Consider the following 57,671-nt stretch of genomic DNA (forward strand, 5'->3'; position numbering starts at 1 on the left):
ATGTAGCTAAACAATATTGAGCTTCAAATTCTGACACTGGGAACTCTTCTCCTGCTACAATAGCAGCATATCCACGATAGAGGTCCAAGGAATGGGCAAAGTTATAAACATCAATAGTGAAACCACCTGCAGGGCGGTTATTGTACTCAATGGCGATGTAATCATCCCCTTCACGGAAGAACTCAATATGGAAGAACCGTTCTTTCATACCAAATTCCTTGACAATCGCTTCACCATACTTGCGAAGTTTAGGATCCATGTCCTTAAGAACATAGTAGGAATTGTCCATCTTGTAAATCATAAGATCCAGAGGTGTATAGGCGTAATCAAAGGTTGTTGAGAAGACAATTTTACCATCCTTGTCCACAACACCATCAAAGGTACAAATTTCGCTAGAGGTGACAAATTTCTCAAAGAAATAAACAGTTGAATGATCCCACTCAGTCTTGAAGTGATTGATATCGTCTTCTGTCTCAAGCTTAAAGGTTGCGGCTGCTCCCACTCCATTATCAGGTTTGGCAATCATTGGCAGGCCGATTTCGTTCACTGCTTGATCAACATCTGCTTCCGTCTTGATAACAGCTCCAGGGACCACAGGAACACCTGCTTTTTTGAAAAGCTTCTTCATTTCAGACTTAAATTTCGTCTTTTTGAGATCCTCTGGTTTGGCACCAAAGACATTGAATTGTTCTCTGAGTGTTGCATCCAGCTCAAGCCAGTATTCATTGTGGGATTCAATACGGTCAATCGGGCCATGTTTATAAAAGAGAAAAGCAACTGCACGTTTGACTTCGTCTATGTTCTCAAGATTGTCAACACGGAAATATTCGGTTAGGCTATTGCGTAAAGGTTCATCCAATTGCTCGTATGGTTCTTGACCGATTCCCAAGACTGTGATTCCTTTATTAGCTAGCTCAATTGTAAACTGTTGAAAATTTTGCGGATAGTAGGGAGAAATAACAAGGTAATTCATAGATAACTCCTTTTATAAATAGAGATTGCCAAGGAAATAAGGCATTTGTTTGCGCCACCATTCCCAGTCATGGGCGACATCGTGTCCCCATTCAGCAAACCAGGCTGGAATTTGTTTCTGGTCAAAGGCTTCTTTAAGTTTGTAAAAAGATGGTAAACCGTCTTGTTCCCAGGCTCCAAGACCCGTACACAGCACAATCTCTGCCTGACGGTAACGATCGATAAACCATCCGTCATTCTGATTCCAGATATAATCTACTGGCGAGTTTTGATAAATAGCATCGTCATTGTAGTAATCGCCAACAAAGAAACGTGCGTCGTAAACACCACTAAGAGCAATCACCTTTGTAAAAACATCTGGATGCTGGAGAAAAAAGTTGACTGCATGGTAGGCGCCCATCGAGCAACCTGTCGTCATCATGCCATCAAACCAACCTGTCTTATGCTTGATAAAAGGAATAGCCTCTTCAATCACATAGCGTTCATAGGCACGATGCATTTCCGCTTGGTCGTGCCCATTTTTCCAAGTGGCCAACCAGCTCTCACTGTCTACACTGGATAGGGTAAAGAACTGAACACGGCCTTCCTCGATAAAGGAAGCACAAGCATCAACCATGCCAAAATCATAGTATTCGTTGTGACTACCACCTGATGAAGCAAAGACCACAACTGGAATCCCAGCATGTCCATAACGATTAAGGTACATTTCACGGTTAAGATTACCACTCCAGTGGCTAAGGTTTTCAATATGCATTGGCTTTCTCCTTTCTTACTTTACCATTTTTCTGCAAAAAAACTTAGACAGTCTGGTAAATTTTCTGACCAAGGGATTTCACTATGGATGGCACCAGACTGAACTTTCAAGACAAGATTATCTAAGTGTACCCCACCTGCTATCAAATCATGGTAATACCTAAGAGACGAATCGATATAGGCTTGTTTGATATTACCAGCCATCAGGGTCTTGTCCGTATCATCTGCTTCTTCTGTTCCAACATAGATAAAGATACGCTGGTCGGGCGATAGTTTCTTGCGTTCAATATAGCGGTTAAAGGCTTCTTGATGGAGCCAGTTAGCAGATGAAAAGACCCCTAGACAACCAATCTGGTCTTGGTATTCCAAACCGATAAACTGGGTAATATTGCCGCCTAGTGAGGAACCAATCATAGCCGTATGCTGGCGGTCAGCTTTGGTACGGTAGGTCTCATCGATAAAAGGTTTGACCACCTCCATGATAAACTCAGAATATTCCACACCCTTACCGCCAAACTGCTGCCCCGGAATAGGAGATTCTTGGAACTTCCAAGCCGCATACTCATTCATCCGCCCCATACCATCATTATCAATAGCAACGACAATCATGCGACTGATATCAGGATTACGCTTAATAGCTGGGATAATCTTCCATGAATGGCCAATGAAAGACTCCTTGCTATAAAAAACATTTTGCCCATCATGAAAGTAAACAACAGGATAGGAACGATCCGTGTCTTTCTCATAATCTTTAGGCAAAAGAACACGTACACGGCGTTCCTTACCTGTATAAGGAACCTTGAGTTTGTGTTCTTTCATTTTTAAATAAAAGTAGGATTGATTCATTGTCAGAAAACTCTCTATATTCAAAATTTTATTTTATTATATCACAATTTAAGAAAAAAAGTCAGTTTTGCTTCCATTTTTGGATTAAAAACTAACTTTTTCATTTAATTTTCTAAATTCTTTTGGATTTTCTGATTAGAGCAGATTATCAATCAAGTCATCAACTTCATCTTTTTCAACCTGCGGTGTGATCTCAGTAATCATAATCCCTGCCACTGCTCGCTCAACTAAAGCTTCAACATCCATGCGTGCTTCATACTGCTCTGCATTCTTAATCTTAGGATTTGTTTTTGGACGATCTGGTGCAAAAATGGTACAACAGTCTTCAAATGGCTGGATAGAAATTTCAAAGGTGTCAATTTCCTGAGCAATGTCAATGATTTCCAACTTATCCATTGTCACAACTGGACGGATGATGGGAGTGTTGGTAACTGCATTGATAGCCTGCATGCTCTCCAAGGTTTGGCTGGCCACTTGACCTAGGCTTTCCCCATTGATGATAACTAAACCATTTCGTACCTCACGAATACGGTCGGTAATCCTCATCATAAAGCGACGAGTTAGAGTCATCAAGTAAGCTTCTGGCGCTTTAGCCTTGATTTCCTCTTGAATCTCTGTAAAAGGAACTTCGATAAACTGGATATTTCCACCAAACTTGGTTAATTTACGGGTCAAATCTTGGGCTTTTTTTAGTGCACCAGGACTCGTGTAAGGTGGGCTGGCAAAATGAACAGCCTCAATATCTACCCCACGCTTAAGCGCTAGATAACCAGCTACAGGTGAATCAATTCCTCCCGACAACATAAGCATACCTTTACCTGAAGTTCCAACTGGCAAACCACCAGCCCCACGAATAGTTTCATAAGAAAGATAGGCTGCTTCTTCACGGATTTCCACTTGGAGATTGATATCAGGACTTTTCATTTGAGCTTGTACGTTTGGAATGGCTTCAAATACAGCCCCTCCAAGTGTTTGATTGAGTTCACGACTATCCAACTCAAAGTTGTGGTCGCTACGCTTGCTAGAAATTTTAAAGGTCATGCCATCCTTGTAGATGTCCTGCATAATCTCTTGGACAGAAGACTTCAGAACTTCTACAGATTTTTCAACCTTATAAACAGGGGAAAAGTTTTGAATTCCAAAAACTTGTTTGAGCGATTCTGCTACTGCTGTGTAATCTGCTCCATTGAGGTAAGCGTGGGCACGGTCGCGATCTGCTGTTACCTTAACTTGGGGATAGATAGACAAAACGTCTGAAATATTATTGCGAAGTTTATTGATGAAACGCATACGGTTTTTACCCTTGGTTGACAGCTCTCCGTAGCGAATCATAATTTCTGAATACTGCATGAATGCTCCTATCTTACTTTTCTAGTTTGATTGTAAATCAATTTTAACTTGGTCAAAAACTGCTCAACCTGACTCATATCATTTTCAAGGTCTAGGCTTAGACGCACAGCTGACTGAGCCTTATCTTTATCCACTCCCATAGCAATCAAGGTACCTGCAGGTTTCCCAGCCTTGGACGAACAAGCAGAGGTCGTTGAGATGAAAATATCATAGTCTTCAAAGGCGTGAACAATGACTTCACCTCGAACACCTTTGATTCCAAAAGTCAGGATATGAGGGGCAAAGTCTTCCTCATCTGAAAAGACAAAAATATCTGGATAGTCCAGAAGGGCTTGACGAATCACTGTCTTCATCTGTCCAGTCTTACTAGTAAAGATATCTAGCTTTTCCATAGACAAGCGGAGAGCCTTGGCTGTCGCTGCAATCCCTGCCACATTTTCAGTTGTCGAACGATAATCTCGCTCCTGACCACCACCAGTCAACAGAGGCGTAATCTTCTTGCCAGACTTGATATAGACAAATCCAACACCTCGAACTCCGTGAAACTTGTGACCAGAGAAAGTCGCGAAATCCACTCGATCAGTCAAATATTTTTCAGTCGAAATCTTGGCAAGCGCCTGAACCGCATCAACGTGGAAGGAAATAGTCGGCTTATCTGCCAAGAGTTCTGAAATAGCCTCAATAGGTTGAATCGAGCCAATTTCATTGTTCACAGCCATGACGGAAACGAGGGTCGTATCAGGTCTTATCAAATCTGCTAGTGCCTCAACATCCACAAATCCTTTGTTATCAACTGGAGCAAAATCCACTTCAAAACCTTGAGATTTCAACCAAAGGGCTGACTCTTTGACTGCTGGATGTTCAATGGCTGATACAATGATGTGCTTTCCAAACTGAGCCTTTTCAAAGGCCACACCCTTGATGACCCAGTTATCTCCTTCTGTTCCACCAGAAGTAAAGAAGATTTCATCACTTTTCTTACCGATTAAATCTGCAATCTGTTGGCGAGAAGCATCTAAGATTCGTGTTGCCTGGTCTCCCAAACGATGGAGACTAGATGGATTTCCTAAAATTTTTGAAGCGACCTGCATATAAGTTTCAAGTGCTTCAGGATAAGGCTTGGTCGTCGCCGAATTATCAAAGTAAATCATGTTTTCTCACGCTTTCTAAAATCACTCCCTCTATTGTATCATGAAACGGAGCTTGCGACAAGAAAGGGCAATTCCTCTTTTTTTAAGATTTTTTTAAAGAAATGCGGTATAATAAATTTTAATCAAAGGAGAGAATGTATGTCTAATTATCGTAGAACTTCAAAACCAAAAACAGAACACATCAAAAAAGGCTTTACGGTCTTTCAAAAAACTGTTGCCACTATCGGTAGTATCCTTGGCTTAATTACCGCAAGTATCACGATTATGAACGCCTTGGATAATAACAAAAATACTAAAAAAGAACCTACGACAAGCCAGACGACAACCATTGTCAAAGAAATTCAAAAGGAATCCCCTCAGGAAAACACTAGTCCCAATAAGGAAAATAACACTTCTCAAGAAAAAACACAACAAGAAGAAACACAACAAGAAGAAACACCAAAATCTAGCGTCAAGGAAGAAAAAAAAGAAGAGCAGAAAACAGCAACTCAAGACTCTACTACACCTGCCACAAGTAAACCTACTACTGAAAATGAAAAACAGTCCAATAGTCCAACTTCGGAAAATAAAACTAATCAATAATCACTAAAATAGCTTCCCTCCAAACTTGGAAAGAAGCTATTTTTTATTGTTGCAATACTTTTCTTGGTTTGGTACCTTCAGCTGGACCGATGACACCTGCCATCTCAAGCTCTTCCATGAGACGGGTCGCACGGTTAAATCCAACTGACAAACGACGCTGAATCATAGATGCGCTGGCTTTCTGAGTTTCGATAACCAAAGCCTTGGCTTCCTCAAAAAGCGGATCTCCACCAGTTTCACCATCTGAAAATTCACCTTCATTTTCAGAAACCTCACCTGGATCAAAACTCTCATCGTAGTCCGCATCTGCCTGAGCCTTGATAAAGTTTACGATGCGTTCAACATCATCATCCGAGATAAAGGATCCTTGGAGACGAACTGGATGATTTTCATCAATCGGTTTAAAGAGCATGTCCCCTCGGCCAAGTAGTTTCTCAGCTCCATTTTCATCCAAGATAGTACGGGAGTCTGTCCCTGATGAAACCGCAAAAGCCACTCGAGATGGGACATTGGCCTTGATCAGACCAGAAATGACATCAACCGATGGACGCTGGGTTGCAAGAATCATGTGGATACCTGCAGCCCGCGCCTTCTGCCCAAGACGAATGATGGCATCTTCCACTTCCTTGCTGGCCACCATCATAAGGTCAGCCAACTCATCCACAATCACGACAATAAGCGGTAGCGGAATTTGCTTGTACTCAGACTGGGCATTGAACTCTTCTACCTTGGCATTAAAGCCTGCAATATTCCGAACTCCTACCTTGGCAAAGAGTTCATAACGATTTTCCATTTCATCCACAACCTTTTGCAGAGCCTTACTGGCTTTGCGTGGATTGGTCACAACTGGAATCAAGAGGTGGGGAATGTCATTGTAAACAGACAACTCAACCATCTTAGGATCGACCATCATAAATTTAACTTGGTCAGGTCTCGCCTTCATGAGGATGCTAGCGATAATGCCGTTAACAGCTACTGACTTCCCTGAACCCGTTGAACCTGCAACTAGCAAGTGGGGCATCTTGGAAAGGTCAAAAGCTCTTGCGGTGCCATTAACTGCCTTTCCTAGAGGAATTTCTAAGAGATTTTCTGCTTTCGTTTGAGATTGTTCCCATAGTTCGCGGAAGGATACCGTCGCAATCTCAGAGTTAGGAACCTCAATCCCGACTAAGGATTTACCAGGTATTGGAGCCTCAATCCGGACATCCTTGGCTGCCAAGGCTAGAGCGAGGTCATCTGCTAGATTGGAAATGCGGTTAACCCGTACACCGACTGCTGGCTTGACTTCATACTTGGTCACTGACGGCCCAATTTCAGCCCGTTCAACCGTTACCTTAATACCAAAACTAGCAAAAGTTTCTTCTAGGATTTTGATGTTTTCACGAACGATTTTCTTCTCTTTCGACTGGTCTTTTGGTTTATCTGGGGCAAAGAGTTGTAAGCTTGGAAGTTTGTATTCAAGGGCTTCCTTTGCTGAAAAATCGACCTGAACATCTTCGTCATCAGAGCCATCTCCCTGTTCAGTGAATTCAAGTTCAGCTTGAGGCAAGATGATCTCTGGTTCTACCCACTCTTCTTCTGGAACAGGTGGAACGTCAAGCACAACATCTTCTGTAAGAATTTCACCCGTTTCCATATCAACAGGAGGCATATCGAGTAAGGCTTTTTCAGCCTCTTCTTTTTCTAATCTAGCCTCTTCCTCAGCCTTTTGACGAGCTTTTTCTTCTTGTTTGACAAAGCGTTCCTCTTTTCGACGCTCATGCCCTTCTCGCCATTTGGCAAAGCCTCTACTGAAAAATTCAGCAATATCGTAAACAGACCAAGGACTGACTAGGAGAGCACCCACTAAAATCAAGATAGAACCAATAAAGTAAGTACCGATATTTGAGAAGAGAAAGGCTGTTGGCACATAGAGTCCAACACCAATCAAGCCTCCACCAGCAAAACTGGTCGTTCGAAAACCAGTCAAATCAGTCACAACCTGAGCCATGGTTCCTTTTAAGACCGACTTGTCCAAACCATATTTCCAAACTAAGTAGGCCTCAAAAATCAAGAGCAAACCTGCAAATATGGTGAAAAAGCCAGATAGGAGCCCTTCCTGTTTTCGTATCCACTTGAAGAAGAAGAGATAGAGCAGGATACCAAATATTGCCAGATAAGCTAGGCTACCCACTAGCAAGCGAATTAAATTGTAAAGGGTTATACCTGCAGCCCCTAATTTGAAGGCTGCGAAAATCAATAAAAGGGCGATTCCTAACGAAATCAACATTCGTTGAATCGCTTCTTTTCTTTCGAGTTCTGCTTTAGACGGTCTCCGTCTTGTTTTACTTGTATTCTTGTTTGCCATTCTTCTATTATACCATATTTCACAGGCATTTCGGAAAGAGAAAAAGACTGCACCAAACGGTCCAATCTTTTTATTTTCTATCTAATTTTTATGCTTGTGGTTTGCGTAGGTAACCATAGACCACACCACTTACAATTGCTCCTACCAAGACAGAAACGAGGTAAAGGAGAGCATTTGAAGTAAGGGCGATAACGAAGATTCCTCCGTGTGGCGCCATGAGTTTGATACCAGTAAGACCAACGAGGCCACCTGCTACTGCTGAACCAAGGATGAAGCTTGGGATCGCACGAGCTGGGTCAGCGGCACCAAATGGAATTGCTCCCTCAGTGATAAATGACAAGCCCATGATAATGTTTGTCAAACCAGAGTTGCGTTCTTCTTTAGTAAATTTGTCTTTAAAGAGAAGAGTTGCGACAAAGATTGCAAGTGGTGGTACCATTCCTCCAGCCATAACTGCTGCCATAGCCACAGAACCACCTGAAGAAACAGTCGCTGCAAGCGTACCTGTACCAAATACATAAGCCGCTTTGTTAACTGGTCCACCCATGTCAACAGCCATCATTCCACCAAGGACGATACCGAGAAGGACAGCTGAACCACCTCCAAGACCGCCTAGGAAGTCATTCATAGCAGTGTTGATTGCTGCCATCGGGATGTTAACAGCTAGCATGACAAATCCTGTCAAGATTGTCCCAAGAAGTGGCAAGAGAAGGATTGATTTTGCACCTTCAAGTGAACGAGGAACTTTAACGTATTTCTTGATAGCAAGAACTAAAGCACCTGCGATAAATCCACCAACAAGGGCACCTAGGAAACCAGATGAGACACCTGCAAGAGTTGAAGTTGCTTCACCACCTGCGGCATAAGGAATTTTACCAAAGGCAAAACCTTCTTTGGCAATAGCACCAGCCACGAAACCTGCTACCAAACCTGGTTTTTCAGCGATAGAGTAGGCAACATAACCTGCAAAGACTGGAAGCATCAAACCAAAGGCAGCTCCACCAATTTTCATGAACATAGAAGCTAGCTCATGGTAGGAACCAAGATTACCAAGATTTTCATTTGGAACACCCAAAGCACCGTCAATCAAGAAGGCAAGGGCAATCATGATACCACCGCCAATAACAAATGGCAACATTTGCGATACACCACTCATCAAGTGTTTGTAGAAGGCACCACCAAGGCTTTGTTTTTCGTTAGAGGCTGTTGTAGCTTTTGTTCCATTAGCAGCACGATAAACTTCAGCATCTCCTGAAAGAGCCAAGTTAATTAACTCTTCTGTTTTACGGATACCGTCAGCAACCGGACGATTGATCAATGGTTTGCCATCGAAACGATCCATTTCAACTGCCTTGTCTGCTGCGATGATAACAGCTTTAGCCTTGCGGATGTCCTCTGCAGTTAGTTGGTTACCAACACCACTGGCACCGTTAGTTTCGACCTTGATCCCAACACCCATTTCAGCAGCCACTTTTTGAAGGGCTTCTTGAGCCATGTAAGTGTGGGCAATACCTGTTGTACAAGCTGTAACGGCTACGATAAAGTCACCAGTTTCATTAGCAGGTACTTGAACAGGCTCTTCAGTTTTTTCTGAAGCTTGGTCAAAAAGTTCGATAACTTGGTCAGCTGATGTTGCTTGACGAAGTTTGTCAGCAAAACCGTCTTTCATCAAGTATTGAGACAATTCTGCCAAGGCTGCCAAGTGAGTGTCATTGGCACCTTCTGGAGCTGCAATCATAAAGAAGAGGTCAGTTGCTTGCCCATCCAAGCTCTCATAATCAACACCCTTATTTGACTTAGCAAAGAGAACTGTCGCTTCTTTGACAGCAGAGTTCTTGCTGTGTGGCATAGCAATTCCGTCACCCAAACCAGTAGAAGTCAAGGCTTCACGTGCCAAAATGCCTTCTTTAAAAGTTTCAAAATCTGACACATAACCGTGGTCTGTCAAACTTTTAATCATCTCGTCGATGACAGCTGTTTTTTCAGTTGCCTGCAAATCCAGCAACATGACATCTTTTCTCAATAGGTCTTGAATTTTCATCGTTTTTCTACCTCAACTTTTTCATATGTTTCTTTAATAAATTCTGCTGTTGCCAAGTCATCTGAGAAGGTCGTTGCTGTTCCACAAGCAACTCCCCATTTGAAGGCTTCTACTGCGTCTTTTGATTTGACAAATTCACCTGTGAATCCAGCAACCATAGAATCACCAGCCCCCACTGAATTTTTCACTGTTCCCTTAATAGGTTTTGCAAAGTAAGTTCCCTCAGATGTAACAAGAAGGGCACCGTCACCAGCCATAGAGATAATAACGTTTTGAGCACCTTTAGCCAGTAACTGACGAGCATAGTTCTCGATTTCATCTAAACTTTCGAGTTTAACCCCAAAAATAGCTCCAAGTTCGTGATTATTTGGTTTAACCAAAAGTGGCTGATAGTCCAAACTATCAATCAAGGTCTGTCCTTCAAAGTCACAGACTACTTGCGCACCAGTCTTGCGCGTCAAGGCAATCAAATCCTTGTAGATGACATTGCCTAGATTTTTAGCACTTGAACCCGCAAATACAACCGTGTCTTCTGCAGTCAAACTAGACAAAATAGCTTTCAATTCTTCTAGCTGAGCTGGTTCCACATTTGGACCCGTTCCGTTGATTTCTGTTTCTTGTTCTGCTTTGATTTTAACATTGATACGAGTATCTTCTGCCACTTGGACAAAACATGTCTCGATTTCTTCCTCTGCAAGGGTATCTGTGATAAATTTACCAGTAAAGCCTCCGATAAATCCCGTCGCTGTATTTGGTATATCCAAACGTTTCAAGACACGGCTGACATTGATTCCTTTCCCACCAGCAAACTTATCATCACTGTCCATACGATTGACACTACCAACTTGGACTTGGTCCAAACGAACGATATAATCAATAGATGGATTGAGTGTGACTGTATAAATCATACTTCTATTACCTCCGTTTTCTCCTTAATAGCCTGCAAGAGCTCATGCCCTTGACTTGTGATAACAATAGCGCGTTTGAGTGGTGCTACCTTGGCAAAGCAAGTTTGTCCAATTTTTGATGAATCCACTAAGACGTAGGTCTGTTTAGCATTCTCCAAAATAGCACGCTTCACAGCTCCCTCTTCCATATCAGGAGTCGTATAATAACCATCGTCCACACCATTCATCCCGATAAAGGCACGGTCAAAGTGCAATTGGTTAATCTGGTTAAGAGCAACGCCCCCGATGCTAGCATCCGTCGCCATCTTGACACTACCTCCAACCATGACAGTTGGAATCTGCTTTTCAACCAACTGAGCAGCATGGTGAATCGAGTTGGTCACGACCGTAACATTCTTATTGACCAATTCATGAATCAAAAAAGCAGTTGTTGTTCCTGCATCGATAAAGATGACATCTTGTTCCTTAATGAGAGAGGCTGCTTTCTGAGCCAACAACTTCTTCTCTTGAAGGTTTTTGACCGATTTTTCTTGAATGGTTTCTTCTTCCTGCAAGGAATGGGGCAATTCTGCTCCACCATGCACGCGACGAAGCTTGTTTTCCGCTTCCAACTCATCCAAGTCTCTTCGAACCGTTGATTCTGAGGTCTCTAGCAAACTAACTAATTTTTCTAGAGAAACTACATGATGTTGATTTAACTCCTCTAGAATCAGTTGCTTCCGCTCTGTTTTTAACACTGAATCACCTCCTGTTATCGTTTACACTATTCATTCTATCACACCTTCTTTCAAAGTCAAGCATTTTTTATCATTTTCTTTCAATATCTATCATTTTTCTTATTTCCAGAATTTTTATTGCAAGATAGGGGCCTTTATGGTAGACTATTTGAGTAAGTATTGGAAGATTACTCAAGAGGCTTAAGAGGCCGTGTTGGAAACGCGGTAGGCGTGTAACAGCGTGCGTGGGTTCGAATCCCATGTCTTCCGTTTATTTTAAAAAAGATACCCAAGAAATCTTGGGTATCTTTTTTCTTATATGCTTGTTTTATAACTCGGGTGAATTTCTTAGAAAATATCAAATAACAATTTCACATTGAGAATTGTTAAGATAATGGAAACGATATAGCCAAGGATGGTATTCCATTTGGCATTGGTAAATTCTCCCATCAGTGATTTCTTAGAAGTTAGATAAATCAGTGGGAAGATTGAAAATGGAAGAGCAATCGAAAGAAAGACTTGTGAATAAACCAATAACTGATCCAATGTTTTTTCCTGATGACCAAACAGAACCGCTACAATCATGACAGGCAACAAGGCAAAGAGACGAGTTGCCAAACGAATGAACCATTGAGGTAATCTCATATGCAAGAAACCTTCCATAACGATTTGTCCAGTCAAGGTACCCGTAATCGTCGAATTTTGACCACTGGCTAATAAAGCCAAGGCAAACAAGGTTGATAAGGTCGAGCTAGCTATAGCTCCTGCAATAGTAGAATCCTGCAAGGCATTATACATTTGAGAGAAGGCAGAAATCTCAGATGCATGGCCGAAAAAGAGAGCCGCCCCGAGAATTAATAGAAGGGAGTTAACCACAAAGGCCAAGGATAATTGGAGATTTGAATCCCAGGTCATAAAGCGCACGGCTTTTCGAACATCATTCTTGTCCTTGTGATTGATTTTCCGAGTTTGAGACAAGGAAGAATGCAAATAGAGGTTATGGGGCATAACCGTTGCTCCCACGATCCCTAGTGCCAAGGTTAATTGACTTTCATGCCCTGACAAGGGACTTTCAAATAAGGTTGCATTCGGTAGATAACCCTCAACGATTCCTTGGAAGCTTGGATGTGACAAAGCTACCAGATAGGTAAAAATTGCTAGAATGGTTAAAATCAGTGTTGTCACAATAGCTTCAATCTTCTTAAAGCCAAATTTCATCAGAAGCAATAAGAGAAAAACATCCAACACAGTCAAGAGAATTGCTATCATAATCGGAATCTTAAAGAGAAGATTGAGAGCAATCGCTGAACCTAGAACTTCTGCCAGATCTGTCGCCATCAAGGCTAATTCTAAAATCACCCATAGACTATAACGAAGCCATTTAGGTGAATGATGAGCCGTTGCTTGAGCCAGGTCCATCTGGGTTACAATACCAAGCTTTCCTGCCATCTGCTGAAGTTGCATGGCAATGAGAGATGAAATCAAGATAACAAACAAGAGACTATACTTATAGGAAGCACCACCGACTACACTGGTAATCCAGTTTCCTGGATCCATATAACCAACTGCGACAAGAGCACCCGGACCTAAAAAGGCATTTAAATTTTGCCAGAAATGATTGTTATTTGGAGTATCGATAGATTGATTAATCTCAGAGAGTGACACTTTTTTATGAGAAGACATAGATACTTACCTCTTTCTAAACCTACTTTTTCATTATTTTCTATTAGAGAAAAATAAGATTGACTTTAAACTATTAAAACAATGAAAACTATATGAAAAACATTTAGTTTTTTCATTATTTTTCTTAAGGCACCTTAATATTTTTCTTAAGGCACCTTAATTATAACACAAAAATGAAAACTATATGAAAAACATTTAGTTTTTTCATTATTTTTCTTAAGGCACCTTAATTATAACAGAAAATATGATAAAAACTTAAGAAAATTCAGGACTTGATTTAATATTTAGGATACAACAAAATGTTGTATTCTTTTTTTGCAAAAGAATACCAAAGAATAAAATAAAAAACGTTGTAAAAACAACGTTTTAGAAAGATTTACAAAACAATGTAAATTATCAATGGAGCCGGTGGGAGTCGAACCCACGTCCAAACACCTGCCAACATATTTGTCTACAACCATAGGTTATGTATTAATTTAACAGTTCCTCGACACATAACTCAAGCCTAGAAACTGCGAGTCTATCAATCTCTTATCAAGCCACTAGACAAGGCTTAATCGTATCTCGCTAATAATAAGACCTGTCATTGAACACGAGCAATCCAAATCGGGTCACGCCTGCTGGTTTTTAGGCAGCTAGAGCGTAAGAAGTATTATTTTTTGCAGTTATATTTAACTGAGCGTTTACGTCGCCACACGAGTCGCAAAATATGCCTCATAATGCCTGTCGAATCCGTAACGACCCCAAAAGACAATAAAACCATTATACCTTATCTAACTCAAAAATGCAAAAAGGAAAGCAATTAACTACAAAAGATAATCTTTCAAAGATTTTGTCAAAATCTGATAACCAGCAACACTAAGGTGCAACCCATCAGTTGTATAATCTTTCTTGAGTTTGCCTGCTTGGTCTGTCAAACTATCAAAAACTGGCACAAATTCTACCTGCATATAGGCAGAAGCAAGTTCTTTATAGGCTTGATTCCATTTCTGAATTTTTTCATTTGTGCGGATATAGACTGTCTGCTTGTACTCCTCTCCCTCATTGACTGGCAAAATAGAAAGCAATTTAATCTCAGTCAATGGATAATCGCGAGCAATGGATTGAATAATAGCTTCGAGATTATTGAGAGTCTCATTCACAGGTACATATTTTCCGATATCATTTGTCCCAATCAAAAGGACAATTTTATCTACTGCTTCACCATATAGATGAGCATCCAGATTCTCTAATAACAGTCCTGTCTGATAACCTCGAATGCCTCGATTGACAATCGTTTTTGAAGTCCCAAACAGCTCCTGCAGAGGATAATATTCGACAATGGAATCCCCAATAAAAAGAATGTCTGGCTCTACAACAGAAACCTGATTTAAGTGACGATACTTGGTTTGGATTTTTTCTTGTTCCTTTAGTAACCAATTTTCTAATAACTGTACTGCCACTTCATTCTCCTTTTTCTAACCAGTTTTCCAAGATTTGATAAACTCCTCCTTGGCTATTGGCTGGCGCTAGAGCAGTAGCCACAGCTTTGGCCTTATCATCAGCATTTTCCATCGCATAGGCAATTCCAGCCATTTCAAGCATTTCAACATCATTTTCACTGTCGCCAAAAGCCATGATTTGTTGGGAGTTCAAGGCCCAACGCTTGAGTAATTCTTCCAAGCCCCATGCTTTATGAATCCCAGCTTGAAGGATATCAATGCAACCATAGCCACTCGATACAGCCCGAACACGACCATCAAAGAGGTCATTGATTTCTTCCAAAACCGAACTCAAACGTTCCTCGCCAACAACCATACTCATCTTGAGCACACCACCAAAGAGGTCAGTGGTTAATTCATCCACAAAATGCATCCGTTGGTAGAATTTTTCAATCATTTCTGGAGTCATAAAACTTTCAAGGTCTGTGAAAATCGTACCTTCTTTGACGAAACCACCCTTCATCCCCGTTACAACAAACTGATCCTGACACGCTCGACCCTCGAAATAAGCCAAGGCCTTATCGACAATGGCATCATCCCAAGTCTGATCCTGAATCAGTTCATTGTTTTCAAAAATACGAGCACCATTGGCAACAACCAGAACCACTCGATCGACCAAGTGCTCCAGTAGTTGCCTCATGCGGTGAATTTCATTGCCCGTAGCGATGACAAAACGAACGCCCCTTTGATCCAACTGATCTAAAATCTTTTCCAAGCGTGGGAGATCAAGCTGGCCTCTAGCATCCAGCAAGGTCCCATCCATATCTGTCGCAATTACTTTAATCATCATTTACTTTCCTCTGAATTCAAGCTAGTCCCACTTCAATCCCACATGTTCGTTCATTTCTTTATAGGCTGTATCAATTCGTTCCTTAGTCGCTTCATCCAACTGATCACGATGACTACCACCCTCGATAAAGTCTTCTAGGATATAGGTTTGGTAATGATATAAGGGATATCCTTCTGGTGAAAAAGTTCCCTTTGGTGTTCGATTGACCCAAGTAGGATGAGCTTTAGCTGTTTCAATAGTTGTTTTTCCATCTTTTTTCTTGACAGTTACATCCATAAGAACACCACGCTCAGTCCACTTCGCATTGTCTACACCAGTCATTGTTTCAATTCGCTGATTGGAAATAAAGTTCCCCATTGAATAGATAATGAGTTTCTTGTCTCCATCTTTTTCAACAATTTCAGATGGCTCAACTACGTGTGGATGGCCTCCAAAGATAATATCCGCTCCCCATTCAATCATCTTGTGGTACAAAGCCTTTTGCTCGTCAGTCGGTTCTATGCGATACTCAACACCCATCTGAGGCATGATAACAGTAATGTCCGCTTCCTTCTCTGCACGCTCAATTTCAGCCTTCATCTTATCTTCGTTTAGGTCTGAAAGATAGCGGTTATAATCTTCTTGAGAAATACTTTGCTCAATTCCATTAAATCCATAAGAATAAGCCAAAAGTGCAACCTTGATACCGTTCACTTCCTTGATAACGAGTGGAGCTTGATCACGTGACTCGTGCGTATAAACTCCAATAGGTGTCATTCCTGCCTTTTCAATTGCATCTGCCGTTGAAATAACTCCTTCAATTTGCGAATCTAAAATATGATTATGAGCTAGATCTAAAACATGATACCCAGCATCTTTAATAGCATCCATTACTTGACCAGGAGCATTAAATAAAGGATAGCCAGCTAGATAATGATCTTTATTAATGGTCCCTTCAAAATCACCTATAGCCAAATCTGCCTGCTTAAGCCACGGAGTTACGTATTCAAAATTCTCATGAAAATCATAGCTTCCATCTTCCTTTTTAGCTGACATATAAATAATATCATGGTAAAGTAAATCTCCATGGGCCATGATACGAGCACTTTTTTCTTCTTCCTGATCTTTAGAACTTTGATTCGTCTTATTAGCTTCTTGAGAAATGGCATCCTTTTTTTGACTAGTCAATGGAATTCCTTGGAAACTTTCAAACAACAAGACCAAGCCCATTGATAAAGCAACTGCTAGCAAGAGTATCGCCACAAATCCCTTATTACTCCACTTGCGATAACTCCTAAAAAAGTTTACAAAGCCTCTCACAAAATGAAAAACTGGTCCACGTTTATGTCTATCTTGTCTTCTTTGCATCTTCATTCTCCCTACTTTCTAATGCAAGCCTTTTCTTTTTATTATATCACAGATAAGTAATTCTTTCACAATTGAATTGAACTTCCTATCTATTTTCTATAAATCCTAAAGGTTGTAATACTTTCAATCCTTGTCATTTTGTGTTATCATGTAGAGGTAATGAAAGGAGAGAAAATGTCTGCTATAGAACGTATTACAAAAGCTGCTCACTTAATTGATATGAAAGATATTATCCGCGAGGGGAATCCGACTCTACGTGCGGTTGCTGAGGAAGTTACCTTCCCCCTATCTGACCAAGAAATCATCCTTGGCGAAAAGATGATGCAATTCCTAAAACACTCCCAAGATCCTGTCATGGCTGAAAAAATGGGGCTCCGCGGTGGTGTTGGACTCGCTGCCCCTCAATTAGATATCTCAAAACGTATTATCGCTGTTTTGGTACCAAATATTGTTGAAGAAGGCGAAACCCCACAGGAAGCTTACGACTTGCAAGCTATTATGTATAATCCAAAAATCGTCTCTCACTCTGTTCAAGACGCTGCTCTTGGCGAAGGAGAAGGTTGCCTCTCTGTCGACCGCAACGTGCCTGGCTATGTTGTTCGCCATGCCCGCGTTACTGTTGACTACTTTGACAAGGATGGAGAAAAACACCGTATCAAACTCAAAGGCTATAACTCCATCGTTGTTCAGCATGAAATTGACCACATTAACGGAATCATGTTTTACGATCGTATCAATGAAAAAGACCCATTTGAAGTTAAAGATGGTTTACTGATTCTAGAATAAAAAAAAATCCCGTTTCAAGACGGGGTTTTGTGTTATAATAGAGGCATGAAAACAAATGATATTGTCTATGGCGTCCACGCCGTTACCGAAGCCCTCCTTGCAAACACAGGGAACAAACTTTACCTCCAAGAAGATCTCCGAGGTAAGAATGTTGAAAAAGTCAAAGAACTGGCTACAGAAAAAAAAGTATCCATTTCTTGGACTTCAAAAAAATCCCTCTCTGAGATGACTGAAGGTGCTGTCCACCAAGGTTTCGTTCTACGAGTATCCGAATTTGCCTATAGCGAACTGGACCAAATCCTTGCCAAAACACGCCAAGAAGAAAATCCACTTCTATTGATTCTGGATGGGTTAACTGACCCTCATAATCTAGGTTCCATCTTGAGAACAGCTGATGCGACCAACGTTTCAGGTGTCATCATTCCCAAGCACCGTGCTGTCGGAGTTACTCCTGTCGTTGCCAAAACGGCCACAGGTGCTATTGAACACGTTCCAATTGCCCGTGTGACTAATCTGAGCCAAACTCTAGATAAACTCAAGGATGAAGGTTTCTGGACCTTTGGAACGGATATGAACGGTACTCCTTGCCACAAGTGGAATACAAAAGGGAAAATCGCCCTCATCATCGGAAATGAAGGAAAAGGCATCTCTAGCAACATTAAAAAACAAGTCGATGAAATGATTACCATTCCTATGAATGGCCATGTTCAAAGCCTTAATGCCAGTGTTGCTGCAGCTATTCTTATGTACGAAGTTTTTCGAAATAGACTATAAAAAAGTTTCCAGTCATCTGATTGGAAACTTTTTTTATGATTAACTATGTTCTGTGATAAATTTATAGGCTTCTTGACCAGCAATAGCCCCATCTCCAACCGCTGTTGTTACTTGGCGAAGGTCTTTCAAGCGAACATCTCCAACTGCAAAGATACCGTCAACTGCAGTTTTCATGTGGTTATCTGTCACAATCCAACCTGCCTGATCTTGGATATTCAATTCTTTAACAAAATCGCTAAGAGGGTCCAAACCAACATAGATAAAGACACCACCAAAGGCTTGCTCTGTCACTTGACCTGTTTTCACATTTTCAAATACGACAGATTCTACTCGGTTTTCACCTTTGATTTCCTTCACTACAGAATCCCAGATAAAGCTGATTTTCTCATTCGCAAAGGCACGGTCTTGTAATACCTTTTGGGCACGGAGTTGATCACGACGATGAACAATGGTAACAGTCTTAGCAAAACGAGTCAAGAAGAGGGCTTCTTCAACAGCTGAATCTCCGCCACCAACTACCAACAAATCTTGGTCACGGAAGAAAGCACCATCACACACGGCACAGTAAGAAACACCACGACTATTCAGTTCTTCTTCTCCAGGTACTCCCAAAGGACGGTGTTTAGAACCAGTTGCTACGATAACTGTACGTGTTTCATATGTTTGGTCAACGGTCATCACTTTCTTAAAATCACCATGGTCTTCGACATTTTCAACATAACCATAAATGTACTCAACACCAAGATTTTCAAGCGGTTCAAACATCTTTTCTGCCAATTCTGGCCCACTAATATTAGCGTATCCAGGGTAATTTTCAATATCAGATGTATTATTCATCTGACCACCTGGCAGACCACCTTCAATCAAGGCTACTTTTAGATTGCTTCGAGCAGCGTATAAGGCTGCAGTCATCCCTGCAGGTCCAGCACCGATAATAATAGTATCGTACATATAGTTTCCTTCTTTCTTGTTGTAACTATCTTTATTCTAACTCTTTCTTGTCAATCACGCAAGGATTATGCCTTGAAAACAAGAATTAAACTCATAACCGCAAAGGATAATACTGGAACAACCAAGACACCAATCATAATCATATCATAGAGATGGGCTTGGCGAGCCTTGGCTGTCTTATCAACTCCCGACATGGCTCTCAGTCCAATCCAAATCCCTAAAAAAATCAGGACGAGGATGGTGGTCAAGATCAAACTCTCGAAATATAAAGAAAATAGTTGCAGTAGCATGATTTCTCTCATTTCTATCTTTTTTAAAGAGTAAACTCAGCTAGTCCAGCTAACTGAGTTTTTCTTTATCTATTATATCAAATATAAGTCCGTTTGTAACTAGCGAAGAATTCTTTTGTTCGCTCTTCTTTAGGATGGTGGATAATCTCATCCGGTGTTCCAGACTCAATGATTTTCCCCTTATCTAGGAAGAGAATCTTATCCGCAACTTGAGCTACAAAGGACATGTCATGACTAACCAAAATCATGGTTTGACCTGACTTAGCAGCATCTGCAATAGACTTCTCTACTTCACCAACCAATTCTGGGTCAAGGGCTGAAGTTGGTTCGTCCAAGAGTAAGACATCTGGTTTCATGGCAAGAGCACGCGCCAAGGCAACCCGTTGCTTCTGTCCACCTGATAAATGTCTAGGGTAATGGTTCTCACGGTCAGAAAGCCCAACCTTAGCCAACTCTTCCTTGGCAATCTTAGTCGCTTCTTGGTCAGACAATTTCTTGACAACAACCAAGCCTTCTTTTACATTATCAAGTGCTGTTCGGCGTTCAAACAAATTAAACTGTTGGAAAACCATGGACAGCTTGCGGCGTAGGGCCAGGATTTCTTCCTGAGTGATTTTAGAAAAATCAACTGAGAAATCATCAATCTGAATTGATCCACTGTCAGGAGTTTCAAGATAATTGAGACTACGAAGAAAAGTTGATTTTCCAGCTCCTGAAGAACCAATCAAGGCTACAACTTCCCCTTTTTGAATATCTAAGTCCAGATGATCCAAGACAGTCTGTCCTGAAAAGGATTTGCTTAAATTCGAAATCTTAATCATTAACGAAGGTCTCCTTTCACATCTGTTTGCACTGTATCGGGTGCAGAAATAGCCATTTTTCTCTCGATGAAACGACCGAGGCTTTCAATTCCGATATTGACTACCCAATAAACAAGGGCAACGGAGATGAAGCGCTCAAAGTAACGATAATCAGCTCCACCCAGAATCTGAGCTTGGGCAAATACTTCCACAACACCCGCACTAAAGGCTAGGGAAGTTCCTTTGGTCAAGCCGATGAGGGAATTGATTAAGGTTGGAGTTGCCACAACGGCTGCATTTGGAATAATTACGCGACGATAAACTTGTGCTCGGGTCATACCCAGACTGCGTGCCGCCTCAATCTCACCAGGATTGACTGAGAGAATGGCTGCACGAATGGTTTCACTCGCATAAGCTGCTTCATTGAAAGCAAAGGCGACAATCGCAAAAGCAGCGGCTGGAATCGCATTGATATTGAAACCAGTTCCCCATTGCTGATTGAGAGCTTTCAAAGCCAAAGGAATTCCGTAGTAGGTCAACATGAGTTGCACCAAAATCGGTGTCCCTTTTAAGAAACTAACAAAGAAGGCCTGCAAGGGATATAAAATTTTGACACGATTGATTTTCACAATGGCAAAAAGAAGTGCCAAAACCAAGCCAAAAAGAGCACCACCAATTGTCAACATAATCGTTGTTGGAAGTTGTTGGACAATTCTCGGAATTCCATCAAAGACCGAACGCAAGCTAAAAAGCTTGCCATCCGGAATCAATTGCATCAAGTTTTGGTACCAATCTGATGCTAAAATCGTTGTAACATTCATAAAAACATCCTCTCCTGATAATGATTCATTCTACCATACTTCTGCCGTCAATGAAATTATTTGCTACGGTCAGATACAGACTTTGTCTACCTACTAGTTTATCATACTTTGAAACAGGGAGGTTATATATTTTATCTATCAAAGAGATAGATAAAAACTATTTCAATCCCAATTCTTCATAAGGTTTTCGATAACCGATTTGCTTAACAGTTCCATTTTCTACTAAAATGGGGCGTTTTAACAACATACCGTCGCTTGCTAGCAACTCAGCTGCTTCTTGGTTTGACAGACTTCCTACCTTATCTTTCAGTCCTAATTCACGGTATTTGATTCCACTGGTGTTGAAAAATTGCTTCAACTCGAAACCTGAGGTCTCTAGCCAGTTTAAAATGACTTCTTGACCAGGTGTTTCTTCCACGATGTGAACAGCTTTATAGTCTACACCGAGTTGGTTTAATTCTTGTTTTGCTTTTTTACAAGTTGAACATTTTGGGTATTCGATAAATTCTAACATGTGTTTCACTTTCTATTGTTTATATCTTTAAAATCTGCGTCTTCATGCTCCAAGAGCCAAGCTTTCTTTTCCACTCCTGCAGCATAACCTGTCAGACGCTTGCATGCTCCCAGCACACGATGACAAGGTACTAGGATAGACCAAGGATTGCGTCCTACCGCTCCGCCAATTGCTTGAGCAGAAGCCACTTGCAGATCTTGGGCTATTTGTCCATAGGTCACTGTCTGACCATAAGGAATTCTCTGTAAATAGGACCAAACTCGCTTTTCAAAATCCGTTCCGATTGGAGCCAAGGGCAAGTTGGATAAATCCTGAGACTTACCTTTAAAGTAAGCATCTAAGCAAGTAATAACTGGGTCTAAAATGGGATGACTAACAACTGCTTCTATCGTCTCATCTCCTAGTCCCCTCTCAAAATGCTTCTGCTCCTGCACCCAAATGCCATACAGATATTGCTCGTCAGCAACCAAAGACAAGGTTCCTATTGGCGAAAAGTAGAGCATTTTTACGTACTTCTTTTGCATTATTTCTTCAATTTTTGATAGGCCAAGCGTTCGCCATCAACTGGAACCTTACCAACCTGTTTAAAACCGAGTTTTTCAAAGATATGCTGCATGGCCTCGTTTGCAACATGCGTATCTGAGCGAAAATCTAGGTAATCAAATCCTTCAATCAAGCCTTCTAGGAAAGTCTGAGCAACCCCCTGTCCCTGGACATCTGCAGCCACAGCGATACGGTGAAAGACTAGGTATTCAGACTCCCTAGCTTGCCAGTTGCCTTCATAAATGGCTTCATAGGCTTCCTCTGGACTCTTGGTCACAGCAGCATAGGCTAATAGTTCTCCCTCTTCCAAGGCTACATAGGCTTGACCTGATATAATATCCTCAATAATAATATCAGCATTTGGATAACCATTTTGCCACTGGTCACTACCAGCATCCGCTAAACATTTTTTAGCATCCTTCATCACCTGCATGATGGCATCTACTTCATTTGGAAAAGCTAAACGAATCTCCATCTTTTCTCCTCATTTCTGACTAGTTTCTCCCATCATAGCATAATTTAATCCTTTTCACAAGCAGTTAAAACTTGACTTTCTGTTTTTATTATTTTATAATCTAGTTATTAAAACTAGATAAAAAGGAGTTGAAAATGAAAACTACCTTTTCCTACCCAAAATGGGCAGAAATTCCAAACATCGACCTCTATCTGGACCAGGTTTTACTCTATGTCAATCAGGTCTGCGCCCCTATCTCTCCTGATAAAGACAAGGGCCTGACAGCATCTATGGTCAACAATTATGTGAAACATGGTTACCTGACAAAGCCTGACAAGAAAAAATACCAACGCCAACAGATTGCCCGTTTGATCGCTATCACAACCCTCAAGTCTGTCTTTTCAATTCAAGAAATCGCTCAGACACTGAATACTCTCCAAAGTCAAGCCAGTTCAGATCAACTCTACGATGCTTTTGTAGACTACATGAACCAAGGAATTGATCCAGCTAATCCCATTATCCAAACCAGCTGCCAAACCGTTAAACTCTATCATCAAACTCTAGCCTTAATCCATCATACTCAAGAGAAGGTAATCCAATGAACACTAGTCTTAAACTCAGCAAACAACTCAGTTTTGGAGAGGAGATTGCTAATAGCGTGACCCATGCCGTAGGAGCAGTCATCATGCTCATCTTACTCCCCATTTCATCCACCTATAGTTATGAGGCACACGGATTTTTATCATCTATAGGCGTTTCCATTTTCGTTATTAGTCTCTTTCTCATGTTTCTATCATCCACCATTTATCACTCTATGGCCTATGGTTCAACCCATAAATATGTCTTGAGAATCATTGATCATTCGATGATTTATGTTGCTATTGCAGGCTCATACACGCCCGTCGTCTTGACCTTAATGAATAACTGGTTTGGCTATCTAATTATTGCCATCCAATGGGGAACGACCATCTTTGGTATTCTCTATAAAATCTTTGCTAAAAAAGTCAATGAGAAATTTAGCCTTGCTCTTTACCTGATTATGGGCTGGTTGGTTCTGGCTATCATTCCTGCCATTATCAGTCAAACAACGCCAATTTTCTGGAGTCTCATGGTAACTGGCGGACTTTGTTATACAGTTGGAGCTGGATTTTACGCCAAGAAAAAACCTTATTTCCACATGATTTGGCATCTCTTTATCCTAGCTGCATCTGCCCTCCAATACATTGCCATTGTTTATTACATGTAAAAAAGTTGAGAAATTCAATCTCAACTTTTTTCTTTACACATATTGATAAAGTACTGGTGCAAGCGCACATCATCAGTCAATTCTGGATGAAAAGAGGTCACTAACATATTTTTTTCTTGAGCAGCAACGATTTGATTGTCAACTGTTGCTAGAATTTCTACACCCTCTCCAACACTACTGATAATTGGACCACGGATAAAGGTCATTGGAATCTGACCGACTCCCTTACATTCTGCTTCCGTGTAGAAACTTCCTAATTGGCGCCCATAGGCATTGCGCTCAACCACCATATCCATAGTTCCTAGATGACTCTCTTCATGAGAAGTAATTTCCTTAGCCAGCAAAATTAAACCCGCACAGGTCCCAAACACTGGTAAGCCAGATAGAATGGCTTCTCGAATGGGAATCAGCATGTTCTGGTCTCGTAAGAGCTTGCCCATAGTTGTAGACTCACCACCAGGTAATATCAATCCCGACAAATCACTCTGATGTTTCTGAAAATCATCTAGATTTCTGATTTCAACACTCTCGACACCTAATTGATCTAGCACTTTTGCATGTTCTGCAAAGGCACCTTGCAAGGCCAATATTCCAATTTTCATCTATTTTCCTCGCTCTGCCATGAGAATTTGAATTTCATTTTCATTAATACCAACCATGGCTTCGCCTAGATCTTCAGAGATTTGAGCTAGGATTTGAGGATTTCGGAAATTAGTTACCGCTTTGACAATGGCACTCGCTCGTTTAACAGGATCGCCTGATTTGAAAATACCTGATCCAACAAAAACACCCTCTGCCCCTAATTGCATCATTAGCGCTGCATCTGCTGGCGTTGCAACGCCTCCAGCCGCAAAGTTTACAACAGGCAATTTTCCATGTTCATGGACGTATTGAACCAATTCTACAGGGACTTGCAAGTCCTTAGCAGCAACATAAAGTTCGTCCTCGCGTAAGTTTTGAATGCGGCGAATTTCCTGATTCATCATACGCATATGACGAACAGCTTGGACAATGTCTCCTGTCCCTGGTTCTCCTTTTGTACGAATCATAGAAGCACCTTCAGCGATACGACGCAAGGCTTCACCCAAGTCCTTAGCCCCACAGACAAAAGGAACTTGGAATTCTTTCTTATCCACATGGAAGCGGTCGTCAGCTGGAGATAAAACTTCACTCTCATCGATATAGTCAATCTCAATAGCCTCTAAAATCTGAGCTTCAACAAAGTGCCCGATTCTGACCTTGGCCATTACTGGAATGCTAACCGCTTCTTGGATTTCCTTAATCATCTTTGGATCACTCATACGGGAAACCCCACCAGCTGCACGAATATCAGCTGGAATCCGCTCCAAGGCCATCACAGCGGCCGCACCAGCAGCTTCTGCAATACGAGCCTGTTCAGGATTCTGAACGTCCATGATTACACCGCCTTTGAGCATCTGTGCCAAGTTTTTATTTAGTTCATAACGATTTTCAGTCATTTCTTTATCCTCATTATTTGTATTGGTAGCTACCATTTCATTTTATGTTAGATTAGAATGAATCACAAGATAAAAAAACCATAATTGTATGGGTACAGATTGACTAAAAAACTATCTGACCTTAACTTAAGGCCAGATAGCTCATTCATTTTTATTTTTCAGCTGTAAGTGCAGCCATTGTGATGTAGTTGTATGGTTTGTTGAAGTGTGGCAAGAAGAATAGGTCTGTCAATGCCAATTTATCAATTGTCACATGCTCTTGGATAGCAAGTGAAAACATGTGGATTCCCATGCTGATTGCAGAATCGTGTGAAACCATTTGTGCACCAAGAATTTCACGGCTATCTTTGTCAAAGACAATCTTGATGGCAACTTCATGGTTGTCATGCTTCATGAATTCTGGTTTTTGAAGATCGTTAAAGCCTGTTTCAGTTGCGTTGTAACCAGCAGCTTTAGCTTTTTCAAGAGTCAAACCAGTTGAAACCATGTGAAGACCGTAGATTGAGATACCATTTGAACCTTGAACACCGATTCCTTCCAATTCATGGCCACAAGCGTTATATGCACCAACGATACCAGTACGAACAGCATTTGAAGCAAGAGCGATGTAGCTAGTGTCTTTACGAGCGTTGTCATAAACAGTCGCACAGTCACCTACTGCGTAAACGCCTGGGATAGATGTTTCTTGTTTCTTATCTACAAGGAAGGCACCGTTACGGAAGAGTTCAATCTTACCATCAGCTAGAGTAGTATTTGGACGGAAACCAACTGCAAGGATAACCATATCCACATCGAAAGTTTCTTTATCAGTAATCAAGCGTTCAACTTTACCGTCACCCTCAATTGCTTTAACAGTTTGACCAAGCGCCAAGCGAATGTTGTGATCTTCCAAGTTCTTCGCCATCATTTGTGTGAAGTCTTTATCATAGTAACCGTTCAAAACAGTATCAACGATATCAACAAGGACAACTTCTTTTCCAAGACGTTCAAAGGCTTCAGCAAGTTCAACACCGATGTAACCACCACCAACAACGGCGATACGGTCAAGGTGCTGGCTCTTGTCAGCAAGTTTATTGATAACTTCTTCAGCGTTTTGGTACAATTTAACGAATTGTACATTTTCAAGAGTTGCTTTAAATTCGCGGTTTCCTTTAACAATTTCAACACCTTCGATTGGTGGCAAGATTGGTGTAGAACCTGTAGCGAAAATCAATTTCTCGTATGATTCTTTGTGCTCTTTCCCTTCAACTTCTGCAGTAACTACTTTGTTATCATAGTCGATTGACAGAACTGGTGAATTCATGTAAACCTTAGCACCTTTAGCTTCCAATTTTTCTTTATCAGAATAGAACAAGCCTTCAGCACCATCAATTTGTTCACCAATCCAAAGGGCCATTCCACATCCTAGGAAAGAGATGTTAGAGTTTTGGTCGAATACAACAATTTCGTTCTCATTGCCAAAATTATCCAACATAGTATTAATACATGCTGTACCAGCGTGGTTAGCACCAACTACAACGATTTTACTCATAGAAAAATTCCTACCTTCAATTTTAAATTTACCCTTCTAGTATAACATTTACTGTTAGCGTTTACAAGAGTTTAGCTAATTTTCCCGATTTTTTTGTAAAAAAATGTAAATAATCTGTATTTTATCAGTCTTTCTTACAATTACTCTTTATTTTCTGAGCATATTTCTTGACAAGTTTACAAATTTTATTTGTGAAAACGCTGACTTTATGGTATGCTAGTATCATGGAAAGAAAATGTAAGGGGTTAAATTTAATATAAATTTACAATATTTCAGCCTTCTTTTCATAAAAGAAAGGAGTTGGTAGCTTGCCTCTTAGTTCACATTCTGAACGGCTAATGGGGACTACTATCACTATTTCATTAGTGGATGAGCAAGCCGATATCTTGCTCCAAAAATCCTTTGATTTGCTCAAAGAGTTAGAATATCGTTTCAATGCAAATAGTCAAGAATCGGAGTTGATGGAAATCAATTATCAAGCTGGAATAGCTCCAGTCAAAGTTCATCCTGATTTGTTTGAATTGATTTCACTTGGATTAGAGCATAGCCTAGCGCCCTCTAGTCATCTCAACATCAGCATTGGTCCCTTGATTCAAACCTGGCGTATCGGTTTTTCAGATGCCAAAGTGGCCCAGCCTCAAGAAATTGAATCAGTACTTCCTTTAATCAATCCTCATTCTATCGAGTTAGATTCTTCGACTTCCACTGTGTTTTTGAAACAAAAAGGAATGAAGATCGATCTTGGTTGTTTAGCCAAGGGTTATAGTGCGGATAAGGTTGCCCAATTTCTGAGAGAGGAGGGAGCGACATCTGCCTTGATCAATCTGGGAGGGAATATCCTGACTATTGGAAAAAATCAGGCAAGAGGGGATCAGCCTTGGCAAATTGGGATTCAAGACCCAGCCAATCCGAGGGGAAATCACTTAATGACCATCCCTGTTGTCAATAAATCTGTCGTGACTTCAGGCATTTATGAACGTCACCTAACAATCGATGGAAAAGATTACCATCATATTTTTGACAGTCAAACAGGATATCCTGTTGAAACGGAACTAGCTAGCCTCACCATCATCTCTGATAAATCCGTTGATGGTGAAATATGGACAACTCGTCTTTTTGGAGAAAGACCTGCTTCTATCCTCTGGCAAGTCGAAAGTTTGGAGGGCATCGAAGCTATCCTCATCGATAAAGAAGGTCACCTAAGCTGTTCTTCAGGAATTCCTACTCTATAGAAATAGATGTTTCAATGGAGTTTTAAAATCGTATTATGTAAAAAGAGAAAGGAAATCTCATGTTAAAACTTATTGCTATTGTTGGAACAAATTCAAAACGTTCTACAAACCGCCAATTGCTTCAATACATGCAAAAACACTTTGCTGAAAAAGCTGAAATTGAACTTGTTGAAATCAAGGATATCCCTGTCTTCAACAAACCAGCTGACAAGCAAGTACCTGTTGAAATTTTAGAAATTGCTGCTAAAATTGAAGAGGCAGATGGCGTTATTATCGGTACTCCTGAGTATGACCACTCTATTCCTGCAGTTTTGATGAGCGCTCTAGCTTGGTTGTCATACGGTATTTACCCACTTTTGAACAAACCAATCATGATTACAGGTGCTTCTTACGGTACGCTTGGTTCATCACGTGCCCAATTACAACTTCGCCAAATCTTGAATGCTCCAGAAATTAAAGCAAGTGTCCTTCCTGATGAATTCTTGCTTTCACACTCTCTTCAAGCCTTCAACCCAAGTGGAGACCTAGTGGATCTTGATGTTATTAAAAAATTGGATGCCACTTTTGACGACTTCCGTATCTTTGTAAAAATCACAGAAAAATTGCGCAACGCACAAGCTCTACTTCGCAAAGATGCTGAAGACTTTGACTGGGAAAATTTGTAAGATAGGAGACCAAAAAGAATGAAATTTGTTGGACTTGTAGGATCAAACTACGATCAATCATATAACCGTAAACTCTTGGAATTCATCCGTCGTCACTTCAAACTCAAATTTGAATTAGAAGTTCTCGAAATTGATGAAGTTCCAATGTTTAACCAAGACGAAAAATGGGACGAAAGCTTCCAATTGCGTCTCTTGTATAACAGAATTACGCGTGCTGATGGTGTCATTATTGCTACTCCTGAGCACAACCACACAATCTCAGCTTCTCTTAAATCTGTTCTTGAATGGCTTTCATACGAAGTTCATCCATTTGAAAACAAACCAGTCATGATTGTGGGAGCTTCTTACTACGACCAAGGTACTTCTCGTGCCCAAGTTCACCTTCGTAAGATTCTTGACGCTCCAGGTGTCAATGCCTACACACTTCCAGGAAATGAATTCCTTCTTGGTAAAGCTAAAGAAGCTTTTGATGTTAATGGAAATATCACAAATGAAGGAACTGTTAATTTCCTTGAAACATGCTTGGACAATTTTGTAAAATATGTGGGAGTCGTTTCAAAATTGAAAAAACCAAAACCAATTGAACCAGAAGATTTATATTGTACAAATTCAATTGCAACTACCATCCAAGGTGTTGACCCAGATGATCCTGAATGGGTAGAAAAAGCAGCTGAACTTGTTGGAGCTGTTTCTGGAGATACTTACGTTAAATTAGACCACGGTATCTTGACAGTTAACCAACTTGACATGTTCTTGAAAGCAATGCCATTTGAATTGACATTTGCAGATGATAATAATCAATTCTTGTACTTTAATAACGCACACCAAGACCCAGATACAATGTTTGGTAAACGTGTCCGTGCTCAATCAGGAAATAGATTAGGAACAGTACACGGTACATTGCCAGATTCTAGAATGAAAAACGTTGAATGGGTTGTCGGCGTATTGCGTAACGGGGATCAAGAATATGTCCGTACAATTGTGCCAGGAACACCTGAAGGTGTTATTAATACCCATAATTACCAAGCAATGTACTACCCAGATGGTTCATATGCTGGAATTAATGAGATTATCTTTAATTTCCAACCATGGCTTGATTGGTACCTCAATACAACTGGTCAACGTCTAGTCGGTGGAAATGCTGCAGCTCCTGCTGGCGGACATGGTCACGGCGATGCAGATGCTACATCTGGAGCTTCTGATTCAGGTGATGCCGGTGGTCACGGTGGTGGCGCTGACGCTACATCTGGAGCAAGTAACTAATCATTTTAGGAACCATCTTGGTTCCTTTTTTAGCAAAAAAAAGACTAGCAGTTTTTGTCTGCTAGTCTTTTACTTATTATTTCATCTATCTTTGTTAAAAGAAAGAACACTTATTATGAGTTTGGATCATCGAGACTACGACCATGTAAACCTTTTTCACGTTGGACTTGGCGTAGTTTTTCTGGTGTAACATCGTTTCCTTCTTCGTCCACAATTTTGATTCCCTCAATGTGGTGACGAACAGAGCGACGATAACCTTCGATGTACTCCTCACGTAGTTTGGCTTGTTCTACTTTTTCTTCTGGGGTCAAGCCTTCTGTTTTTTTCTTTTTGGCAAGCTCGTTAATACGATCAATTTTTTTAGGATTCATATTTCTCTCCTTTATGATAAGATTTAATCCGTTTAACAGATTTTTATTTAGTGTTAATTTGGTTAAAACGAGCAAGTTTAGCTGCTTTTTGAGTTAAATGAGACAAGATAGCCAAGCGATTTTGACGGACAGCCTGATCTTCGGCCATAACCATAGTATTTTCAAAGAAAGCATCAATAACTGAACTAAGCGCAAAGAGCTGTTTCAATTGCTGACTGGCAGTACCTGATAAAACAAGTGTATTTACTGCTTCCGCCAAGGCTTTTTCTTGGTCATTTTCAAAGAGAGCTGAATCAACTGTAGCAACTCCTTCTGCCTTCTCAGCCAAGTTAAAGGCACGAGAAAGTGATTCAACAGATGGTTTGAAATCTTCTTCCTTACTTGCTTCTACAAGAGCACTTGCTGCTTCCAACATATCTGCCACGACAAAGTTTGATCCTGCAAGAACAGCTTCCTTGATATCTTTTGAAGTAGACCCCATCATCTTATCAACACGAGCCTTGATAAAGTCCATAACTTCTGCTTTATTTTCATAAGTCAAGCTGTCAAATGTTAGATCATAAAGGCTATCAATCAGCTCATCCATAGCAATGTGCCAACCAAAGGCATCCAAGATACGAACCACACCTTGAGTTGCACGGCGAAGAGCATAAGGGTCATTAGAACCTGATGGAATCAAACCTACTGAGAAGAAACTCAAAATCGTATCCAATTTGTCTGCAATGGCAAGCACTGCACCGACCTTGCTCTCTGGAAGTTCTCCTTCAGCTGATGTAGGCATGTAGTGTTCACGAATAGCAGCTGCCACCGCTGGAGTTTCCCCAGCAAGAAGGGCATATTTCTCACCCATAATTCCTTGGAGCTCGTCAAATTCGCCAACCATACCTGTCAACAAGTCAAACTTGTAAATGGCTGCTGCACGGGCTAAGTCAATCGTTTCATCCGCTGACAAACCAGCTTTTTCTGCCAAGAGTACAGCAATTTGACCCGTACGAATCATGTGTTCACGAAGGGAACCAATTTTCTCATGGAAAGTCACATTGTTTAATTTTTCAACAAGATCCGAAATGACCAATTTTTGGTCTTCACGCCAGAAGAATTCACCGTCTTCCAAACGAGCTACCAAAACTTTTTCATTTCCTTTGATGACATTTTCCAAATACTCTGCGTTTCCGTTACGGACTGAAATGAAATTTGGCAAGAGTTTGCCGTTTTGATCACGAACAACAAAGTAACGTTGGTGTTCCTTCATCGAAGTCACCAAGACTTCTTCTGGAACTTCAAGGTATTTGGCATCAAAACTTCCCATAAAGGCAGTTGGGTATTCAACCAAGTTCAAGACTTCATTAAGCAAATCAGCATCAATTTCGATACGTACACCATGCTCAGTTTCGATTGCTTTGATTTGGTCAACAATCATTTGCTCACGTTCACGAGGATCCGCGATTACAAACTGCTTACGAAGGTCTTCTTCATAGCTCAAAGCTGACTGAATCTTGGTTTCTTGTCCTAAGAAACGATGGCCACGGCTCACACGCCCTCCCTTGATATCAAGGAAATCCAAATCAAACTCTTCTTCATCTAAAAGAACAGTTAAAGTGTGAACAGGGCGGATGTATTCAAAGGCATTGTTAGCCCAGTGCATGCTGACAGGGAAAGTCAAGGACTTCAAGACATCTACAACACCAGGAACAATGGCTTCAACTGCTTGACCAATTTCTTCCTTAGTGACATAGACATATTCTTCACCCTTGATTTCACGAAATTCGATATCTTCAACAGTCAATCCTTTTCCACGAACAAATCCTTGAGCTGCTTTTGTGAAGTTTCCATCACTATCCAAGGCAATTTTCTTTGCTGGACCCTTGAAATCTTCTGTCAAATCAGACTGCTTGTCTGCAAGACCAGTCACACGAACAGCCAAACGACGTGGTGTTGAGAAGGTTTGAACAGCTTCAAAAGACAGGCGGTTTTCCTTGAGGAAGGCTGCCATTTTTTCGCCTAGTTGTTTTTCACTTGGTGTGACAACATAGGCTGGTAATTCTTCAAGACCGAGTTCTACTAATAAGTTTTTTGTCATGTTTTTTCCTTTACATTTTCTTCAATCTTTTTTGATATGCACCTTAAGTACTGGGGACGTCGCTAACTAACTTTGTGAGTCTGTATGGAAATCTAATACTAAATTGATCAAGATTTCCAACAGTCTCATCAAAGTGGATTTAGCTGACTAATTTTTGAACCTAAGGTTTCAAAAATCCCCACGTAACAGTACGGCGGTGCATATCCCTCTAGCAAGTCTTCGACTTGCCTCTAACGATTTTAGAGCACAGTATTACTCACTATTCTGCGTCCTCTGCTAAGAGTTTAGCTCGTGTTGCTTCATCTAAAAGTGGGTAGCCTAGGCGTTTGCGTTCTGCGACAAAGGTTTTGGCTACAACACGGGCTAGGTTACGAATACGAGCGATATAGCCTGCGCGCTCTGTTACAGATACGGCACCACGCGCATCAAGTAGGTTAAAGGTATGTGAACATTTGAGAACATAGTCATAGGCAGGGTGCACCAATCCTTCTTCCAAAGCACGACCAGCTTCTTTTTCAAACTTATCAAAGTTTTCAAGCAACATTTCTTGATCCGAAATTTCAAATGAATATTTTGAGTGTTCGTACTCAGGCTGGATAAAGATTTCTCCGTATTTTACACCATCAGCCCATTCGATATCATAGACAGAATCCACTTCCTGAATATAAGAAGCCAAGCGCTCCAAACCATAGGTAACTTCCGCAGTCACAGGGCCAGTTGCCAATCCACCTACTTGTTGGAAGTAAGTAAACTGAGTAATTTCCATACCGTCAAGCCAAACTTCCCAACCAAGACCAGCTGAACCAGTTGATGGATTTTCCCAGTTATCCTCAACGAAACGAATATCGTGTTCCAAAGGATTGATTCCCAATTTTTCCAAAGACTCAAGGTAAAGTTCTTGAATATTTGATGGAGAAGGCTTCATGACCACTTGGAATTGGTGGTGTTGGTAAAGACGGTTAGGATTTTCCCCGTAGCGACCGTCTGCAGGACGACGTGATGGCTCTACATAAGCCGCATTCCATGGCTCAGGTCCGATGGCACGAAGGAAAGTGTAAGGACTCATGGTTCCCGCACCTTTTTCATTGTCATAAGCCTGCATGAGCATACAACCCTGGTCATTCCAAAATTGTTGCAAAGTGAGGATGATTTCCTGAAAAGTCAATTTTTTAGACATTGTTTTCTCCTTTTTCTATAAATTACTTGCGACACGAGTCTGCCTCGTGGATTATACGAGACAAGACGAGTTAGTATTGCGTCTAGCTAAGCACCCTAGTGCTGAGCATGAGGCAGTCCGACTGTAAGGAGTTCTCTGTCACTGACGCAGTGAAAGGTTTGTTTCTTAGACATTGAATACTCCTTAATTGATATGATTTCTTTAATTCTAATTTTAAAAATAGGGATTTTAATTATTTAAAAAATTAAATTTGGTTGACTTGGTAAATCAATGGCTTTATAAGCTAATAATTTTTCTAAAATTCTTATTGATTCATCTGATGAAAACAGTGATTCAAACTGAGGAACATAACTTGATAGGCTTTGTTTAAAACATTTCTTGCACTTATTCTTTCCGTAACGGAGTACCACTTCCTTTAAGTCCATAAATAAAATATAACTTTCAGCATCTTTAATCTTTCTATCTACATATTCATTGAATTCTCTTGATATTTTTTTTCCATGTTTTATGTGAAAATCTTCGTGATTAAATGAAATATCTAAACGTAGTTTATTTTGAAGATTACTTGTTAAGAAGTCAACTATTTTATTTTTTAGTTCACTCATACTTCTATGATGATAAAGAGCTATATTTTCAATAGAATAATAATTTATTTTAAAAAGATTATCATGTTCAATCGAATCATTAAAATCTCCGTCAACAATTCCTACAGCATTCATATTCCCATTGTGAATTACTCGTTGCCTAACTTGATCACAGGACATCCCTTCAGGAAATACCGTTGTTTTTGGCGTTATATAACATGAATAAAATTCTGGATCTTCCGCATAAATTATCAACTTATCTTGACCAATTAATTTTTCTACTCCATCAAAATAATCAGCTTTATTGATATCAAAAGTATTCATTCTATAACTCCACTAAATCAAATTCCATTCTTTCACAAGCTTTGAAAACAAACGGGGCATGTGTTGCTATGATTATAATTTTTTCCCCGAGTATTTCAACTAGGTCTGTCATAATTTTACTCTGATAATTTAATGATAAAGAAATTTCTGGCTCATCCACTAATAATAAATCTTCTGAACTATAAACAACATTCAATATTAATGTCAATAAACGACGCTCTCCAGACGATAGCATGGACAAATCTAGCTCATCACCATCTTTCTTAGCTAATAGTTCATTATCTTTAAACTTTAAATAAATATTAGTATACTTTTTTAAAATTTTATTAACTTTTTTTATATTAGATAAAATAGTCCTTAATTTATTATCATCAATATCTTTAATTTTTTCATTGTTCTTGTCTATTTGCTTAGTAATCTTACTGACATATTGATTTGCTATATATATTTTTGCTCCTAATAGCTCTTGGATAATTTGTTCTTTTATCCTATCCAATTCCTCAAAATCTGGGGAAATATATTTCGCCGTTCTATTCAATCTTGAAAATAAAATAGCTTTGTATGCACTGAGTAAACTATTTCTTCGAAGATTATACCACTTATTATCATATTTAAAATCTGCAAAACGACGGTGTAAAAAGGAAGTGATATCTTCCACTTGCAAAATCTGGGGAATACTTTCTCCACTATGAAAATTACTTATTCCAAATGATTTTTTCACCTCATAAATAAGTCTTTCTGATTCTTTAAAAAATAGTGTCAACTGCCTTCCTTCGTCACCAATTGACTTTTTTTGTAGTAAATGCTCTACTGTTGTATTAAGCATTCTAAATCTATTACTTGGGAAAAAAGGAATTGTTTCATTATTCTTAACTATCTCTTCACTAATAGTTATAAAATCAACAAATGCTGATCTATTTTTTTCTATAAATTCATTATAAATACTTATTCCATGTTTATGTTTATCATTTAGTAATTCTAAAAACGATGTCCCCTCTATGTAGATGTTTTCCACATTAAATTGTTCAAACAAATCAACAAGTCTATTCTTATTTCTTTCTTTATTAGATAGATCTTGAAGAAGCTTTAATACCCTAGTTTTGCCTGTTCCATTAAAACCAAATAAAACGCTATTCTTATCTATATCAAGCTTAATAGAATTATCATTATCTCTAAATTTAAAAGTTAAATCCATGTTACTTACCCCAACTTATTTAATTTCAAATATAAAAAAACCGTGTCTTTACTCCTAAGTCAAGTGACCTAGGGGCGTAAAAACGCGGTTCCACCCTAATTTATTACTTCATTGTTTTTGAAAATACAACAGAAAGCGCCAGTTCTTTATCTTGCCCTACTTGGCTCCCACTATCCCAAGCTCGCTTGAAGAACGCCATAAGACTTTCTTTCCTGCAGACTATTATATCAGAATTGTAACATACTGTAAATCAAAAACTATAGAAAGATGTATAGTATTCTCTAATCACTTTTTGAAAAAGTTGCAAGTCCAATAACTGACAACAAGAGAGAAATTCCTGAAATACTTAGAATAATAGAAATCATGTTATTCTCACCAGTGGCTGGTAATTGTTTTCCTTCTTTGTTGACTGTAGCTAAAAGCACTTGTTGACCACTTCCAGCTAGTGTTTTATTCTCATGCTTAGCTTCTATATTGGAATGATGTATTGCAATTGATGTAGCTTTCTCAATTTTATCATTGCTAACTGAAGACTTAATAGTTGAGACTTGTCTATTGTGACTTACTAATTTAACAGATTGCACTTGAGAAACTGGTTTAGTTGGATTAGCTGGTTTAATCGTTACAACTGGTTTAGTTGGATTAACTGGCTTAATCATTACAACTGGTTTAGTTGGATTAGCTGGTTTAATCGTTACAACTGGTTTAGCTGGAATAACTGGATTAATCGTTACAACTGGTTTAGTTGGATTAACTGGCTTAATCGTTACAACTGGTTTAGCTGGATTAACTGGCTTAATCGATGCAACTGGTTTAGTTGGATTAGCTGGTTTAACCGATGCAACTGGTTTAGCTGGATTAACTGGCTTAATCGTTACAACTGGTTTAGTTGGATTAGCTGGTTTAATCGTTACAACTGGTTTAGTTGGATTAGCTGGCTTAACAGATGCAACTGGTTTAGCTGGACTAACCGGCTTAACTGGTGCAACTGGTTTAGCTGGATTAACTGGTTTAATCGTTACAACTGGTTTAGTTGGAATAACTGGTTTAACTGGTGCAACTGCTTTAGTTGGAATCTCTACTTTATTAGCCTTCAGTTTTACAGCCGTTTCTTTTAGAGCATCGATTACTTCATTAATTTCTTCTTGACTAGCTTCTGCATTTTCCAAAAGTAACTTAGCTTTGTTGAAAATAAGATTATATGCATCTTTCTCCTCTTTACCAGCTGTCAAAAATCTTGGATCTTTGTCTTGGAACTTCACTTCATCCACGATAACATTTTTTAGGCTCATGAAATCTGTTTCTTTCCCATTCAGCTGGTCTTGTGCTTTCAAGAAAGCGGTCAATAGACGGTCGATTTCATCTTGAGTTATCAAATCTTTTGTAATTAATAATGCCAAGAGTTTAAATTCACGATCATATTGACCTTTGAGTTCTTGATCAGAATTTATATATTTACCTTTTTTAACTGTCTCAGCATATGCTTTAATAGCATTCTTCAATGATGTGATATCAGATTCCTTACCATCCAATGTTTGCATAGCAGACTCTAAAGCCTTAACAATTTGGTCAATTTTATCTTGGTTAAGTTTACTTCCCAATGCTAGTTGCGCATCTTTGACACTTTGATCAAAAATCTCTTTTAACTTCTGTTTTGTATTATAATATCTTGGAGTTTTAACTACTTCCATTTGTTTATTTAAAGCTGCAATTAGAGCTAACTTAGAAACAACTGAAAGTGACAAAACATTATTTTTACCAAACAGAACTTTAAATGGTTGAAGATTATCAAGTAATTCATAACCCTTTGATAGATTTACAAGAACTTTATACTCACCAGTAACTACTTTCTTACCATAAGAATGTTTACCATATGTTTCAGCTGGCAAGACTTGGCTCTGACCATCTTCACCTACTAAAGTAATCGTTGTAGTTCCAGGAACAGCTTGATTAAAGCCAACCGTTACTGGGGCATATTTCATTTTGTTAGCCAAGAAGGTAATAGTTTGAAAACTATTTTCTTTCGTTAAATCAAATTCCCTAGATAGAGCACTCACAAATTTCAACTCTGTACGGTCATAGCTAAAAATTTCCGCAACATAATGCCCAAATTTCAAGAAATTAATATCTTTTGACTTATCAACAGTTACATATTGACCTTCGCTATTTTTAATGCGATAAACATAAGTTGTATCAATCTCATCATTGGTTTTATTATTTAGTATAGCAATTTTTACACGACCACTATTTTCTTCACCTACAAGATCTTTGAGAGATATAAAATCTACATTTCCCGCAAAGTCTTCTACATAATAGAAGATTTTCGATTTATCAACGTTCTTAGGAAGTGTATAACTACCATCTTCATTTTGTTTGATAATTTGATACTGTTCGATTTCTGAATCTGTCGCCTCTCTATTTTCAGAAGGACGAATATAAAAGACTTTTTCTAGAAGAATTCCACCATTTCCTACATCCTGAGGTTTGCGAGCTATGAATTGTTCTTTATCTTCTTGATAACGAATATATCCCGAAGTAATCAGAGGTTTTTGTGTATCGATTTGAATTTTAAATATTGTATATTGTTCTTCAGCTCCAGGGACATCTGGCTTATAACTAATAACATAGTCATAAATTCCATCAGAGACTCGATTTCCATTAGAATCCTGTCCTCCCCAAGCTGTTTTATCTACAATGTAACTTCTTGGATTTCTAGTATCGCCATCAAAATAATTTTTTACAAGGTCTGTTGGACGACTTTGCCAAATAGGCTGACTGTGTGTTGTATCCGAAGAATCATAAACCGTCGCACGAAGATTTACCAAATTTCTATAGACAAGAGTTTTAAATTTAACAGAATCTTTATTACCATCCTCATTTGGCGAGATAGCAAGGCGGATGTTCCCCTTTTCATCTAATTGTAGATGGTATTTTCCTTCAGCATCTTGTTTCACTCCGAGTACAGTCACTCGACTTCCTTGACGCTCTGCTTTTAAAACATTTACATCATTTTCAGAACTTGTTAAATAAGTTGCATCGTCTGAAGGTGAAATTCCTGGATTATCTTTATCAATTTCAGAGTAAAATCCACTGTTTCCTTCCTTAATCAATTGATAAATTGGTTTTTCAATTGCAGGTAGATTTTGGAATTCTCCCTTAAATCCCATAAATGGTAAACCAATAACAGAACCATCATCTGCAGGATTAACAAATCTAACAAATCCTTCTAGAAAATAACCATTTGGCATTATTTTGCTAAGTTCTTCAGTAAACTTACTTGTATCTACACTAACTGTTACCGTCTTCGTACTATGAGCTTTCACAGTTACTTCAGGCCAAACTGTTTCAGTTAGTTTTCGTGGACGGAGAGTGAATTTCCCTTCAGTAACTTCGTCCGTATTTGTATTTACAATCATCTTCAGTGTTTGGTCTTTATCCGAAATATTATGAATGGTAACTTCAAAGGTAAATTTATCACCAACATTGCCAAGAGTAACACTTGGATAGTTATTTGCACCTGTTACAAATAAATCTGTGCTTGTTGCCGCCATCGTGTCAACTACGCCAGCACCTTGCTGACGTGGAGAAGTATAGGCTCCAGTTTGTTTATTAAAATGTGGTTTTGCAGTAGACATAATTAAAGCTTTTACAATCTCTGAAATTTGACTAGCTGATAATTCAGGATGTTTCTTTGCTAAATATTCTTTGACTAATGCTGCGACACCAGCTACATGAGGAGCCGCCATACTTGTTCCACTGATACTTCCATAGCTATTATCGTTAAATGATGAATAGATATTTCCACCAGGTGCAGTAACATCTGGTTTCAATTGTCCATCTGTTGTAACTCCCCAACTTGAAAAATCTGACAATTGGTCTGCAACATCTGATTTACGATTATCCATCTTGTGATTAAAGACAATTTTATACTGACCAGACTTAAGAATTTCACCATAATGTTTTGAAATAAAGACAGATGGGATTTTCTTAGCATCACCTGTAACAGACATACTAACATTTGCACCTTCAACGTTGTTATAAATTAAAACTCCAGCTGCACCATGTTGAAGAGCATTTTTAATCTTATCAGAAAAATTAATTTTACCACGTTGAATCAGTGCTAACTTGCCTCTTACATCAATATTAGCAAAATCTTCTTCACGACCAATACCCGCTGCTACATATTCGTATTCTTTCCCTTTTTCAAAATCTTTTTCTGTTTCAGGTTTATTAAAATCAAACTTACCATAATCAAGGGTAGCGTCATTTTCTAAACCTTTTACTTCAAATACCTCAGTAGTTAGAATTTTATTATTAATAGAAGCAACAGAAATTGAATCTTCCACTGTAGAGGGATTTCCGACAAGACCATAATCAGGATTTGCTGCCAATGGTTGTGAAAAACCTCTACCGAAAGTATTACTATTACCTGCAGCGATAACAACAGATACTCCTTTAGCGCGTGCTCTTTTTACTGCATCAATGATATCTGAACCAGCATCTACCGTTGAACCCGCACCTGCACCCAAACTCATATTGATCACATCTGCACCTAATGCAACAGCATCATCAATAGCTTTTACATAAAGGGCAGAGGCTGTAGTTTTATCTCTGTCTGAAAAAACTCTCATAAACATAATTTGAGCTTCTGGCGCCACCCCGTAAACCTTCTCAGAATTCGGTGCTTTATTAACAGGATTTCCAGCTACAATTCCAGTAACGTGCATTCCATGAGACTCTTTTTCAGCCTCTTTTATATTATCAGTTCCATCAAAGTAATCATAAGCATATACTACTTTGTCACTGTACCATTTCCCATAGTCAATACCAGCAGCCTTTTTAGCTTTTTCGATATCATCCTGATTTTTAAATTTCGCCTTTGACGGATCAGAAATACGCAAAACCTCATGATTCAAATCAAGACCTGAATCTATAACAGCGACTACAGTTCCTTGTCCTTTATGTCCTGCTTCCCAGGTTTTAGGGACAGTAATAATTTCATTACTGGAGATACTGTTCGGCTTTTCTTTATGTCCACCTTGAGATAACGACTGTGATTGTATGCTTTCTGAAGAAGAATTACTTTTCACTGCTGATTCTTCCTTCTTCTCTTCACTTTTTATAGCAGTCGTTTCTTTCTGTGTGGTTAAATCCTTGTCTGACTTATTATCTCTATACTCGATAGAATCATCTTGTTTTAATGACTCTATCACTTCTGTTTTTTCTTTCGAAGAAGAATTTAGAGCATTCTTGTCAGCCGTGACTGGTGATGCAAGCTTATTTGAATCATCTAATTTATTAGTCGTTACAGTACGTGTAACTTGATTGGATGTTTCAAATTTTCCCTCATCGGCACTAACCTGTGCGAAAGCAAATCCGAAAGCAAAGACCGTTAGCAGAAAAATTGTTGCTATTTGGTACTTGTTATGACAAAAATCTTTGCAATCTCCCATAAAATCACTCCTTTTTATTTAAAATTAAAAGTATTATATACCAAATTATCTGAAAATTCTATCAAAATATTATTTTGTAACAAAATTGTAATATTAACCAATCCTATCATGAGATTTAAACATAAAAAAATTTAGCCTCGATTAATACAAGACTAAATTTATTTATTGAAAAATTACTTACGATTTAATTAGTTATTCAGCAAAAGTCTTACTGATCACGGTCATAGAATAGTTCATGTGCTTTTAATCGTGAATTAAGCATTTCAGGAACTGTGACAAAGTGATATCCTTGCTCTTTTAGATAATCTATAATCTTTGGTAAAGCATTGACTGTTTCAGCATGGATATCATGCATTAAGATAATCGAACCATTACGAACTTGACGTTGAATCTCTGTCAAAATTGCTGCTTCATTCTTACTCTTCCAATCCAGACTATCCACATCCCACATAATAAAACTCAAATCAAGGCTATTTCGAATGTCGTCTGTAATGGCTCCATAAGGCGGACGCATAAGTTTGGAACTAGAACCCAACACTTTAGTTAGCGCATCCTCAGTATCAGTAATCTGTTTTTTAGCTTCGTCAAGTGAAAGTTTTGAAAGCACTGGATGACTCCAACTATGGTTTCCAATAACATGGCCATTCGATTTCATGCGTTTCAAAATCTCTTCATTTCCAGAAACATTCTTACCTAAAACAAAGAAAGTTGCCTTGATACCATACTTAGAAAGTGTATCTAATGCTTGATTTGTCGTTGCAGGATTTGGTCCATCATCAAAAGTTAGAGCTACCACTTTTTGGTTTTTCTTTTCATAATAAGCCTTATAAAGTTCGGCATCCTTGTCTAATAAATAAGAGGATTGTACTACATCAAAGAAACTAGATACTGGTAAGGCAATATCATCTAGATTTTCAACTGACTGACTTGGATAAAGGATAATCTGACTATCCTTGTAATCAAAATTCCATGCAGACAAGTCTTGTTCAGAGAAGCCTTTAACAACTTGATCAATCTTTTCTTGGTCCAATTTCTTATCCTGTAAGAAAGAGGTGATTTCTTTTAACAACTGCTCTTTGGCTTTACTAGGATCTGAAAATAATTGATCAAGTGTAAAAGGTTTACCATCTTCTGTCAAATGGACTTTTGCCAGACTAGTTTTTTCAGTCTCTTCAACTTTTGACGAAGTTAAATCATAGACTTGTTTCATCACACTTCGGTTAACAATCCCTTTTAAAGTCGAATCCTGTTTCTCCGTATAATAAAAAACTAGATTTTCCTTGTATTCCAGATTTTCCTTAATATCCTGTGTCATGATTTCTTTTACAGATGAAATCACTTGCTCCCCTTGGAGAGGATAATAGGCAATTACTTCGGCTTGTCCCTTACGAAAATGATCTTTCTGATTTCCCTCACTCAATTGATCATCTTTCTCTTTTTTGAGCGTTTCAATCCTTTGTTCAAAACTTTGCTTTGTATATATTTTGTATCCAATCATTGAACCAAGGACACAAATACTTACTGAAAAGATAGCTACTAGGGCTATTAAACCGATTCTCTTTTTATCGTGCTCAACACGATTTGCTCTACTTTTATCCATAGAAATATCATATCAAATTCAGGCTATAATTTCAATGAGAAATAAGTACTATTACTCGTTTTGAACAAAAAAATAGGCTCCATAATATCTATAGGGGGATTTACCCACTACAAATATTATAGAGCCTTTTATTATGTTAGAAACGAATCGTCTCACGTGTTTTTTCGTATGAAGTGACAAAACGGTTGGTTACACCTGGTTCTGCAACTTCCAAAGCTTGCGAAATCTTATCAAATGAAGCATGATAATCAAATTCTTTTTCAAAAATTTCTAATGATTCATTAAAAGCTTCTTGAATTCGTTCATCAAATGAGCGGTAACGGTTCGAATACTGTAGCAATTGTTCTGTCAATGTTGCATATTGAACAATATTATATGTTTCTTCTTCAAGTGCTTCCATATCATTGGTTGTAATTTCAAGCATACGGTTCACAGCTTCGATATTGACCCGAGCTTCTTCTAGTTCAGCCATCAACTCTTCAGTATGGTTACTTGCTGTAAAGAACAACTGTAAGAAATTCTGAGGAATACCTGGAAGATTGCGTTTTTCCATATATCTCTTAATCGTGTGAAGACGATTAACATAAACATTTGCCTTCTGGCGAGCATTGATATCATCTTTTTCAATCTGAGCAAGGCGTTGACTAACCGCAACTTGTTCATCTTCAATTTCCTTCAAAGTCGCTTGTAAGTTTTCCAAACGATCTTCAAGGAATGAATAAGGTTCAGAATGTTCCTCTTGTTCAGAAGTTAATTCCAATACAGATTCTTCTAAAGATTCTAACTCAGCTTGTAATCTATGAACATGACTAACATCCGTTTCAGATAGTAGGTAATTGTTACTCAATCGTTGAATATCTTCCACTAAAACAGCATTACTATCTTTCATGTGTTTCAAATATGTAGGAAGGGTTGCAACTAAGCCTTCTACTACTTTTTGAGCAGCAATTTCTCGTGTAAAGATATCATAGAGTGTATTGATTTCTTCTTGAACTTGAGTATTTTCATACTCAGCATTATCCAACTCTAATTGTGCAATATTTTCGTGGTTTTTCTTCAAAGCTTCATAAAGCAATTGGAAGCGAGATTCAATATCCGTTTCAGCGAAATGATAATTAGCATCTAAAAGTTTACGGTAACCGTCTTCCAAATCTTCCAATTGATCAGGTAGCTCTTTAGATAATGTTTTTACAATTGCTGGCAGGCGATCTACTATGTGACTCAAAGCCAAGATATGATTTTCAGCATTATCCAAAATCACAGCAGCTTCTACTGGGTCACCTGAAGTGTTCAAAGTAACAAACTGAGAAAACTCTGATTGGATATTTTCCAATTGTTTTTCGATTTCAGATAAACCTTGGCCATATTCTTCAGAATGATCAGCCACTCGGTGTTGCAACTCTTCAAACAAGTCCAAAGTATGAAGAACACGTCCACTATTTTTAGACTCTTGTTTCTCCAAATCTGCCAAAGCATTACGAATTGCCGCAATATCTTCTTCAATCAAGGTAATTTGACTCTCGATTTGGTCGATTTGATGACTGGCCTTGAAAAAACGGAATGAGTTGTTATAGCCTTCTGCCTCAAAAAGATTATTTTCGATATCTGCAAAAGAGTTAAGAGATAGGTCAACCCATTTTTGGTTCCATTCACGGAAAGTCACTTGACTTTGTCCAATCAAATGCATATTTTTTACTGCTTCGACCTCATCATTAACAGGAAGATTATAGAGCTGTTCTTTTCTTTCTTCAAGACCTGTTAATCTAGTCACGTTTCGCTTGCGTAGAAAAATAGCTGCTACATAAGCCAGAATCAAAATGACTGCAATCGCAACCATTAGATAAATTAGTTGTCCATTAGACATATTAAACTCCTTTTATACTAGAAACAATCGTAATGATTATATCATATTTTTTAAACCATGGGAACCATTTCCCATTTTTTAGACGTCAAGTGTACTATAGACAGCATTTTCTTCGATAAACTCACGACGAGGCTCTACTCGATCCCCCATCAACATATCAAAGATTTTATCTGCTTCTGCAGCATCATCCACAGAAACTCTAGCCATTAAGCGATGTTCGGGATCCATGGTTGTTTCCCACAATTGGTGGTCATCCATTTCACCAAGACCCTTATAACGCTGAATAGTTGGTTTGGCACGACCTTCACTGTGGCGGGCTAAGGCTTCTTGGAGTTTAATTTCTTGATCTGCCCCTGGCTGGATATATTCTTTAATCTCGCTTCCAACCTTGACACCATAGATTGGTGGTTGGGCGATATAAACATAGCCAGCTTCTAGAATTGGTTTCATATAACGATAAATCAAGGTTAAAAGAAGGGTACGAATATGAGCACCATCGACATCGGCATCGGTCATCAAAACGAGTTTTTGATAACGGGCTTTTGAAACATCAAATTCTGCACCGAATCCTGTTCCCATCGCTGTGAAAAGACTACGAATTTCTTCGTTAGCTAGAATCTTATCCATACTTGCCTTTTCAACGTTCAAAATCTTACCGCGGATTGGAAGAATTGCCTGAAATTCACGGTTACGACCAGATTTGGCTGACCCACCAGCTGAGTCTCCTTCGACGATGAAGAGTTCTGTCTCTGCAGGATTGTTAGAAGAACAGTCCGCCAGTTTTCCTGGAAGGTTAGAAATTTCCAAACCAGATTTTTTACGGGTAACTTCACGCGCACGCTTGGCAGCCACACGAGCCTTAGCAGCCAGAATTCCTTTTTCTACAATGCGTTTTGCAATTTGAGGATTCTCCATAAGGAAATCAGAGAAAGCATCACTGAAGAGACGATTGGTAATCTTGACCACTTCGCTATTCCCCAGTTTTGTCTTGGTCTGTCCTTCAAACTGTGGATTTGGGTGTTTAACTGAGATAACTGCAGTTAGTCCTTCACGGACATCTTCCCCTGTTAGGTTGTCTTCATTGTCTTTCAGTAACTTATTCTTACGAGCATAATCGTTGATAACACGTGTCAAGGCTGTACGAAAACCTTGTTCATGCGTTCCACCTTCATGTGTATGAATATTATTGGCGAAACTCATGACATTTTCATGGTAACCAGTTGTGTACTGCATGGCTACCTCAACTGTGATATCATCCATCTCACCGTCAGTATAGATTGGTGTATCAAAGATAACATCCTTGTTCTCATTGATATATTCAACGTAACTAGCAATCCCACCTTCATAGTGGTAATGCTTAGTTTGTTCTAACCCCTCACGCTTATCTGTAATGGAGATTTGAAGACCACGATTTAGAAAGGCCAATTCTTGAATACGTTTATTTAATTTATCAAAGTCAAAAGTGGTTGTTTCAGTGAAAATTTCTGGATCCGGTGTAAAGTGAACAGTTGTTCCTGTTTTATCCGTATCTCCAACTACTTCAAGATCTGCGACAACATGACCACGACGGTATTCTTGGTAATGAATCTTACCATTTTTGTGGACATGAACGTCTAATTGAGTTGAAAGGGCGTTAACAACTGACGACCCCACTCCGTGAAGACCACCTGAGACCTTATATCCGCCACCGCCGAATTTTCCTCCAGCGTGAAGAACAGTAAAGACTGTCTCAACAGCAGGACGTCCCGTCTTTTCCTGAATATCGACGGGAATCCCACGCCCATCATCGACAACAGTAATCGAATCATCTGGCTCAATAAAGACTTGAATATGGCTGGCAAATCCTGCCAAGGCCTCATCAATTGAGTTATCAACAATTTCCCAGACTAGATGGTGAAGACCTTCTTTTGAGGTCGATCCGATATACATCCCTGGACGCATACGAACAGCCTCTAAGCCCTCTAAAACTTGAATTTGACTGGCATCATAATCTTGTGCCTGCAGATTTTTGATTTCTTCTGTCATCTTTTTCCTTTTTCTTACATGTCTAATACTTGTCTTAAATTCACGATACTGGTAAACAAGTAGGTAGCTAGTCCTGCAGCTTGCCCTGCTTCGATATCAATCGGCCGATCACCGATGACAAGACCAGAGTTAATTTGATACTTTTCTCTTAAATAAATCATGGACTCTGGACTTGGTTTTCTCTTAAAGCCTGAGTTAGAAGTCACCACTTCTGTAAAATAAGCTGCTATAGAGGTTTTTTCTAAAATTTCCAAGACCTGATCATTACGGTGAGAGACCAAAAAATGACGGCCATCTTGATTTGAAATGTCTTCCAATAAGTCAGAAACTCCATCAAACAAAATCGGATGTTCCAGCTCTCTGGCTTCATTTTCCTTGTACTTTTCTAAAAAATTCTCTAAGTTGGGAGCGAATATCTCAATCGCAAAATCAGTAGAAACCTTTAAAGCTTGGTACACACTGTCATGGTCTTGTGTGATGCCATACAGAGCTAAAGTTTCAACAAATGCAGCTGTTGAAGTTTCGTAATTATCTAGTAAAGTTCCACCTAAATCCCAGATATAATCGTGATATTTCATACCCTTCATTATAGCATTTTTTTGTGAAAAAAGCGATGATTTCCTTGAGTTTTGCACATAAAAAATGCTCTATATTATTTGTAGTGGGTAAATCTATTATAAATACTATGAAACCTATTTTCTTGTAGAAAAAAGTTCCATATGACCCATAATGAAAAGCGACCAAACCATCATTAGAGAGAATCATATGGAACAATTATATTTTAACACAAAACTACTTTATATAAAAAATCCTAATATCCAATTTATGGATGTTATTAATAAGGGGGGGAACTTCTCAAAGTAAGTTCCACTTGACTGGTATTGAGCCTAGCTTTTCACTAATCTTGTCTTGAAATTTTAAAATAGATTATAAAACCTTACTCAAGAAGTCTTTAGTCCGCTGTTCTTGGGTTTGTTCAAAAATCTGTTCGGGTGTTCCGTCTTCAACAACCACACCGTCTGCCATAAAGATGACACGGTCCGCCACCTCACGAGCAAATCCCATTTCATGTGTTACGATAACCATGGTCATTCCTGACTTGGCTAAGTCTTGCATAACAGCCAACACCTCTCCTACCATTTCGGGGTCCAGGGCTGAAGTTGGCTCGTCAAAGAGCAAGACATCAGGTTCCATAGCTAAACCACGAGCGATGGCAATCCGTTGTTGCTGGCCACCTGACAAACTCTGAGGGTAAGCATCTGCCTTATCTGGTAAACCAACTTTTTCCAAAAGTTCCTTAGCTCTCTTCTCTGCAACTTCCTTACTTTCACCTTTAGTCTTGATAGGAGACAAGGTGATATTTTCCATCACAGTCATATTAGGAAAGAGATTAAATTGTTGGAAAACCATCCCCATCTTCTCACGCATGGCAAAGAGGTCATTCTTCTTGTCCGTAATATCAACTCCCTCAAAGATAACCTTCCCTTTGGTTGCTTCTTCCAACAAATTCATAGAACGAAGCAAGGTAGATTTCCCGCTTCCTGAAGGACCGATAATAACAACAACTTCACCTCTTTTAATCTCGAGGTTGATGCCCTTCAATACTTCATTCTTTCCAAAGGATTTATGTAAATTTTCAATTTTTATCAAGGTTTCTGTCATTATTTTTTATCTCCTTGTCCCATACGTTTTTCAAAAGCTTTCAAGGCTACTGTCAAAATAGAAGTCATAATCAAGTAATAAAAGGCTGCAAATAAAAGTGGTGTTAAAGGTAGATAGGTTGTTGTAGAAACTGTTGTAGCCCCATTCCACAACTCCATGACACCGATAGCTGATAAGAGGGAACTATCCTTGATAATAGTGATAAATTCGTTCCCCAATGCTGGCAAAATATTTTTGATAGCTTGTGGCAAAATCACATAGCGCATCGCATTTTTAGGACGAATCCCTAAAGAATAGGCCGCCTCTAACTGCCCCTTAGGAACCGCATTAATTCCGGCACGAACAGTCTCAGAAACATAAGCACCACTGTTCATTGAGATAATCAAAATCCCTGGAATCAGACGAGAAAGATCAACACCCAAAATCCCAACCTGAATAGTCGGAGCATTGATATGCATAAGAGCAAAGGCAATCATAATCTGAACCATCATCGGTGTCCCGCGGAAAATCCAAACGTATAAGTTGGCAAGCCAAACAAGCGGTTTAAACTTTGAACGTTGCCCAAAAGCCAAGACAACCCCCAAAATAGTTCCCAAAAAGACAACACAGATAGAAATGAGAACCGTCACGACAGCCCCATAGTTAAAATAAGGTAAATACTTTGGTAAAAAAGAAAAATTCATAGTCACACTGCTTTCTAAAATAGAATACTGTATGATTATAACATGAATTGAATTAAAATTCAAATCTTTTGTCTAATTTATTCAAAAAATCTTTCAGCTGGTAGAATTAGCGAGAAATCTTAGTTTTTTCTAGTCAATTTGGCCTCCTTTATGGTAAAATAGTAACGATAAGAAATGAAGGAGAATCAAAATGGAATCACATTTGGTTAGAATCATCAACCGCCTTGAAGCAATGGCAAAAGACGGCGGAAATTTAAAACGTAATTTTGAACGCGAAGGAGTTGTTGTTGCAGAAGTTGCATACAGCCACGACGAAGAAAACGGCTCAATCTTTACCCTTCGTGATGTCGAAGCTCGCGAAACTTATACGTTTGACAGCATTGACTTGATTGCAATGGAGATTTACGAACTCCTTTACTAATACAAAACAAGCTGGGATTACACCCTGCATGTCTAACCAAAATCCTTTTTGTCTCACAAATAGGATTTTTTTATAGCCCAAATTCACAAAGATCATTATTGTAACAACTTCCCAAAGCTTCAATCTTTTTACTTGCTTTACACCCCAATCCTGTTATAATGAGAGTATAGAAATTTGACTATTTTTGACCTTTAAACAGGTCAGGCTAAAGAAAGAAATGAGGTAGATGTATGCTTTGTCAAAACTGTAAAATCAATGACTCAACAATTCATCTTTATACCAATCTCAATGGAAAGCAAAAACAAATTGACCTCTGTCAAAACTGCTATAAGATTATCAAAACAGATCCTAACAATAGCCTCTTTAAAGGTATGACAGATCTGAACAATCGTGACTTTGATCCTTTCGGAGATTTCTTCAATGACCTAAACAATTTTAGACCTTCTAACAACACTCCACCGACTCCCCCAACCCAATCAGGTGGAGGTTACGGTGGAAACGGAGGTTATGGTTCCCAAAATCGTGGACCTGCTCAAACTCCTCCACCAAGCCAAGAAAAAGGCCTGCTAGAAGAATTTGGTATCAATGTAACTGAGATTGCTCGTCGTGGCGATATCGACCCCGTTATTGGGCGCGACGATGAGATTATCCGTGTCATCGAAATTCTCAATCGCAGAACCAAGAATAATCCTGTTCTTATCGGTGAACCAGGTGTCGGAAAAACGGCCGTTGTCGAAGGTCTAGCTCAGAAAATCGTCGATGGCGATGTTCCACATAAACTACAAGGTAAACAAGTCATCCGTCTGGATGTGGTTAGCCTGGTTCAAGGAACAGGTATCCGAGGACAATTTGAAGAACGCATGCAAAAACTCATGGAAGAAATTCGCAAACGTGAAGACATCATCCTCTTTATCGATGAAATCCATGAAATTGTCGGTGCTGGTTCTGCGGGCGATGGCAACATGGATGCTGGAAATATCCTCAAACCAGCCCTTGCTCGTGGGGAACTGCAACTGGTCGGCGCTACTACCCTCAATGAATACCGTATCATTGAAAAAGATGCTGCCCTAGAACGTCGTATGCAGCCTGTAAAAGTCGATGAACCAACGGTGGAGGAAACGATTATTATCCTCAAAGGAATTCAAAAGAAATACGAAGACTATCACCATGTTCAGTATACTGATGCTGCAATTGAAGCAGCTGCAACTCTTTCCAATCGCTACATCCAAGATCGCTTCTTGCCTGACAAGGCCATCGACCTCCTAGATGAAGCGGGTTCTAAGATGAACTTGACCTTGAATTTTGTGGATCCTAAAGTAATCGATCAGCGCTTGATTGAAGCTGAAAATCTTAAATCTCAAGCTACACGAGAAGAAGATTTTGAGAAGGCCGCCTACTTCCGTGACCAGATTGCCAAGTATAAGGAAATGCAAAAGAAAAAGGTTACAGACCAGGATACTCCTATCATCAGTGAAAAAACCATTGAGCATATTATCGAGCAGAAAACCAATATCCCTGTTGGCGATTTGAAAGAGAAAGAACAATCTCAACTCATCCATCTAGCCGAAGATCTTAAGTCTCATGTTATTGGCCAAGATGATGCGGTCGATAAGATTGCCAAAGCTATTCGCCGTAATCGTGTTGGACTCGGTACGCCTAACCGTCCTATTGGAAGCTTCCTCTTTGTTGGGCCAACTGGTGTCGGTAAGACGGAACTTTCCAAACAACTAGCTATCGAACTCTTTGGTTCTGCTGACAGTATGATTCGCTTTGATATGAGTGAATATATGGAAAAACACAGCGTGGCTAAATTGGTCGGTGCCCCTCCAGGTTATGTTGGCTATGATGAGGCTGGGCAATTAACGGAAAAAGTTCGTCGCAATCCATATTCACTTATTCTCTTGGATGAAGTAGAGAAAGCCCATCCAGATGTTATGCACATGTTCCTTCAAGTCTTGGACGATGGTCGTTTGACAGATGGACAAGGACGTACCGTTAGTTTCAAGGATGCCATCATCATCATGACTTCAAATGCAGGTACAGGTAAGGCCGAAGCCAGCGTTGGATTTGGGGCTGCTAGAGAAGGACGTACCAACTCTGTTCTCGGTGAACTCGGTAACTTCTTTAGCCCAGAGTTTATGAACCGTTTTGATGGTATTATCGAATTTAAGGCTCTCAGCAAGGATAACCTCCTTCAGATTGTCGAGCTGATGCTAGCAGACGTTAACAAGCGCCTTTCTAGCAACAACATTCATTTGGATGTAACTGACAAGGTCAAAGAAAAATTAGTTGACCTCGGTTATGATCCAAAAATGGGAGCACGCCCACTTCGTCGTACTATTCAAGACTATATTGAGGATGCCATCACTGACTACTACCTTGAAAATCCAAGCGAAAAAGACCTCAAGGCAGTTATGACCAGCAAGGGAAACATTCAAATTAAGTCTGCCAAAAAAGCTGAAGTTAAAACTTCTGAAAAAGAAGTATAAATCCTATAGAAAAGGAGTAGAAAATAAAAATTTTCTACTCCTTTTTACTAAAATAACTATAAGTTCTTGACAGCTCAGCCTTTGTCCATTAAGATAATAATAAAGATAATAGATAATGAGGAAAATGCAATGGCAAACCCAACCTTTGGAGAAAAAAAAGAGAATGTAACCTACCAGCATCGCTATGGTGTTTACGCAGTTATCCCTGACGCTGAGCAAAAACAAATTGTTCTTGTTCAAGCGCCTAATGGCGCTTGGTTCTTACCAGGTGGCGAAATTGAAGCAGGTGAAAATCATCAGGAAGCCCTAAAACGTGAATTGATTGAAGAGCTTGGATTCACTGCTGAAATTGGTACCTATTACGGTCAAGCTGACGAATATTTCTACTCTCGTCACCGTGATACCTACTACTACAATCCTGCCTACCTCTATGAAGCGACTTCTTTCAAAGAAGTACAAAAACCACTAGAAGACTTTAATCATATTGCCTGGTTCCCTATTGACGAGGCTATTGAAAACCTCAAACGTGGTAGCCATAAATGGGCCATCCAATCTTGGAAAAAACAGCATAAGATTGGCTAAATCAAGCTACTTTATTCAAAAAGTGCTATAATAGAATTAGAAAATCGGAGGAAATGTTATGAAGCTTATCAATACAACAAACTCACACTCGCAACTTGTAAAAAGCCAGCTAGAAAGTACAGATGCAACCCTTGTTGAAGTTTATTCTGCAGGTAATACAGATGTTATTTTTACCCAAGCTCCGCTTCACTATGAAATCCTCATCTCAAACAAACACCGCGCTATTCGCGAACCTGAAATCGAAGCTATTCAAGAATTTTTCTTGAAACGTAAAATTGATAAGGACTCTATTGATGAAGCCAATATCAAAACCCTCTATTCAGAAAAATTAATTGGAATTTCGATTCCAACCAAATAAAATCTTGGAGAGATTAGAAAGTGCTTTAAACCTTATGGAACAAAATTGGGTTTATTTAGCTTTTTAAATCATCTCCAATTTTTTATCTTGAAATCCTATCATACACAATTTTATAGGTAACAAAGGAGACAAGCATGGGAGACATGATATATCGAGAGGCAAGACTTGAAGAATACGAAAAAATTGGAAAACTATTAGCCAATTCCTTTCTTGACTATCCCTTTTTAACGATTATAAGGGATGATTTAAAGAAGCCTGATTATTATCCTAATTTTGTAGAAACATTACAAACAATGCTTACCAGAGTCTATATTAAAAAAGGAAACTGTTTAGTTGCGGAACAAGATGGAGAATTACGTGCAGTCGCCCTTTTGCAACAAAAGGATTTCTGTATACTATCCTATCTACAAAATGGCGGAACAAACATTTTTCGCTACATTCGACCACAAAATCTCCTTAAATACTTTGACTTTGTAAAACGTTCCAAAAAGCATTTAGAACAATCAGGGGAGTTTGATTGGTATTTGATGGCTTTAGCTGTCAATATAGAAAGTAAGGGGCGGGGAATAGGCAGTACTTTTCTGACACAAGGGATTGAACCTTATGTCAAATCAAAAGGCTGTAAACACTTGGGACTCATAACCAGTACAGCTAGAAATTCCTCATTCTACGAGAAAAACGATTATGTATTACTGGACCATATGGACTTAAAATACGGGTCAAAATCAATTGGTAACTGGGCATTTTTGAAAACAATGAATAAATTATAACAGGCCAGCAATTTGCTGACCTATTAAAAAGGATAGCTCATATTTACAAAAACCAACGTTCAAAACGTTGGTTTTCTTATCTATTTTACTGCTTCTTTCAAAGCATCTACCTTGTCCAAACGTTCCCATGGAAGGTCAATATCTGTACGTCCCATGTGTCCATAAGCCGCTGTTTGACGGTAAATTGGACGCTTAAGGTCCAGCATTTGGATAATTCCTGCAGGACGAAGGTCAAAGATTTGACGAGCAGCTTTTTCAAGTTTGCTTTCAGCTACTGTTCCTGTACCGAAGGTATCGATACGAACAGAAACAGGTTGCGCAACACCGATAGCATAGGCCAATTGCACTTCTGCCTTCTTAGCAAGGCCTGCTGCAACGATATTCTTGGCAATATAACGAGCCGCATAAGAGGCTGAACGGTCCACCTTAGTCGCATCCTTACCAGAGAAGGCACCACCACCATGACGAGAGTAGCCACCATAGGTATCCACGATAATCTTACGACCAGTCAAACCTGAGTCCCCTTGAGGTCCACCGATTACAAAGCGACCAGTTGGATTGATGAAGAATTTTGTTTGCTCATCCAAGTAAGAAGCCGGAATAACTTCTTTAATGACCTTGTTAATCACATCATTATGAATTTGTTCGTTGCTGACTTCTGGATCGTGCTGAGTTGAAATCACGACTGTGTCCACACGTACTGGACGGTCATTTTCATCATACTCAACTGTAACTTGTGATTTAGCATCTGGGCGAAGATAGCTGATTTCCCCAGACTTACGAAGTTCTGCCAAACGACGAACCAATTTATGACTGAGTGAAATTGGCAATGGCATGAGCTCTTCTGTTTCATCCACTGCAAATCCAAACATGAGCCCTTGGTCTCCAGCACCAATCAAATCAAGCGGATCTTGGTCTGCATTCCCACGAACCTCCAAGGCTTCGTTAACACCTTGAGCAATGTCAGGAGATTGTTCCACCAAAGATGGATGTACTCCTACAGTCTCAGCAGAAAAACCATATTCTGTATTGGTGTAGCCAATCTCTGCAATAGTATCACGAACCACACGGTTAATATCCACATAGGCATTTGTAGATATTTCACCAAAAACATGGACTGAACCAGTATATACAGCTGTCTCAGCAGCAACGTGCGCCTCTGGATCTTTAGCTAAAATAGCATCCAAAATCGCATCTGAAATTTGGTCTGCAATCTTATCTGGATGCCCCTCAGATACAGATTCAGACGTGAATAATTTACGTTCTGACATAAAAATGTCCCCCCTTAAAAATAGTGTTATAGAGTTACAAAGTACTGATAGGTATTTTCATTTTCTAAGAGTTACAACGCGTAAGAAATAAAAACGATACTTTTTATTTCTGAAGCTAGTAAGACGCATAGGTTGACCGCATTATAGCGGCAACCGTAGAATGACGAGTGACTACTTTGGAACCGTCAGTCTTTGCGAATTACAAAGTACTGATAGGAAAACTCTTCGCGATAAATGCCTACCATCTTATCGGGACTATATAACTTTATCATTATACCATTTTTTAGCGCAATTTGCAGTCTTTAATGTAGTGTTTCTATTTAGATAGTTCGTTCTCATAAATAAAAAAAAATTGGAGCTCAGTACTCCAACTTTTTCTATTAAAATGTTTGGCGTTTTGCTTTACGCTCTGCACGACCGCGAGCACGATTTTCAGCACGCTTGGTCTTGCGACGTTTTTCATCAACCGCCCATTTAATTTTTTTCTTATAACCTGGTTTGACTTTTTTCTTTTTCTTTTTAACCAAACCAATCATTTCGATATCGAGCTTATCTTGTTTTTTCTCACGGTTTGCACGACGATCACGGTCATAGGTATCTTGAAATTCCCCATCTTTGACCATCTTAGGAGTAAACTTGATTCCCAATTTCTCCAACTCACGAATATCCGAGTCATCACTTGGCTGATAAAGGGTAATAGCTGTACCTGGTAGGCCTTTTCGTCCAGTACGACCAACACGGTGAACAAAGAAGGACAAATCTTGCGGAATGGCATCATTGATGACATGGCTGACACCTTCAATGTCAATTCCACGCGCTGCCAAATCTGTTGCGACAATATACTCAAAATCCAGATTTTTAACCTGGTTCATGATACGTTTGCGCTCACGAGGGGCAATATCTCCATGAATCTTCGCTACCTTCAATCCTTGAGCAGTCAGATATGAATGCAATTCATCAGCACGTGTTTTAGTGTTAACAAAAATCATTGCCAAATAAGGTTGCATCAACTGAGTCAACTGATAAATTTGAGCATTCTTATCGCGTCCTTTTGTCGAAATCAACCAATTATCAATGGTATCAGAAATGACCGTTTTGGTCTTGATTTTTTCCATAACAGGATTTGACAAGTATTTTTTCAAGAATGGTTGCAGTTTTTGTGGGATAGTCGCTGAGAAGACCATGAATTGCAGGTCTTTTGGAAGGCTGCCAGCAATCTTATCAACAGTTTCCAAGAATCCCATATCCAAGGTCATGTCTGCCTCATCGACCACAAAGTTCTTGGCCTTGTGAATAGCCAAATCACCGGATTTAACCAAGTCATAGATACGTCCAGGCGTTCCGATAACAATATGAGGCTGGTTACTTGCCAATTTCTCAATCTGGCGAGCCTTATCTGTCCCCCCCACATAATTAACCACACGAACTTCCATTTCTGAGTGGGCTGCAATCTGACGAGCTGCTTGGTAAATCTGAGTAGCCAACTCACGGCTCGGTGCCGTAATGACTGCTTGAACACTATCACTAGCTTCATCTAATTGCTGAAAAATCGGTAACAAGAAAGTGTGAGTCTTACCTGAACCTGTTTTTGATTCTCCAACCAAATCTCGGCCTGCCAGGACAATGGGAATCAACTTATCTTGTACCTCTGTTGGAGTTGTAAATTTCAACTCCTCCAAGGCTTCTCTAATATAGTTTTTAAATTGAAATTTCGTAAATGACATAATACCCTCGATTCTATCTATCCTATCAATTATACCACATTTTATTCCATTTCAGTAGTCTCACTTATTTAGGCTATTTACAGTAGCTTTTCTAATCAGAAAAAGGCTGGAATGTTATAATTCCAACCTCTTTTCATACTCAATGAAAATCAAAGAGCAAACTAGGAAACTAGCCGCAGGTTGCTCAAAACAGTGTTTCGAGGTTGCAGATAGAACTGACGAAGTCAGTAACATCTATACGGCAAGGCGACGTTGACGTGGTTTGAAGAGATTTTCAAAGAGTATCAGTTATTATTTCCAGTTTAAAATAGCACTCAAGCCATAGTGATCACTAACTTGTGGACTCTTGTTGCCATCAAATACGACATGTAAATTTTCCACCGCTAACTCTTTGGTAGTAAAAACATAGTCGATTCGAAGGGGTTCTGTGTTCCCCTTCCAGCCATCAATTTCTGGTGGAACAGTATAGCTACCACTTTTCTCTTTAGCAACTTCAAATGCGTCTTGTAAGCCTAATGGACTAGCTAAAATAGCTTGGTAGCCTTCCTGACCTGCTGGATTGTTGAAATCTCCAGCAAGCAAAAGTGGCTTGTTCAATTCTTTCAAGACAGCCTCAAATCGTGCCCATTCTTCTTGGAAACCTTTATCCCACCAAGAAAGGTGGACACTGGCAACTGCAAGTTCATTACCATCGACTACAGTTTCAGCTAGAGCGACACGGCG

The 57,671-nt window shown here is 39.4% G+C and carries 51 protein-coding genes, 1 tRNA gene and 1 other RNA gene (2 of these 53 cut by a window edge); 14 read left to right on the top strand and 39 right to left on the bottom strand.

Annotation, left to right across the window (positions count from 1 at the left end):
- The 5 genes from KUA57_RS01730 to KUA57_RS01750 form a co-directional block, all read right to left on the bottom strand.
- Window positions 1-973: the 5' portion of an ATP-grasp domain-containing protein gene (locus KUA57_RS01730; RefSeq protein ID WP_061864034.1), read on the bottom strand. Its footprint begins 194 nt before the window's first position; the window shows 973 of its 1,167 coding nt (coding positions 1-973); it begins with the start codon at window positions 971-973; its stop codon lies beyond the left edge, outside the window.
- A 12-nt stretch (window positions 974-985) separates the two neighbouring features.
- Entirely contained in the window at window positions 986-1,726 is a 741-nt protein-coding gene (locus tag KUA57_RS01735) for an esterase family protein (protein ID WP_061864033.1), read from the bottom strand.
- A gap of 20 nt (window positions 1,727-1,746) precedes the next feature.
- The gene (locus tag KUA57_RS01740) at window positions 1,747-2,571 is read right to left on the bottom strand and encodes an alpha/beta hydrolase (protein ID WP_218493552.1); all 825 of its coding nucleotides are present in this window, start codon (window positions 2,569-2,571) and stop codon (window positions 1,747-1,749) included.
- Between the two features lie 135 nt (window positions 2,572-2,706).
- A complete protein-coding gene (gene thiI, locus KUA57_RS01745) occupies window positions 2,707-3,921 on the bottom strand; it encodes a tRNA uracil 4-sulfurtransferase ThiI (protein ID WP_125447019.1) in 1,215 nt (404 codons plus the stop codon).
- 8 nt (window positions 3,922-3,929) lie between these two features.
- Entirely contained in the window at window positions 3,930-5,072 is a 1,143-nt protein-coding gene (locus KUA57_RS01750; protein WP_061864031.1) for a cysteine desulfurase family protein, read from the bottom strand.
- 138 nt (window positions 5,073-5,210) lie between these two features.
- Here KUA57_RS01750 and KUA57_RS01755 point away from each other — a divergent pair, with 138 nt between their 5' ends.
- On the top strand, window positions 5,211-5,654 hold the full coding sequence (locus tag KUA57_RS01755) for a DUF6556 family protein (RefSeq protein ID WP_218493553.1): 444 nt from the start codon (window positions 5,211-5,213) through the stop codon (window positions 5,652-5,654).
- A 43-nt stretch (window positions 5,655-5,697) separates the two neighbouring features.
- Here KUA57_RS01755 and KUA57_RS01760 read toward each other — a convergent pair whose 3' ends face one another.
- The 4 genes from KUA57_RS01760 to KUA57_RS01775 form a co-directional block, all read right to left on the bottom strand.
- Window positions 5,698-8,001 carry a DNA translocase FtsK gene (locus KUA57_RS01760; protein ID WP_348982496.1) on the bottom strand — a complete coding sequence of 768 codons (2,304 nt, stop codon included), beginning with the start codon at window positions 7,999-8,001 and terminating at the stop codon, window positions 5,698-5,700.
- 88 nt (window positions 8,002-8,089) lie between these two features.
- Window positions 8,090-10,042, bottom strand: a complete 1,953-nt coding sequence (locus KUA57_RS01765) for a fructose-specific PTS transporter subunit EIIC (RefSeq protein WP_218493554.1) — start codon at window positions 10,040-10,042, stop codon at window positions 8,090-8,092.
- Complete coding sequence (gene pfkB, locus KUA57_RS01770; RefSeq protein ID WP_218493555.1) at window positions 10,039-10,950, bottom strand: 1-phosphofructokinase; 912 nt, start codon at window positions 10,948-10,950, stop codon at window positions 10,039-10,041. The genes KUA57_RS01765 and pfkB overlap by 4 nt, the downstream gene beginning before the upstream one ends.
- On the bottom strand, window positions 10,947-11,687 hold the full coding sequence (locus KUA57_RS01775) for a DeoR/GlpR family DNA-binding transcription regulator (protein WP_000920654.1): 741 nt from the start codon (window positions 11,685-11,687) through the stop codon (window positions 10,947-10,949). The genes pfkB and KUA57_RS01775 overlap by 4 nt, the downstream gene beginning before the upstream one ends.
- A gap of 161 nt (window positions 11,688-11,848) precedes the next feature.
- Between KUA57_RS01775 and KUA57_RS01780 the strand changes: the two genes are divergently transcribed.
- Window positions 11,849-11,936 (top strand) — tRNA-Ser (locus KUA57_RS01780).
- A gap of 78 nt (window positions 11,937-12,014) precedes the next feature.
- On the opposite strand, the gene KUA57_RS01785 is transcribed toward KUA57_RS01780, so the two are convergent.
- The 5 genes from KUA57_RS01785 to KUA57_RS01805 form a co-directional block, all read right to left on the bottom strand.
- Window positions 12,015-13,349: an Nramp family divalent metal transporter gene (locus tag KUA57_RS01785; RefSeq protein ID WP_125447010.1), complete on the bottom strand. Its 1,335-nt coding sequence runs from the start codon at window positions 13,347-13,349 to the stop codon at window positions 12,015-12,017.
- Window positions 13,350-13,746: 397 nt separating this feature from the next.
- Window positions 13,747-14,094, bottom strand: a transfer-messenger RNA (tmRNA) gene (ssrA, locus tag KUA57_RS01790).
- A gap of 61 nt (window positions 14,095-14,155) precedes the next feature.
- Entirely contained in the window at window positions 14,156-14,791 is a 636-nt protein-coding gene (locus KUA57_RS01795; RefSeq protein ID WP_218493556.1) for an SGNH/GDSL hydrolase family protein, read from the bottom strand.
- Between the two features lies 1 nt (window position 14,792).
- Complete coding sequence (locus KUA57_RS01800) at window positions 14,793-15,620, bottom strand: HAD family hydrolase (RefSeq protein WP_125416661.1); 828 nt, start codon at window positions 15,618-15,620, stop codon at window positions 14,793-14,795.
- Between the two features lie 21 nt (window positions 15,621-15,641).
- The gene (locus KUA57_RS01805) at window positions 15,642-16,967 is read right to left on the bottom strand and encodes a CapA family protein (RefSeq protein ID WP_218493557.1); all 1,326 of its coding nucleotides are present in this window, start codon (window positions 16,965-16,967) and stop codon (window positions 15,642-15,644) included.
- Between the two features lie 174 nt (window positions 16,968-17,141).
- Between KUA57_RS01805 and def the strand changes: the two genes are divergently transcribed.
- Both def and rlmB read left to right on the top strand, forming a co-directional pair.
- Window positions 17,142-17,753 (top strand): peptide deformylase, encoded by a 612-nt coding sequence (def, locus tag KUA57_RS01810; RefSeq protein WP_001272937.1) that lies wholly within the window; start codon window positions 17,142-17,144, stop codon window positions 17,751-17,753.
- Window positions 17,754-17,798: 45 nt separating this feature from the next.
- The gene (gene rlmB / locus KUA57_RS01815; RefSeq protein WP_045611907.1) at window positions 17,799-18,527 is read left to right on the top strand and encodes a 23S rRNA (guanosine(2251)-2'-O)-methyltransferase RlmB; all 729 of its coding nucleotides are present in this window, start codon (window positions 17,799-17,801) and stop codon (window positions 18,525-18,527) included.
- Between the two features lie 39 nt (window positions 18,528-18,566).
- Here rlmB and trxB read toward each other — a convergent pair whose 3' ends face one another.
- The 7 genes from trxB to KUA57_RS01850 all read right to left on the bottom strand — a co-directional run bounded on the left by trxB (window position 18,567) and on the right by KUA57_RS01850 (window position 22,921).
- Complete coding sequence (gene trxB / locus KUA57_RS01820) at window positions 18,567-19,478, bottom strand: thioredoxin-disulfide reductase (protein WP_218493558.1); 912 nt, start codon at window positions 19,476-19,478, stop codon at window positions 18,567-18,569.
- A gap of 65 nt (window positions 19,479-19,543) precedes the next feature.
- The gene (locus KUA57_RS01825; RefSeq protein WP_000926599.1) at window positions 19,544-19,768 is read right to left on the bottom strand and encodes a DUF4059 family protein; all 225 of its coding nucleotides are present in this window, start codon (window positions 19,766-19,768) and stop codon (window positions 19,544-19,546) included.
- A 77-nt stretch (window positions 19,769-19,845) separates the two neighbouring features.
- Window positions 19,846-20,589: an amino acid ABC transporter ATP-binding protein gene (locus KUA57_RS01830; protein ID WP_000590965.1), complete on the bottom strand. Its 744-nt coding sequence runs from the start codon at window positions 20,587-20,589 to the stop codon at window positions 19,846-19,848.
- Window positions 20,589-21,389, bottom strand: a complete 801-nt coding sequence (locus tag KUA57_RS01835; RefSeq protein ID WP_020901891.1) for an amino acid ABC transporter permease — start codon at window positions 21,387-21,389, stop codon at window positions 20,589-20,591. Before KUA57_RS01835 ends, KUA57_RS01830 begins: the two co-directional genes overlap by 1 nt.
- 157 nt (window positions 21,390-21,546) lie before the next feature.
- Window positions 21,547-21,903 carry an arsenate reductase family protein gene (locus KUA57_RS01840; protein WP_020901892.1) on the bottom strand — a complete coding sequence of 119 codons (357 nt, stop codon included), beginning with the start codon at window positions 21,901-21,903 and terminating at the stop codon, window positions 21,547-21,549.
- Window positions 21,904-21,908: 5 nt separating this feature from the next.
- Window positions 21,909-22,427: a methylated-DNA--[protein]-cysteine S-methyltransferase gene (locus tag KUA57_RS01845; protein WP_020901893.1), complete on the bottom strand. Its 519-nt coding sequence runs from the start codon at window positions 22,425-22,427 to the stop codon at window positions 21,909-21,911.
- A complete protein-coding gene (locus KUA57_RS01850) occupies window positions 22,427-22,921 on the bottom strand; it encodes a GNAT family N-acetyltransferase (protein WP_218493559.1) in 495 nt (164 codons plus the stop codon). The genes KUA57_RS01845 and KUA57_RS01850 overlap by 1 nt, the downstream gene beginning before the upstream one ends.
- Before the next feature lie 134 nt (window positions 22,922-23,055).
- Here KUA57_RS01850 and KUA57_RS01855 point away from each other — a divergent pair, with 134 nt between their 5' ends.
- On the top strand, window positions 23,056-23,502 hold the full coding sequence (locus KUA57_RS01855) for a DUF1836 domain-containing protein (RefSeq protein ID WP_061864022.1): 447 nt from the start codon (window positions 23,056-23,058) through the stop codon (window positions 23,500-23,502).
- Window positions 23,499-24,146: a PAQR family membrane homeostasis protein TrhA gene (gene trhA / locus KUA57_RS01860; RefSeq protein WP_001097996.1), complete on the top strand. Its 648-nt coding sequence runs from the start codon at window positions 23,499-23,501 to the stop codon at window positions 24,144-24,146. Before KUA57_RS01855 ends, trhA begins: the two co-directional genes overlap by 4 nt.
- Window positions 24,147-24,166: 20 nt before the next feature.
- On the opposite strand, the gene pdxT is transcribed toward trhA, so the two are convergent.
- The 3 genes from pdxT to nox form a co-directional block, all read right to left on the bottom strand.
- Window positions 24,167-24,748 carry a pyridoxal 5'-phosphate synthase glutaminase subunit PdxT gene (pdxT, locus tag KUA57_RS01865; protein ID WP_061864021.1) on the bottom strand — a complete coding sequence of 194 codons (582 nt, stop codon included), beginning with the start codon at window positions 24,746-24,748 and terminating at the stop codon, window positions 24,167-24,169.
- Window positions 24,749-25,624 (bottom strand): pyridoxal 5'-phosphate synthase lyase subunit PdxS, encoded by an 876-nt coding sequence (pdxS, locus tag KUA57_RS01870; RefSeq protein WP_000138517.1) that lies wholly within the window; start codon window positions 25,622-25,624, stop codon window positions 24,749-24,751. It abuts the gene before it with no gap.
- A 151-nt stretch (window positions 25,625-25,775) separates the two neighbouring features.
- A complete protein-coding gene (gene nox / locus KUA57_RS01875) occupies window positions 25,776-27,155 on the bottom strand; it encodes a H2O-forming NADH oxidase (RefSeq protein ID WP_049492202.1) in 1,380 nt (459 codons plus the stop codon).
- Window positions 27,156-27,463: 308 nt separating this feature from the next.
- On the opposite strand from nox, the gene KUA57_RS01880 reads away from it, so the two are divergent.
- From KUA57_RS01880 to KUA57_RS01890, 3 genes are read left to right on the top strand one after another with little or no spacing between them, the layout of a single operon-like run.
- Entirely contained in the window at window positions 27,464-28,387 is a 924-nt protein-coding gene (locus tag KUA57_RS01880) for an FAD:protein FMN transferase (RefSeq protein WP_218493560.1), read from the top strand.
- 59 nt (window positions 28,388-28,446) lie between these two features.
- Complete coding sequence (locus KUA57_RS01885) at window positions 28,447-29,052, top strand: NADPH-dependent FMN reductase (RefSeq protein WP_042751459.1); 606 nt, start codon at window positions 28,447-28,449, stop codon at window positions 29,050-29,052.
- Window positions 29,053-29,070: 18 nt separating this feature from the next.
- Window positions 29,071-30,315, top strand: coding sequence for an NAD(P)H-dependent oxidoreductase (locus KUA57_RS01890; RefSeq protein ID WP_125446994.1), 1,245 nt, complete (start codon window positions 29,071-29,073; stop codon window positions 30,313-30,315).
- 113 nt (window positions 30,316-30,428) lie between these two features.
- Here the strand turns inward: KUA57_RS01890 and KUA57_RS01895 are convergent, their stop codons facing one another.
- The 12 genes from KUA57_RS01895 to KUA57_RS01950 form a co-directional block, all read right to left on the bottom strand.
- Window positions 30,429-30,686 carry a DUF896 family protein gene (locus KUA57_RS01895; RefSeq protein ID WP_125446992.1) on the bottom strand — a complete coding sequence of 86 codons (258 nt, stop codon included), beginning with the start codon at window positions 30,684-30,686 and terminating at the stop codon, window positions 30,429-30,431.
- Between the two features lie 43 nt (window positions 30,687-30,729).
- Window positions 30,730-32,766: a glycine--tRNA ligase subunit beta gene (gene glyS / locus KUA57_RS01900; RefSeq protein WP_125446990.1), complete on the bottom strand. Its 2,037-nt coding sequence runs from the start codon at window positions 32,764-32,766 to the stop codon at window positions 30,730-30,732.
- A 259-nt stretch (window positions 32,767-33,025) separates the two neighbouring features.
- A complete protein-coding gene (gene glyQ / locus KUA57_RS01905; RefSeq protein ID WP_000038733.1) occupies window positions 33,026-33,943 on the bottom strand; it encodes a glycine--tRNA ligase subunit alpha in 918 nt (305 codons plus the stop codon).
- Between the two features lie 236 nt (window positions 33,944-34,179).
- On the bottom strand, window positions 34,180-34,851 hold the full coding sequence (locus KUA57_RS01910; protein WP_049552105.1) for a hypothetical protein: 672 nt from the start codon (window positions 34,849-34,851) through the stop codon (window positions 34,180-34,182).
- A gap of 1 nt (window position 34,852) precedes the next feature.
- Window positions 34,853-36,046, bottom strand: coding sequence for an AAA family ATPase (locus tag KUA57_RS01915; protein ID WP_049552106.1), 1,194 nt, complete (start codon window positions 36,044-36,046; stop codon window positions 34,853-34,855).
- Between the two features lie 281 nt (window positions 36,047-36,327).
- Complete coding sequence (locus KUA57_RS01920) at window positions 36,328-41,499, bottom strand: S8 family serine peptidase (protein WP_218493561.1); 5,172 nt, start codon at window positions 41,497-41,499, stop codon at window positions 36,328-36,330.
- 208 nt (window positions 41,500-41,707) lie between these two features.
- Window positions 41,708-43,099 (bottom strand): peptidoglycan-N-acetylglucosamine deacetylase PgdA, encoded by a 1,392-nt coding sequence (gene pgdA / locus KUA57_RS01925; protein ID WP_218493562.1) that lies wholly within the window; start codon window positions 43,097-43,099, stop codon window positions 41,708-41,710.
- Between the two features lie 136 nt (window positions 43,100-43,235).
- Window positions 43,236-44,963, bottom strand: a complete 1,728-nt coding sequence (gene ezrA / locus KUA57_RS01930; RefSeq protein ID WP_218493563.1) for a septation ring formation regulator EzrA — start codon at window positions 44,961-44,963, stop codon at window positions 43,236-43,238.
- 78 nt (window positions 44,964-45,041) lie between these two features.
- Window positions 45,042-46,988: a DNA topoisomerase (ATP-hydrolyzing) subunit B gene (gene gyrB, locus KUA57_RS01935; protein ID WP_000134040.1), complete on the bottom strand. Its 1,947-nt coding sequence runs from the start codon at window positions 46,986-46,988 to the stop codon at window positions 45,042-45,044.
- A 14-nt stretch (window positions 46,989-47,002) separates the two neighbouring features.
- Window positions 47,003-47,566: an HAD family hydrolase gene (locus tag KUA57_RS01940; protein ID WP_218493564.1), complete on the bottom strand. Its 564-nt coding sequence runs from the start codon at window positions 47,564-47,566 to the stop codon at window positions 47,003-47,005.
- A 349-nt stretch (window positions 47,567-47,915) separates the two neighbouring features.
- Complete coding sequence (locus tag KUA57_RS01945; protein WP_004259929.1) at window positions 47,916-48,650, bottom strand: amino acid ABC transporter ATP-binding protein; 735 nt, start codon at window positions 48,648-48,650, stop codon at window positions 47,916-47,918.
- Entirely contained in the window at window positions 48,650-49,333 is a 684-nt protein-coding gene (locus KUA57_RS01950) for an amino acid ABC transporter permease (protein ID WP_001011642.1), read from the bottom strand. Before KUA57_RS01950 ends, KUA57_RS01945 begins: the two co-directional genes overlap by 1 nt.
- A 190-nt stretch (window positions 49,334-49,523) precedes the next feature.
- Between KUA57_RS01950 and KUA57_RS01955 the strand changes: the two genes are divergently transcribed.
- The 5 genes from KUA57_RS01955 to KUA57_RS01975 all read left to right on the top strand — a co-directional run bounded on the left by KUA57_RS01955 (window position 49,524) and on the right by KUA57_RS01975 (window position 53,953).
- Window positions 49,524-49,754 (top strand): DUF1797 family protein, encoded by a 231-nt coding sequence (locus KUA57_RS01955; protein WP_000443570.1) that lies wholly within the window; start codon window positions 49,524-49,526, stop codon window positions 49,752-49,754.
- A 230-nt stretch (window positions 49,755-49,984) separates the two neighbouring features.
- Window positions 49,985-52,243 carry an ATP-dependent Clp protease ATP-binding subunit gene (locus KUA57_RS01960; protein WP_218493565.1) on the top strand — a complete coding sequence of 753 codons (2,259 nt, stop codon included), beginning with the start codon at window positions 49,985-49,987 and terminating at the stop codon, window positions 52,241-52,243.
- 129 nt (window positions 52,244-52,372) lie between these two features.
- Window positions 52,373-52,825, top strand: coding sequence for an NUDIX hydrolase (locus KUA57_RS01965; protein ID WP_218493566.1), 453 nt, complete (start codon window positions 52,373-52,375; stop codon window positions 52,823-52,825).
- 58 nt (window positions 52,826-52,883) lie between these two features.
- Window positions 52,884-53,183 (top strand): DUF1827 family protein, encoded by a 300-nt coding sequence (locus KUA57_RS01970; RefSeq protein ID WP_000767189.1) that lies wholly within the window; start codon window positions 52,884-52,886, stop codon window positions 53,181-53,183.
- A gap of 134 nt (window positions 53,184-53,317) precedes the next feature.
- The gene (locus tag KUA57_RS01975) at window positions 53,318-53,953 is read left to right on the top strand and encodes a GNAT family N-acetyltransferase (RefSeq protein ID WP_218493567.1); all 636 of its coding nucleotides are present in this window, start codon (window positions 53,318-53,320) and stop codon (window positions 53,951-53,953) included.
- Between the two features lie 80 nt (window positions 53,954-54,033).
- On the opposite strand, the gene metK is transcribed toward KUA57_RS01975, so the two are convergent.
- The 3 genes from metK to KUA57_RS01990 all read right to left on the bottom strand — a co-directional run.
- Window positions 54,034-55,224 (bottom strand): methionine adenosyltransferase, encoded by a 1,191-nt coding sequence (gene metK / locus KUA57_RS01980; RefSeq protein ID WP_000003942.1) that lies wholly within the window; start codon window positions 55,222-55,224, stop codon window positions 54,034-54,036.
- Between the two features lie 380 nt (window positions 55,225-55,604).
- A complete protein-coding gene (locus KUA57_RS01985; RefSeq protein ID WP_125416683.1) occupies window positions 55,605-56,948 on the bottom strand; it encodes a DEAD/DEAH box helicase in 1,344 nt (447 codons plus the stop codon).
- Window positions 56,949-57,239: 291 nt separating this feature from the next.
- Window positions 57,240-57,671, bottom strand: partial view of an endonuclease/exonuclease/phosphatase family protein gene (locus KUA57_RS01990; RefSeq protein ID WP_115904785.1) — the 3' portion only. Its footprint extends 384 nt past the window's final position; the window shows 432 of its 816 coding nt (coding positions 385-816); the start codon falls outside the window, past its right edge; it ends in the stop codon at window positions 57,240-57,242.

Origin of the sequence: Streptococcus vulneris, from assembly GCF_019218685.1 — a bacterium.
Lineage (GTDB): Bacteria > Bacillota > Bacilli > Lactobacillales > Streptococcaceae > Streptococcus > Streptococcus vulneris.

What these genes read in the sequence shown, in the direction of transcription:
- KUA57_RS01735 (WP_061864033.1), bottom strand. Translation starts at nt 1,726, where the DNA reads ATGCATATTGAAAACCTTAGCCACTGGAGTGGTAATCTTAACCGTGAA.
- KUA57_RS01740 (WP_218493552.1), bottom strand. Translation starts at nt 2,571, where the DNA reads ATGAATCAATCCTACTTTTATTTAAAAATGAAAGAACACAAACTCAAG.
- thiI (WP_125447019.1), bottom strand. Translation starts at nt 3,921, where the DNA reads ATGCAGTATTCAGAAATTATGATTCGCTACGGAGAGCTGTCAACCAAG.
- KUA57_RS01750 (WP_061864031.1), bottom strand. Translation starts at nt 5,072, where the DNA reads ATGATTTACTTTGATAATTCGGCGACGACCAAGCCTTATCCTGAAGCA.
- KUA57_RS01755 (WP_218493553.1), top strand. Translation starts at nt 5,211, where the DNA reads ATGTCTAATTATCGTAGAACTTCAAAACCAAAAACAGAACACATCAAA.
- KUA57_RS01760 (WP_348982496.1), bottom strand. Translation starts at nt 8,001, where the DNA reads ATGGCAAACAAGAATACAAGTAAAACAAGACGGAGACCGTCTAAAGCA.
- KUA57_RS01765 (WP_218493554.1), bottom strand. Translation starts at nt 10,042, where the DNA reads ATGAAAATTCAAGACCTATTGAGAAAAGATGTCATGTTGCTGGATTTG.
- pfkB (WP_218493555.1), bottom strand. Translation starts at nt 10,950, where the DNA reads ATGATTTATACAGTCACACTCAATCCATCTATTGATTATATCGTTCGT.
- KUA57_RS01785 (WP_125447010.1), bottom strand. Translation starts at nt 13,349, where the DNA reads ATGTCTTCTCATAAAAAAGTGTCACTCTCTGAGATTAATCAATCTATC.
- KUA57_RS01800 (WP_125416661.1), bottom strand. Translation starts at nt 15,620, where the DNA reads ATGATGATTAAAGTAATTGCGACAGATATGGATGGGACCTTGCTGGAT.
- KUA57_RS01805 (WP_218493557.1), bottom strand. Translation starts at nt 16,967, where the DNA reads ATGCAAAGAAGACAAGATAGACATAAACGTGGACCAGTTTTTCATTTT.
- def (WP_001272937.1), top strand. Translation starts at nt 17,142, where the DNA reads ATGTCTGCTATAGAACGTATTACAAAAGCTGCTCACTTAATTGATATG.
- rlmB (WP_045611907.1), top strand. Translation starts at nt 17,799, where the DNA reads ATGAAAACAAATGATATTGTCTATGGCGTCCACGCCGTTACCGAAGCC.
- trxB (WP_218493558.1), bottom strand. Translation starts at nt 19,478, where the DNA reads ATGTACGATACTATTATTATCGGTGCTGGACCTGCAGGGATGACTGCA.
- KUA57_RS01825 (WP_000926599.1), bottom strand. Translation starts at nt 19,768, where the DNA reads ATGCTACTGCAACTATTTTCTTTATATTTCGAGAGTTTGATCTTGACC.
- KUA57_RS01830 (WP_000590965.1), bottom strand. Translation starts at nt 20,589, where the DNA reads ATGATTAAGATTTCGAATTTAAGCAAATCCTTTTCAGGACAGACTGTC.
- KUA57_RS01835 (WP_020901891.1), bottom strand. Translation starts at nt 21,389, where the DNA reads ATGAATGTTACAACGATTTTAGCATCAGATTGGTACCAAAACTTGATG.
- KUA57_RS01840 (WP_020901892.1), bottom strand. Translation starts at nt 21,903, where the DNA reads ATGTTAGAATTTATCGAATACCCAAAATGTTCAACTTGTAAAAAAGCA.
- KUA57_RS01845 (WP_020901893.1), bottom strand. Translation starts at nt 22,427, where the DNA reads ATGCAAAAGAAGTACGTAAAAATGCTCTACTTTTCGCCAATAGGAACC.
- KUA57_RS01850 (WP_218493559.1), bottom strand. Translation starts at nt 22,921, where the DNA reads ATGGAGATTCGTTTAGCTTTTCCAAATGAAGTAGATGCCATCATGCAG.
- KUA57_RS01855 (WP_061864022.1), top strand. Translation starts at nt 23,056, where the DNA reads ATGAAAACTACCTTTTCCTACCCAAAATGGGCAGAAATTCCAAACATC.
- trhA (WP_001097996.1), top strand. Translation starts at nt 23,499, where the DNA reads ATGAACACTAGTCTTAAACTCAGCAAACAACTCAGTTTTGGAGAGGAG.
- pdxT (WP_061864021.1), bottom strand. Translation starts at nt 24,748, where the DNA reads ATGAAAATTGGAATATTGGCCTTGCAAGGTGCCTTTGCAGAACATGCA.
- pdxS (WP_000138517.1), bottom strand. Translation starts at nt 25,624, where the DNA reads ATGACTGAAAATCGTTATGAACTAAATAAAAACTTGGCACAGATGCTC.
- nox (WP_049492202.1), bottom strand. Translation starts at nt 27,155, where the DNA reads ATGAGTAAAATCGTTGTAGTTGGTGCTAACCACGCTGGTACAGCATGT.
- KUA57_RS01885 (WP_042751459.1), top strand. Translation starts at nt 28,447, where the DNA reads ATGTTAAAACTTATTGCTATTGTTGGAACAAATTCAAAACGTTCTACA.
- KUA57_RS01890 (WP_125446994.1), top strand. Translation starts at nt 29,071, where the DNA reads ATGAAATTTGTTGGACTTGTAGGATCAAACTACGATCAATCATATAAC.
- KUA57_RS01895 (WP_125446992.1), bottom strand. Translation starts at nt 30,686, where the DNA reads ATGAATCCTAAAAAAATTGATCGTATTAACGAGCTTGCCAAAAAGAAA.
- glyS (WP_125446990.1), bottom strand. Translation starts at nt 32,766, where the DNA reads ATGACAAAAAACTTATTAGTAGAACTCGGTCTTGAAGAATTACCAGCC.
- glyQ (WP_000038733.1), bottom strand. Translation starts at nt 33,943, where the DNA reads ATGTCTAAAAAATTGACTTTTCAGGAAATCATCCTCACTTTGCAACAA.
- KUA57_RS01910 (WP_049552105.1), bottom strand. Translation starts at nt 34,851, where the DNA reads ATGAATACTTTTGATATCAATAAAGCTGATTATTTTGATGGAGTAGAA.
- KUA57_RS01915 (WP_049552106.1), bottom strand. Translation starts at nt 36,046, where the DNA reads ATGGATTTAACTTTTAAATTTAGAGATAATGATAATTCTATTAAGCTT.
- KUA57_RS01920 (WP_218493561.1), bottom strand. Translation starts at nt 41,499, where the DNA reads ATGGGAGATTGCAAAGATTTTTGTCATAACAAGTACCAAATAGCAACA.
- pgdA (WP_218493562.1), bottom strand. Translation starts at nt 43,099, where the DNA reads ATGGATAAAAGTAGAGCAAATCGTGTTGAGCACGATAAAAAGAGAATC.
- ezrA (WP_218493563.1), bottom strand. Translation starts at nt 44,963, where the DNA reads ATGTCTAATGGACAACTAATTTATCTAATGGTTGCGATTGCAGTCATT.
- gyrB (WP_000134040.1), bottom strand. Translation starts at nt 46,988, where the DNA reads ATGACAGAAGAAATCAAAAATCTGCAGGCACAAGATTATGATGCCAGT.
- KUA57_RS01940 (WP_218493564.1), bottom strand. Translation starts at nt 47,566, where the DNA reads ATGAAATATCACGATTATATCTGGGATTTAGGTGGAACTTTACTAGAT.
- KUA57_RS01945 (WP_004259929.1), bottom strand. Translation starts at nt 48,650, where the DNA reads ATGACAGAAACCTTGATAAAAATTGAAAATTTACATAAATCCTTTGGA.
- KUA57_RS01950 (WP_001011642.1), bottom strand. Translation starts at nt 49,333, where the DNA reads ATGAATTTTTCTTTTTTACCAAAGTATTTACCTTATTTTAACTATGGG.
- KUA57_RS01955 (WP_000443570.1), top strand. Translation starts at nt 49,524, where the DNA reads ATGGAATCACATTTGGTTAGAATCATCAACCGCCTTGAAGCAATGGCA.
- KUA57_RS01960 (WP_218493565.1), top strand. Translation starts at nt 49,985, where the DNA reads ATGCTTTGTCAAAACTGTAAAATCAATGACTCAACAATTCATCTTTAT.
- KUA57_RS01965 (WP_218493566.1), top strand. Translation starts at nt 52,373, where the DNA reads ATGGCAAACCCAACCTTTGGAGAAAAAAAAGAGAATGTAACCTACCAG.
- KUA57_RS01970 (WP_000767189.1), top strand. Translation starts at nt 52,884, where the DNA reads ATGAAGCTTATCAATACAACAAACTCACACTCGCAACTTGTAAAAAGC.
- KUA57_RS01975 (WP_218493567.1), top strand. Translation starts at nt 53,318, where the DNA reads ATGGGAGACATGATATATCGAGAGGCAAGACTTGAAGAATACGAAAAA.
- metK (WP_000003942.1), bottom strand. Translation starts at nt 55,224, where the DNA reads ATGTCAGAACGTAAATTATTCACGTCTGAATCTGTATCTGAGGGGCAT.
- KUA57_RS01985 (WP_125416683.1), bottom strand. Translation starts at nt 56,948, where the DNA reads ATGTCATTTACGAAATTTCAATTTAAAAACTATATTAGAGAAGCCTTG.